Source organism: Streptomyces cavernae, assembly GCF_004023625.1.
Classification (GTDB): domain Bacteria; phylum Actinomycetota; class Actinomycetes; order Streptomycetales; family Streptomycetaceae; genus Streptomyces; species Streptomyces cavernae.
Genome location: NZ_RPDJ01000050.1, coordinates 1 through 56,178, shown reverse-complemented (window position 1 = coordinate 56,178; position 56,178 = coordinate 1). Strand labels below are relative to the sequence as shown.

Annotated in this window: 52 protein-coding genes and 3 pseudogenes (1 of these 55 only partly in view); 31 read left to right on the top strand and 24 right to left on the bottom strand. The window is 70.8% G+C overall.

Annotation, left to right across the window (positions count from 1 at the left end):
- The 3 genes from EF387_RS40985 to panB form a co-directional block, all read right to left on the bottom strand.
- Positions 1-173, bottom strand: the 5' portion of a protein-coding gene (locus EF387_RS40985; protein WP_128381693.1) for an ABC transporter permease. Its footprint begins 643 nt before the window's first position; the window shows 173 of its 816 coding nt (coding positions 1-173); it begins with the start codon at positions 171-173; the stop codon falls past the left edge of the window.
- Positions 170-1,189: an ATP-binding cassette domain-containing protein gene (locus EF387_RS40980; RefSeq protein ID WP_128381692.1), complete on the bottom strand. Its 1,020-nt coding sequence runs from the start codon at positions 1,187-1,189 to the stop codon at positions 170-172. The genes EF387_RS40985 and EF387_RS40980 overlap by 4 nt, the downstream gene beginning before the upstream one ends.
- A gap of 306 nt (positions 1,190-1,495) precedes the next feature.
- On the bottom strand, positions 1,496-2,356 hold the full coding sequence (gene panB / locus EF387_RS40975; protein ID WP_128381691.1) for a 3-methyl-2-oxobutanoate hydroxymethyltransferase: 861 nt from the start codon (positions 2,354-2,356) through the stop codon (positions 1,496-1,498).
- A gap of 219 nt (positions 2,357-2,575) precedes the next feature.
- On the opposite strand from panB, the gene EF387_RS40970 reads away from it, so the two are divergent.
- From EF387_RS40970 to EF387_RS40950, 5 genes are all read left to right on the top strand, one after another.
- Positions 2,576-4,177, top strand: coding sequence for an MFS transporter (locus tag EF387_RS40970; RefSeq protein ID WP_128381690.1), 1,602 nt, complete (start codon positions 2,576-2,578; stop codon positions 4,175-4,177).
- Between the two features lie 257 nt (positions 4,178-4,434).
- Complete coding sequence (locus EF387_RS40965; protein ID WP_128381706.1) at positions 4,435-5,052, top strand: TetR/AcrR family transcriptional regulator; 618 nt, start codon at positions 4,435-4,437, stop codon at positions 5,050-5,052.
- A 230-nt stretch (positions 5,053-5,282) separates the two neighbouring features.
- On the top strand, positions 5,283-6,326 hold the full coding sequence (locus tag EF387_RS40960) for an endonuclease/exonuclease/phosphatase family protein (RefSeq protein WP_128381689.1): 1,044 nt from the start codon (positions 5,283-5,285) through the stop codon (positions 6,324-6,326).
- A 191-nt stretch (positions 6,327-6,517) separates the two neighbouring features.
- Entirely contained in the window at positions 6,518-7,729 is a 1,212-nt protein-coding gene (locus EF387_RS40955; RefSeq protein WP_128381688.1) for an MFS transporter, read from the top strand.
- Between the two features lie 239 nt (positions 7,730-7,968).
- On the top strand, positions 7,969-8,790 hold the full coding sequence (locus EF387_RS40950; RefSeq protein ID WP_128381687.1) for a MerR family transcriptional regulator: 822 nt from the start codon (positions 7,969-7,971) through the stop codon (positions 8,788-8,790).
- A gap of 84 nt (positions 8,791-8,874) precedes the next feature.
- Here the strand turns inward: EF387_RS40950 and EF387_RS40945 are convergent, their stop codons facing one another.
- Positions 8,875-10,629, bottom strand: a complete 1,755-nt coding sequence (locus EF387_RS40945; RefSeq protein ID WP_128381686.1) for an NAD+ synthase — start codon at positions 10,627-10,629, stop codon at positions 8,875-8,877.
- Positions 10,630-10,750: 121 nt separating this feature from the next.
- On the opposite strand from EF387_RS40945, the gene EF387_RS40940 reads away from it, so the two are divergent.
- From EF387_RS40940 to EF387_RS40930, 3 genes are all read left to right on the top strand, one after another.
- A complete protein-coding gene (locus tag EF387_RS40940) occupies positions 10,751-11,575 on the top strand; it encodes an alpha/beta fold hydrolase (RefSeq protein WP_128381685.1) in 825 nt (274 codons plus the stop codon).
- Positions 11,576-11,858: 283 nt separating this feature from the next.
- The gene (locus tag EF387_RS40935) at positions 11,859-13,970 is read left to right on the top strand and encodes a xanthine dehydrogenase family protein molybdopterin-binding subunit (protein WP_128381705.1); all 2,112 of its coding nucleotides are present in this window, start codon (positions 11,859-11,861) and stop codon (positions 13,968-13,970) included.
- Between the two features lie 23 nt (positions 13,971-13,993).
- Positions 13,994-14,464, top strand: a complete 471-nt coding sequence (locus EF387_RS40930) for a (2Fe-2S)-binding protein (protein WP_128381684.1) — start codon at positions 13,994-13,996, stop codon at positions 14,462-14,464.
- Between the two features lie 283 nt (positions 14,465-14,747).
- On the opposite strand, the gene EF387_RS40925 is transcribed toward EF387_RS40930, so the two are convergent.
- Positions 14,748-15,371 (bottom strand): DUF305 domain-containing protein, encoded by a 624-nt coding sequence (locus tag EF387_RS40925; protein WP_128381704.1) that lies wholly within the window; start codon positions 15,369-15,371, stop codon positions 14,748-14,750.
- Positions 15,371-16,045, bottom strand: a complete 675-nt coding sequence (locus tag EF387_RS40920; RefSeq protein ID WP_128381683.1) for a DUF3105 domain-containing protein — start codon at positions 16,043-16,045, stop codon at positions 15,371-15,373. The genes EF387_RS40925 and EF387_RS40920 overlap by 1 nt, the downstream gene beginning before the upstream one ends.
- A gap of 217 nt (positions 16,046-16,262) precedes the next feature.
- Between EF387_RS40920 and EF387_RS40915 the strand changes: the two genes are divergently transcribed.
- The gene (locus tag EF387_RS40915) at positions 16,263-16,697 is read left to right on the top strand and encodes an RrF2 family transcriptional regulator (RefSeq protein ID WP_128381682.1); all 435 of its coding nucleotides are present in this window, start codon (positions 16,263-16,265) and stop codon (positions 16,695-16,697) included.
- A 48-nt stretch (positions 16,698-16,745) separates the two neighbouring features.
- Here EF387_RS40915 and EF387_RS40910 read toward each other — a convergent pair whose 3' ends face one another.
- Positions 16,746-18,059 (bottom strand): globin domain-containing protein, encoded by a 1,314-nt coding sequence (locus EF387_RS40910; RefSeq protein WP_128381681.1) that lies wholly within the window; start codon positions 18,057-18,059, stop codon positions 16,746-16,748.
- 325 nt (positions 18,060-18,384) lie between these two features.
- On the opposite strand from EF387_RS40910, the gene EF387_RS40905 reads away from it, so the two are divergent.
- Positions 18,385-19,746, top strand: a complete 1,362-nt coding sequence (locus EF387_RS40905) for a glutamine synthetase family protein (RefSeq protein ID WP_128381680.1) — start codon at positions 18,385-18,387, stop codon at positions 19,744-19,746.
- 127 nt (positions 19,747-19,873) lie between these two features.
- Here the strand turns inward: EF387_RS40905 and EF387_RS40900 are convergent.
- Positions 19,874-20,062, bottom strand: a pseudogene (locus EF387_RS40900) (transposase); the annotation flags it as partial.
- A 406-nt stretch (positions 20,063-20,468) separates the two neighbouring features.
- Here EF387_RS40900 and EF387_RS40895 point away from each other — a divergent pair.
- The 6 genes from EF387_RS40895 to EF387_RS40870 all read left to right on the top strand — a co-directional run bounded on the left by EF387_RS40895 (position 20,469) and on the right by EF387_RS40870 (position 24,398).
- Positions 20,469-20,828 (top strand): zinc ribbon domain-containing protein YjdM, encoded by a 360-nt coding sequence (locus tag EF387_RS40895; RefSeq protein ID WP_128381679.1) that lies wholly within the window; start codon positions 20,469-20,471, stop codon positions 20,826-20,828.
- A gap of 226 nt (positions 20,829-21,054) precedes the next feature.
- Complete coding sequence (locus EF387_RS40890; protein ID WP_128381678.1) at positions 21,055-21,396, top strand: ArsR/SmtB family transcription factor; 342 nt, start codon at positions 21,055-21,057, stop codon at positions 21,394-21,396.
- Positions 21,393-23,126, top strand: coding sequence for a SulP family inorganic anion transporter (locus EF387_RS40885; RefSeq protein WP_128381677.1), 1,734 nt, complete (start codon positions 21,393-21,395; stop codon positions 23,124-23,126). Before EF387_RS40890 ends, EF387_RS40885 begins: the two co-directional genes overlap by 4 nt.
- Positions 23,123-23,530: a pyridoxamine 5'-phosphate oxidase family protein gene (locus EF387_RS40880; RefSeq protein ID WP_128381676.1), complete on the top strand. Its 408-nt coding sequence runs from the start codon at positions 23,123-23,125 to the stop codon at positions 23,528-23,530. The genes EF387_RS40885 and EF387_RS40880 overlap by 4 nt, the downstream gene beginning before the upstream one ends.
- The gene (locus EF387_RS40875) at positions 23,530-23,949 is read left to right on the top strand and encodes an ATP-binding protein (RefSeq protein WP_128381675.1); all 420 of its coding nucleotides are present in this window, start codon (positions 23,530-23,532) and stop codon (positions 23,947-23,949) included. Before EF387_RS40880 ends, EF387_RS40875 begins: the two co-directional genes overlap by 1 nt.
- Before the next feature lie 35 nt (positions 23,950-23,984).
- Complete coding sequence (locus EF387_RS40870; protein ID WP_128381674.1) at positions 23,985-24,398, top strand: anti-sigma factor antagonist; 414 nt, start codon at positions 23,985-23,987, stop codon at positions 24,396-24,398.
- 157 nt (positions 24,399-24,555) lie between these two features.
- Here the strand turns inward: EF387_RS40870 and EF387_RS40865 are convergent, their stop codons facing one another.
- The gene (locus EF387_RS40865; protein WP_128381673.1) at positions 24,556-24,741 is read right to left on the bottom strand and encodes a hypothetical protein; all 186 of its coding nucleotides are present in this window, start codon (positions 24,739-24,741) and stop codon (positions 24,556-24,558) included.
- 214 nt (positions 24,742-24,955) lie between these two features.
- Between EF387_RS40865 and EF387_RS40860 the strand changes: the two genes are divergently transcribed.
- From EF387_RS40860 to EF387_RS40825, 8 genes are all read left to right on the top strand, one after another.
- On the top strand, positions 24,956-25,306 hold the full coding sequence (locus EF387_RS40860) for an ArsR/SmtB family transcription factor (protein WP_202918535.1): 351 nt from the start codon (positions 24,956-24,958) through the stop codon (positions 25,304-25,306).
- A gap of 217 nt (positions 25,307-25,523) precedes the next feature.
- Positions 25,524-26,006, top strand: coding sequence for an NADH-quinone oxidoreductase subunit B family protein (locus EF387_RS40855; protein WP_128381671.1), 483 nt, complete (start codon positions 25,524-25,526; stop codon positions 26,004-26,006).
- Positions 26,003-28,048 (top strand): proton-conducting transporter transmembrane domain-containing protein, encoded by a 2,046-nt coding sequence (locus EF387_RS40850; RefSeq protein ID WP_128381670.1) that lies wholly within the window; start codon positions 26,003-26,005, stop codon positions 28,046-28,048. The genes EF387_RS40855 and EF387_RS40850 overlap by 4 nt, the downstream gene beginning before the upstream one ends.
- Positions 28,045-28,998: a respiratory chain complex I subunit 1 family protein gene (locus EF387_RS40845; RefSeq protein ID WP_128381669.1), complete on the top strand. Its 954-nt coding sequence runs from the start codon at positions 28,045-28,047 to the stop codon at positions 28,996-28,998. The genes EF387_RS40850 and EF387_RS40845 overlap by 4 nt, the downstream gene beginning before the upstream one ends.
- Positions 28,998-29,702 (top strand): hypothetical protein, encoded by a 705-nt coding sequence (locus EF387_RS40840; RefSeq protein WP_128381668.1) that lies wholly within the window; start codon positions 28,998-29,000, stop codon positions 29,700-29,702. Before EF387_RS40845 ends, EF387_RS40840 begins: the two co-directional genes overlap by 1 nt.
- Positions 29,702-31,369 (top strand): proton-conducting transporter transmembrane domain-containing protein, encoded by a 1,668-nt coding sequence (locus EF387_RS40835; protein ID WP_238431982.1) that lies wholly within the window; start codon positions 29,702-29,704, stop codon positions 31,367-31,369. The genes EF387_RS40840 and EF387_RS40835 overlap by 1 nt, the downstream gene beginning before the upstream one ends.
- Before the next feature lie 4 nt (positions 31,370-31,373).
- Positions 31,374-32,855, top strand: a complete 1,482-nt coding sequence (locus EF387_RS40830) for a hydrogenase large subunit (RefSeq protein WP_128381667.1) — start codon at positions 31,374-31,376, stop codon at positions 32,853-32,855.
- A gap of 784 nt (positions 32,856-33,639) precedes the next feature.
- Entirely contained in the window at positions 33,640-34,212 is a 573-nt protein-coding gene (locus EF387_RS40825) for a histone deacetylase (RefSeq protein ID WP_128381702.1), read from the top strand.
- Positions 34,213-34,250: 38 nt separating this feature from the next.
- On the opposite strand, the gene EF387_RS40820 is transcribed toward EF387_RS40825, so the two are convergent.
- Both EF387_RS40820 and EF387_RS40810 read right to left on the bottom strand, forming a co-directional pair.
- Positions 34,251-34,691: a VOC family protein gene (locus tag EF387_RS40820; RefSeq protein WP_128381666.1), complete on the bottom strand. Its 441-nt coding sequence runs from the start codon at positions 34,689-34,691 to the stop codon at positions 34,251-34,253.
- Positions 34,692-34,905: 214 nt separating this feature from the next.
- On the bottom strand, positions 34,906-35,412 hold the full coding sequence (locus EF387_RS40810) for a pyridoxamine 5'-phosphate oxidase family protein (protein WP_420802689.1): 507 nt from the start codon (positions 35,410-35,412) through the stop codon (positions 34,906-34,908).
- 237 nt (positions 35,413-35,649) lie between these two features.
- On the opposite strand from EF387_RS40810, the gene EF387_RS40805 reads away from it, so the two are divergent.
- On the top strand, positions 35,650-38,655 hold the full coding sequence (locus EF387_RS40805; protein ID WP_128381664.1) for a bifunctional [glutamine synthetase] adenylyltransferase/[glutamine synthetase]-adenylyl-L-tyrosine phosphorylase: 3,006 nt from the start codon (positions 35,650-35,652) through the stop codon (positions 38,653-38,655).
- A gap of 515 nt (positions 38,656-39,170) precedes the next feature.
- Here EF387_RS40805 and EF387_RS40800 read toward each other — a convergent pair.
- Positions 39,171-40,076: a phosphatase PAP2 family protein gene (locus EF387_RS40800; protein WP_128381663.1), complete on the bottom strand. Its 906-nt coding sequence runs from the start codon at positions 40,074-40,076 to the stop codon at positions 39,171-39,173.
- A gap of 855 nt (positions 40,077-40,931) precedes the next feature.
- On the opposite strand from EF387_RS40800, the gene EF387_RS40790 reads away from it, so the two are divergent.
- Positions 40,932-42,668 (top strand): glycoside hydrolase family 13 protein, encoded by a 1,737-nt coding sequence (locus tag EF387_RS40790; protein WP_128381662.1) that lies wholly within the window; start codon positions 40,932-40,934, stop codon positions 42,666-42,668.
- 6 nt (positions 42,669-42,674) lie between these two features.
- Here the strand turns inward: EF387_RS40790 and EF387_RS40785 are convergent, their stop codons facing one another.
- The gene (locus tag EF387_RS40785; RefSeq protein ID WP_128381661.1) at positions 42,675-43,826 is read right to left on the bottom strand and encodes an abortive phage infection protein; all 1,152 of its coding nucleotides are present in this window, start codon (positions 43,824-43,826) and stop codon (positions 42,675-42,677) included.
- A 347-nt stretch (positions 43,827-44,173) separates the two neighbouring features.
- Between EF387_RS40785 and EF387_RS40780 the strand changes: the two are divergent.
- Together EF387_RS40780 and EF387_RS40775 are read left to right on the top strand one after the other, a co-directional pair.
- A pseudogene (locus tag EF387_RS40780) lies at positions 44,174-45,798 on the top strand (SpoIIE family protein phosphatase).
- A 221-nt stretch (positions 45,799-46,019) separates the two neighbouring features.
- Positions 46,020-46,376: a 5-carboxymethyl-2-hydroxymuconate Delta-isomerase gene (locus EF387_RS40775; protein WP_128381660.1), complete on the top strand. Its 357-nt coding sequence runs from the start codon at positions 46,020-46,022 to the stop codon at positions 46,374-46,376.
- Positions 46,377-46,407: 31 nt separating this feature from the next.
- On the opposite strand, the gene EF387_RS40770 is transcribed toward EF387_RS40775, so the two are convergent.
- On the bottom strand, positions 46,408-47,124 hold the full coding sequence (locus tag EF387_RS40770) for a TetR/AcrR family transcriptional regulator (protein WP_128381659.1): 717 nt from the start codon (positions 47,122-47,124) through the stop codon (positions 46,408-46,410).
- 96 nt (positions 47,125-47,220) lie between these two features.
- On the opposite strand from EF387_RS40770, the gene EF387_RS47220 reads away from it, so the two are divergent.
- Positions 47,221-48,321, top strand: coding sequence for a hypothetical protein (locus EF387_RS47220; protein WP_162467309.1), 1,101 nt, complete (start codon positions 47,221-47,223; stop codon positions 48,319-48,321).
- Between the two features lie 30 nt (positions 48,322-48,351).
- Here the strand turns inward: EF387_RS47220 and EF387_RS40765 are convergent.
- From EF387_RS40765 to EF387_RS40725, 9 genes and pseudogenes are all read right to left on the bottom strand, one after another.
- Positions 48,352-49,223 (bottom strand): annotated as a pseudogene (locus tag EF387_RS40765) (transposase); the annotation flags it as partial.
- Between the two features lie 181 nt (positions 49,224-49,404).
- Complete coding sequence (locus EF387_RS40760) at positions 49,405-49,647, bottom strand: hypothetical protein (RefSeq protein ID WP_128381658.1); 243 nt, start codon at positions 49,645-49,647, stop codon at positions 49,405-49,407.
- A 131-nt stretch (positions 49,648-49,778) separates the two neighbouring features.
- Positions 49,779-49,958: a hypothetical protein gene (locus tag EF387_RS40755; protein ID WP_128381657.1), complete on the bottom strand. Its 180-nt coding sequence runs from the start codon at positions 49,956-49,958 to the stop codon at positions 49,779-49,781.
- Between the two features lie 65 nt (positions 49,959-50,023).
- Positions 50,024-50,608 (bottom strand): SRPBCC family protein, encoded by a 585-nt coding sequence (locus EF387_RS40750; protein ID WP_128381656.1) that lies wholly within the window; start codon positions 50,606-50,608, stop codon positions 50,024-50,026.
- An 81-nt stretch (positions 50,609-50,689) separates the two neighbouring features.
- A complete protein-coding gene (locus tag EF387_RS40745; protein WP_128381655.1) occupies positions 50,690-52,045 on the bottom strand; it encodes a carotenoid oxygenase family protein in 1,356 nt (451 codons plus the stop codon).
- 51 nt (positions 52,046-52,096) lie between these two features.
- Positions 52,097-52,537, bottom strand: a complete 441-nt coding sequence (locus EF387_RS40740) for an SRPBCC family protein (RefSeq protein ID WP_128381654.1) — start codon at positions 52,535-52,537, stop codon at positions 52,097-52,099.
- A 53-nt stretch (positions 52,538-52,590) separates the two neighbouring features.
- Positions 52,591-53,187, bottom strand: a complete 597-nt coding sequence (locus EF387_RS40735; protein ID WP_128381653.1) for an MFS transporter — start codon at positions 53,185-53,187, stop codon at positions 52,591-52,593.
- Positions 53,188-53,275: 88 nt separating this feature from the next.
- Positions 53,276-53,842, bottom strand: coding sequence for a TetR/AcrR family transcriptional regulator (locus EF387_RS40730; RefSeq protein ID WP_128381652.1), 567 nt, complete (start codon positions 53,840-53,842; stop codon positions 53,276-53,278).
- Between the two features lie 234 nt (positions 53,843-54,076).
- Entirely contained in the window at positions 54,077-54,526 is a 450-nt protein-coding gene (locus EF387_RS40725; protein WP_202918532.1) for a hypothetical protein, read from the bottom strand.
- A 142-nt stretch (positions 54,527-54,668) separates the two neighbouring features.
- Here EF387_RS40725 and EF387_RS40720 point away from each other — a divergent pair, with 142 nt between their 5' ends.
- Both EF387_RS40720 and EF387_RS40715 read left to right on the top strand, forming a co-directional pair.
- Positions 54,669-55,169, top strand: a complete 501-nt coding sequence (locus EF387_RS40720) for a hypothetical protein (protein WP_128381651.1) — start codon at positions 54,669-54,671, stop codon at positions 55,167-55,169.
- Between the two features lie 18 nt (positions 55,170-55,187).
- On the top strand, positions 55,188-55,403 hold the full coding sequence (locus EF387_RS40715) for a transposase family protein (RefSeq protein WP_128381650.1): 216 nt from the start codon (positions 55,188-55,190) through the stop codon (positions 55,401-55,403).
- A 148-nt stretch (positions 55,404-55,551) separates the two neighbouring features.
- On the opposite strand, the gene EF387_RS40710 is transcribed toward EF387_RS40715, so the two are convergent.
- Positions 55,552-56,178: IS630 family transposase (locus EF387_RS40710; protein WP_128381649.1), on the bottom strand; the 627-nt coding region annotated here is incomplete at its 5' end.

Here is a 56,178-nt window from a genome sequence, read left to right as displayed (position 1 = left end):
AACAGCAGGCAGAAGACGATCGGCATCAGCACCGCGTCGAACATGGACTCCGGGTCCTGCCGGATCCACAGCAGGTTGCGGCGGACCAGGGCGCGGATGTGCTGCAGGTGGGAGCGCAGGCCGATCCGGGGGTCGGCGGGCGCCGGGGCGGGGGCCGCGAGGGTGGTGCTCATACGGCGACCTCCATACGGGCGGGCGTGGTGTCCTGGGAGTCGGTGGTCTTGTGGCCGGTGAGGGAGAGGAACACCTCGTCCAGGCTGGGCAGTTCGGTGTTGATGGCGGCGACGGTGATGCCGCGGGCGGTGACCGCGCCGACCACCGCGGTCAGTTGCTCGTCGCTGAGGATCGGTACGAGGACGGTGCCGGACTGACTGTCCACGGTCGCGCTGCCCGGGCCGGTCAGCCCGAAGTCGTCCAGTGCGGTGGCGGTCGGGCGCAGCTGAAGCGGATCGGCCGGGCGGATGCGCAGGGTGCGTCCGCCGACCTTCGCCTTCAGCTCCTCGATGGCGCCGCCCGCGACGACCTTGCCGCGGTCGACGACCGTGAGCTCGCCGGCCAGCTGCTCGGCCTCCTCCATGTACTGGGTGGTGAGCAGCACCGTGGCGCCGTCGCCGACCATGCGCCTGATCTCCTGCCACACCTCGTTGCGGGTGCGCGGGTCCAGGCCGGTGGTCGGCTCGTCCAGGTACAGCACGGCGGGGCTGCCGATCATCGACGCCGCGAGGTCCAGCCGGCGGCGCATACCGCCGGAGTAGGTGTTCACCGGGCGTCGCGCGGCCTCGGTGAGGGAGAACCGCTCCAGGAGCGCTTCGGAGCGGGAGCGGGCCTCCTTGCGCGTCAGGTCCAGCAGCCGGCCGATCATGTAGAGGTTCTCGTGGCCGGAGAGCTTCTCGTCGACGGAGGCGTACTGGCCGGTGAGGCCTATCACCCGGCGCAGCTGCCGGGGCTGGCGCACCACGTCGTAGCCGGCCACGAACGCCTCGCCGGCGTCGGGCCTGATCAGGGTGGAAAGACAGCGCACGAGGGTGGTCTTGCCGGCGCCGTTGGGGCCGAGGACACCGTGGACGGTGCCCTCGCGTACCTCCAGGTCCACGCCGTCCAGCGCCCGGGTCTCGCCGTAGTGCTTGACCAGCCCCCGTACCGTGACCGCCGCTCGGGGGCGGCCGGGGTTCTCGTCGATTCGTGTCATGGCCCCGAAGGTGCCAGGGGCGACCGACAAACCACCGACAGCTCGCCTACAGCCGCCTACGGCCGCCCACAACTGACCGACACCACCGACCGACACCACCCGACAGGCCCCCGAGAGCGGCGCCTGCACAGGCGCGCAACAGCGGCGCTGCACAGGCGCACGAAAGCCGCGCCGGCTCAGCGCACAAAAGCGGCGCCGGCTCAGCGCACAAAAGCGGCGCCGACTCAGGCGTACAAGGGGACGGCCCCGCTGACGGGGGAAGATCAGCGGGGCCGTCCTGTTGCCGCGGTGGTCTCGGGGACCGTCCTAGTGGACGGAGTGTTCCTCCGACGGGAACGTCCCGCCGACAACGTCCTCGGCGAACGCCTTCGCGGCGCCCGCCATGACCTCGCGCAGGTTGGCGTACTGCTTGACGAAGCGGGGCACCCGTCCGCCGGTGAGGCCGAGCATGTCGGTCCAGACGAGGACTTGGGCGTCCGTCTCGGGTCCCGCGCCGATCCCGACCGTCGGGATGTGCAGGACACGCGTCACCTCGGCGGCCAGCTCAGCGGGGACCAGTTCGAGGACGACGGCGAAGGCGCCCGCGTCCTGCACGGCCTTGGCGTCGCGCAGCAGCTGCTGGGCGGCCTCCTCGCCGCGGCCCTGGACGCGGTAGCCCATGGCGTTGACGGACTGCGGGGTGAGCCCGACGTGGGCCATCACGGGGATGCCGGACTCGACCAGCAGCTCGATCTGGCGGTGCGAGCGTTCGCCGCCCTCCAGCTTCACGGCCCCGACCCCGGCCTCCTTCACCAGCCGGGTCGCCGAGCGCAGCGCCTGCACCGGCCCCTCCTGGTATGAGCCGAAGGGCAGGTCGCCGACGATGAGGGCGCGCGAGGTGCCCCGTACGACGGCCGCCGACAGCATGGTCATCTCGTCCAGGGTGACGGGTACGGTCGTGTCGTACCCGAGGTGGCAGTTGCCCGCCGAGTCGCCGACGAGCATCACCGGGATGCCGGCCTCGTCGAAGACGGACGCGGTCATCGCGTCGTAGGCGGTGAGCATCGGCCATTTCTCGCCGCGCTCCTTGGCGGCGGCGAGGTCGCGCACGGTGATACGGCGGGTGCCCTTGCCGCCGTACAGCGACTTGCTGCTGTCGGGGCTGCGGGCAGCCGAAAGCTGCGTCATTGCAACGGCTCCTTCAGTCATCTCGAGGCGCCCTTACGGCGTCCCCGGACCGCTTCCATGGTGGCACCTCGTGCCACCCACGGCTAGTCCGTCCTCCGGCCATGCCGGTTCCGAGGCGAAGCTCACTTCTCAGTGGGGACGGGGCGGCCCTCTGTAAGTTCTGGGTAAAGAACTTTCGATACGAGACGGTCCCGTATCGAATTTCGCTAGGCTGTTTGTATGACAACTCCTGTCGATTCCGTCTCCCGAATACCGGAATCCGTCCATCGGCGCCGCTGGGCGATCCTGGGCGTGCTGATGCTCAGCCTGCTGATCGTGGTACTGGACAACTCGATCCTGAACGTCGCCATCAAGACCATCTCCACTCCGGCCCCCACCGGCCTCGGTGCCACCCAGAGCGAGCTGGAGTGGGCGATCAACGCCTACACCCTCGTCTTCGCCGGGCTGCTGTTCACCGCGGGGCTGCTCGGCGACCGGCTCGGGCGGAAGAAGGTACTGCTCGGCGGGCTCGTCGTGTTCGGTATCGGTTCGGCGCTCGCCGCGGAGTCGGGTTCGCCCTTCGAGCTCATCGCCTTCCGTGCGCTGATGGGCCTCGGGGCCGCCTTCGTGATGCCCGCCACCCTCGCCGTCCTGATGAACGTCTTCGAGCGCGAGGAACAGCCGAAGGCCATCGGTATCTGGGCCGGCGGTGTCGGCCTCGCCATCGCCATCGGCCCGATCACCGGCGGTGTGCTCCTCGACCACTTCTGGTGGGGCTCGGTCTTCCTCATCAACGTGCCGATCGTGATCCTCGCGCTGGGCCTGATGATCTGGCTGGTTCCCGACTCTTGCGATCCGAACCCCGGCAGGGTCGACCCGGTCGGCGTGCTGCTGTCCGTCATCGGCCTGGTCCTGCTCGTCTACGGCATCATCAAGGGCGGCCAGCTCGCCGACTTCACCGACGGCACCGTCCTCGCCACCATCGCCGCCGGACTTGCCGTCCTCGCCGGCTTCGTCGTGTACGAGAAGCGCAGCGACCATCCGTCCATCGACGTCACCTACTTCAAGAACAAGGTCTTCTCGGCGGCGATCGCCGTCATCGCACTCGTGTTCTTCGCGCTGATGGGTGTGACCTTCTTCTCGGTCTTCTACACCCAGAGCGTGCGCGGCTACACGCCGCTGCAGACCGGGCTGCTGATGCTGCCGCTGGCCGTCGCCCAGCTCGTCTTCGCGCCGCGCGCCCGGCTGGTCGTCGACCGGTTCGGCAACAAGGCCACCACCACCGGCGGCATGCTGATCATCGCCGCCACGCTCGCCGCGTTCGCCACCCTGGAGGACGACACCCCGATCTGGATCCTGGAGGTCATCTTCTTCCTGATGGGCGCCGGCATGGCGCACATCATGACCCCGACCAGCGTCGTCATCATGCAGGCGCTGCCCCGCGAGAAGGCGGGCTCCGCCTCCGCGCTCAGCAACACCTTCCGTCAGGTCGGCGGCGCCCTCGGCATCGCCGTGCTCGGCTCGGTGCTCTCCACGGCCTACCGCTCCGGCATCGAGGACAAGCTCACCCTGCTGCCGCCCGGCACCCGGCACACGGCGGGCGAGTCCATCGAGGCCACGCTCGGCGTCGCGGCGCAGCTGGGCAGCCGCGGCGAGGCGCTGGTCGCTCCCGCCCACGACGCCTTCCTGCACGCCATGCACGTCACCGCGCTGGGCGGCGCGGCGGTGGCGGTGCTCGGCGCGGTCGTGGTGGCCGTGTTCCTGCCGGGGAAGCCGGCGGCCCCTCAGAAGGGCGACGGCGAGAGCGACTTGGTTGCGGCCGAGTCGGGAGCCGAATCCTAGTGCCCCGACAGGCAACGTTCGCCCGTCGCGACGCCCGGCACGCTCCCCCAAGCTCTTCGAGCAGGGGGGGACCCCCACTCGCCGCACCGGCCGAAAGCCCAAGTACGTCCAGTACGAGGACTTCCGGCCGGCACTCCCCAAGCTCTTCGAGCAGGGGGTACCCCCAGAGCACTTGCCTGCCGGGGCGCTAGGCCAGGTGTCCGCCGCCCGCCGCCCGAGGGAGAATCGCCGCAGAGCGATGAAGGGACTTGAGTGAAGTGAGCCTCGCCGAGAGCCGAGCCAGGCAAGAGGGCCCCGCACGGGGCCGACCCCGGAGCGAGGCGGTGGAGCGCGCCATCATCGAGGGCGTACTCGAACTGCTCGAGGACGGGGTCCCGCTCGCGGAGGTCTCCATCGAACGGGTCGCCCGGACCGCGGGCGTCGGCAAGGCCACCATCTACCGCCGCTGGAGCGGCAAGGAGGAACTCTTCTGCGACGTCCTGCGGGCCGTCGAACCCCCGGACCCGGAACTGCCCGGCACCTCCCTGCGCGACGACCTGCTCGCCCTGCTGGAGTCGCTGCGCCGGCGCGGGCTCGCCAACCGGTCCTCGGCGCTCCTGCACAACGTCCAGGCGCAGATGAAGAGCCAGCCCAGGCTGTGGGCCGCGTACCACGCCACGGTGGTGGAGCCGCGGCGCCGCAGGACCTGCGAGGTCCTGCGCCGTGGTGTCGCGGACGGGGAGATCCGCGACGACATCGACATCGAGCTGGTCTACGACCTCTTCATGGGCCCGATGCTGCTGCGCACCGTCCTGCGCCCGGACGCCGGACTCGACGAAGGCCTGTCCGAACAAATCGTCGACGCTGTGCTGGAGGGGCTGCGGCCGACCCTTTAGTGAGCGTTTTGTCACAGCGGACGATCTCGGCCACTCGACCGGAAATCGAATCGCCGGGTTCTTCGTCATCGTCCGAGTACGGCCGTCGAGGACGGCGGAGAACGGCACCGATCATCCCCTAGGGTCTTGTGTGGGGTGTCCTGGAAGCCCCGGGCGGTGCCCGTGGCGCCGGCGACTTGAGAACATCCCTACGGGCTGACGGTGTGCAAGGCAGGCAGTGAGGCGACGGTATGGCGCAACAGGCGTATGTGGCGGAGGCGGACAGCGCGGGCTCGGATGAGCACCGGAGGTCCTTGCTCCGGCGCCTGGGCGACGGGCTGGGACGGCAGTGGGACGGCTGGCGGTCCGACCGCCGGATCTGGCGGCGCGGTCTGGTGATCGCCGCGTTCGCGCTGCTGCTCGCCCTGGTTTTCGTGATCCATGCGCAGATCCCGAACAGCGTGGGCAACCTCGGCAGCCTCACCGAGACGTTCCTGCCCTGGCTCGGCGTCCTCATCCCGGTGCTGCTGCTCCTCGCGCTGCTGCGCAAGTCGGCGACGGCACTGATCGCGGTGGTGGTGCCGACGGTCGTGTGGGTCAGTACGTTCGGCGGGCTGATCACCGACAAGGCGGGCTCCGGCGGCGACCTCACCGTCGCCACGCACAACGTCAACGCGGACAACGCGGACCCCTCCGGCACGGCCCGTGACGTCGCCGCGTCCGGCGCGGACGTCCTCGCCCTGGAGGAACTGACGGAGCCGGCGGTCCCGGTCTACGAGAAGGCCCTCAAGGGCACGTACAAGTACCACTCCGTCCAGGGCACCGTGGGGCTGTGGAGCAAGTACCCGCTGAGGGCGTCGAAGCCGGTCGACATCAAGCTCGGCTGGACGCGCGCGATGCGGGCGACGATCACCACGCCGGAGGGCGACGTGGCGGTGTACGTCGCCCATCTGCCCTCCGTGCGCGTCAAGCTCGAGGCCGGGTTCACCGCCCGTCAGCGGGACAAGAGCGCCGACGCGCTGGGCGAGGCGATCGCCCACGAGCGACTGCGGAAGGTCGTCCTGCTCGGTGACCTGAACGGCACGATGAACGACCGCGCGCTCAACGGCGTGACCTCACAGATGCGTTCGACGCAGGGCGCGGCGGGCGACGGATTCGGGTTCAGCTGGCCTGCGTCGTTCCCGATGGCGCGGATCGACCAGATCATGGTCCGGGACGTCGAGCCGAAGTCCTCCTGGACCCTGCCGCGCACCGGCAGCGACCACCTGCCGATAGCGGCTCGCGTCACGATGTGACGCAGCCCATGTGACAGAGGATGTGACGCAGAACATGTGACGCAGAACATGTGACGCAGAGCATCCCCCAGCACCCCTCACCTCACGGAATACCGGGCACCCCAGCGTTTGTTCCGCAGTTGAACATATGCTGCTCGATCGTGCGGTCACAGCTGCCCGCACACCACGCTCGTCCCCGTGAAAGGTTCTCCATGCCCCTGGCCCTGCTCGCCCTGGCCGTAGGTGCCTTCGGCATCGGCACGACCGAGTTCGTCATGATGGGCCTGCTGCCCAACGTCGCGAACGACCTGCACATATCCATCCCCACCGCCGGTCATCTGGTCTCGGCGTACGCGCTCGGCGTCGTCATCGGCGCACCGCTGCTCGCGGCGCTCACCGCGAAACTGCCGCGCCGCCGGGTCCTGATGGGCCTGATGACCCTCTTCGTCGCGGGCAACGCGCTCTCCGCCGCGGCCTCTTCGTACGACTGGCTCCTGGCGGCCCGCTTCCTCTCCGGCCTGCCGCACGGCGCGTTCTTCGGCGTCGGCGCGGTCGTCGCCACCGGACTCGTTGCGCCCGAGCGCAAGGCACGCTCCGTCTCACTGATGTTCCTGGGCCTGACGGTCGCGAACGTCGCGGGTGTTCCGGTCGCCACGCTGGTGGGCCAGCACTTCGGCTGGCGGGCCACCTTCCTCGGCGTGAGCGCCATCGGCGTCGCCGCCGTCGCCGCCCTGGCTCTCCTCCTCCCGCACGACCACGCGCACGCGGCACCCGCCGGGGTCCGCCGCGAACTCGCCGCGCTCGGCTCGCTCCCCGTCTGGCTGGCGCTCGGCACCACGGTCGCCGGCTTCGGCGCCCTGTTCTCCGCGTACAGCTACATCACGCCGATGCTGACGGACACGGCCGGCTACGCCGCTTCCGAAGTCACCGTGCTGCTCGCCCTGTTCGGGGTCGGCGCGACCGCGGGCAACCTGCTGGGCGGACGCCTGGCCGACCACCACATGCGCGGCACGCTCTTCGCGGGGCTGACGTCGCTGGCGCTGGTCCTGGCGCTCTTCCCGGTGCTGATGCGGACACCGGGGACCGCGGCGCTCGCCGTGGTCCTGCTGGGCCTCACCGCCTTCGCCACGGGCTCCCCGCTCCAGCTCATGGTCATGGAAAAGGCGTCCTCGGCCCCGTCCCTGGCCTCCTCGGCCAACCAGGCGGCCTTCAACCTGGCAAACGCCGGCGGCGCCTGGACCGGCGGCCTCGCCCTGGCGGCGGGCCTCGGCACCACGGCGCCGGCCCTGGCGGGCGCCGCCCTCGCGGTGCTGGGCCTGACGGTGGCGGCCGCGGCCTACGCGACGGACCGCCGCCGCGCCTTCGCGCCCAGCCGTCTGGTGGCCTCGCACATCCCGCAACAGGCGGAAAAGGTGCACCACTGAGCGGCCCCGGCACACCGGTGCCGGGCCGCGGCCCCGATCGGCGCCGCCGGCTGCGACGGGGCGCCGCCGGTTTCGATCTGTGAGGTCGGCGTCAACGGGTGACGTCGGCGTCAAGCGGGTGACGTGGACGTCGGCTTCGACCGGTGGTGCGTCGGCCTCGACGGCTGCTGCCGCCGGCCCCGACCGGTGGTGCCACCCTTGACCCTGACACCGTGTCAGGCGGTCGACTCGGAGACACCATGTTCACCATCGGAGACTTCGCCCGGCACGGCCGCGTGTCGGTCCGGATGCTGCGCCACTACGACGCGACCGGACTGCTGCGCCCCGCCCATGTCGACCCCGCCACCGGCTACCGGTACTACACCGCCGGACAACTGGCCCGTCTCAACCGTGTCATCGCGCTGAAGGACCTGGGCTTCACCCTCCAGCAGGTGCGGGACATCGTGGACGGCCGGATCAGCACGGAGGAACTGCGCGGCATGCTGCGGCTGCGGCGGGCCGAACTGGAGGGCGCCATGGCCATCGCGGCGGCGCGACTGGTCCAGGTCGAGGCGAGGCTCCGAGCGATCGAGAGCGAGGGACACATGCCCACCGACGACGTGGTCGTCAAAAGCGTTCCGGCGGTCCGCGTGGCGGAACTCACGGCGACCGCCGCCAGTTTCGAGCCGGAGGAGATCGGACCCGTCATCGGGCCCCTCTACGACGAGCTGTTCCGGCGCCTGGCCGCGGAGGGGGTCACGCCCACAGGGCCGGGAATCGCCTACTACGAGGACACCCCGGAGGGCGGCGGCCGGATCAGCGTCCACGCGGCGGTTCAGGTGTCCGCCCCGCTGCGGGACGACGCCTTCAGGGTCCTCGACCTGCCGCCCCTCGACCGGGCGGCGACCATCGTGCACCGCGGCTCGATGGAGTCCGTGGTCCCCACGGCCCAGACCCTGGCCCACTGGATCGACGGAAACGGGTACCGGTCGACCGGCTACCCCCGGGAGATCAACCTGGAGTGCCCGGAGAACCGCGACGACTGGGTGACGGAACTGCAGGCGCCGGTCACCCCGGTCTGACACGTCACGGCCGGGCTTCCGGGGACCGTGCGGTCCCCGGAAGCCCGGACCCGGTTCAGCCGGGATGCGTCACGGTCGCCCGCCTCAGACCGTCTCCCGCCAACGGTTGGTGATCGGCAGCCTGCGGTCCTTCCCGAAGCCCTTCGGGGAGATCTTCGTCCCCGGCGGGTACTGGCGCCGCTTGTACTCCGCCGTGTCCACCAACCGCAGCGTCTTCGTCACCAGGTCGTGGTCGAAGCCGGCCGCGACGATCGCGTCCGCCCCCTGGTCCTGGTCCACGTACAGCTCCAGGATCGCGTCCAGCACGGGGTAGTCCGGCAGCGAGTCCGTGTCCACCTGCCCGGGCCGCAGCTCCGCGCTCGGCGGCTTCGTGATCGAGTTCTCCGGGATCGGCGGGGTCTGGCCCCGCTCGGCGGCGGCCCGGTTACGCCACTCGGCCAGCCGGAAGATCGACGTCTTGTACACGTCCTTGATGGGCCCGTACGCGCCGACCGAGTCGCCGTACAGCGTCGAATACCCCACCGCCAGCTCGGACTTGTTGCCCGGCGCCAGGACGATGTGCCCCTCCTGGTTGGAGATCGCCATCAGCAGCGTCCCGCGCAACCGCGACTGGAGGTTCTCCTCCGCCAGCCCCGTCGACTCGGTCGCCGACATATAGGCGTCGAACATCGGCGCGATCGGCACCGTCCGGAAGTTCAGCCCCGTCCGCCGCGCCAGCTCCGCCGCGTCGTCCTTGGAGTGCTCGGACGAGTACTTCGACGGCATCGACACGCCGTACACGTTCTGCGCCCCCAGCGCATCGCACGCGATCGCCGCCACCAGTGCGGAATCGATTCCCCCGGAGAGTCCGATCAGCACCGACCGGAACCCGTTCTTCGCGACGTAGGCCCGCAGCCCGACGACCAGCGCCGAGTACACCTCCTCGTCGTCGTCGAGCCGCTCCGCGTATCCCCCCGTGAGCTCGGCCTCGTAGGCGGGGAGCGGCTCCTGGGACAGCACCAGGTGATCGATCCGCAGCCCGTCGTCGACCACCCCGGACGGCGGCTCGGCGGCCGCGGCCGGCAGGTCGAGGTCGAGCACCACGCACCCCTCCGCGAACTGCGGCGCCCGCGCGACGACCTCCCCGTCGCGGTCGACCACGATGGAGTCCCCGTCGAAGACCAGTTCGTCCTGCCCGCCGATCATCGCCAGGTACGCGGTGGTGCACCCGGCCTCCTGCGCCCGCTTGCGCACGAGTTCCAGCCGGGTGTCGTCCTTCTCCCGCTCGTAGGGGGAGGCGTTGATGGAGACCAGCAGCCCCGCCCCCGCGGTGCGCGCGGCCGGCACCCGCCCGCCCTCCTGCCAGAGGTCCTCGCAGATGGCGAGGGCGACGTCGACGCCGTGCACACGCACGATCGGCAGGGTGCCACCGGGCACGAAGTAGCGGAACTCGTCGAAGACTCCGTAGTTCGGCAGGTGGTGCTTGGCGAAGGTGAGCGCCACCTCCCCGCGGTGCAGCACCGCGCCCGCGTTGCGCGGCGCGCCGGCCGGCTGGCCGAACCTGGGCTGGGCGGTCTCGGAGCGGTCGAGATAGCCGACGATCACCGGCAGCTCACCGAAGCCCTCCTCGGCGAGCCGCGCCGCCAGGGTGCGCAGGGCGGCCCGGGAGGCCTCCACGAAGGACGAACGCAGGGCCAGGTCCTCGACGGGATACCCGGTCAGCGCCATCTCGGGGAACGCCACGAGGTGCGCTCCCTGCTCGGCGGAGTGCCGGGTCCAGTGGAGGATCGCCTCGGCGTTCCCGGCGAGATCGCCGACGGTCGAGTCGATCTGATTCAGGGCGAGGCGTAGTTGAGGCACGCGCCCAGTGTAATCGTCAGAGCGACGCAATGGGGTGGGCAGCCCACGTCCCGGCGCCCCGGCCGGCGGCTCACTACCGTTTGACGAGGGGGCCCACGGCACCGACGCGAAGGAGACTCCCGTGACCCGGGCACGGTTCGTACGAGTCGGAGACGTCCCCCTCCATGTCGTGGTCGACGGCAGCGGACCGCCCTGTGTGCTCAGCCCCGGCCTGGGGATGTGCTGGTTCGACTGGGACCCCGTCGTGCGGCTGCTCGCGCCGCACCGCACGGTCATCCGCTTCGACCGGCCCGGACTCGGGCTGAGCGGACCCGCGCGAGGGTGGCCCACGCTGCTGGACGAGGTGGGGAGGATCGCGGGCGTGCTGGCGGCGACGGGCGCGGACGGGCCGGTGACCCTGGTAGGGCACTCCCTGGCCGGTTTCCACTGCGAGGCCTTCGCCCGCCTGCACCCGGGACGCACGGCGGCGCTGCTCCTGCTCGACTCCAGCGTCGAGGACGCACCCCGCCCCCGCCGGGCACGGTCGGCCCGCAACGCCGTCACGCGCGCAGGTGGCACGCTGCTCTGCGCCGCCGGTGTGCCCCGGGCTCTGGGGCCACGGCTGCGGCGGGCCGCCGTCCGCGCGGAACGGCACGGGGGCGCGGACCCGGCACCGTACGACCTGGTCCGCAGGGCCTACTCCACCAGCCGCTCACTGCACGCGATCCTCGCGGAGAACGCCGGCTACCGCGACCAGGCCGTGGACCTGGCCACCCTGCGCTGGTACTTCCCGCTCCCACGGGTCCCGGTCACCGTGCTCGCGGCGGGTTCCGAGCGTCGACTCAGGCACCAGCGCGCCCTGGCGAACCGGCTGGGCGCCACCTTCAGCGTCGCCGACCCCGCCGGCCGCATGGTGATGCTGGACCGCCCACGGGAGGTCGCGGACGCGGTGCTCGCCACGACGTGAGGGGGCAGCGCCCCTTCAGCGGTGCGGGGAACGGCGCGCTCGGCCGCGGCCGGTCCGCGGGTGGCGGTCGGCGGCACGTCACCGACGGTCGGCAAGCCGCGCATCGGCGTGAGTCCCGGGAGCCGGTGGACAACTGGCTCCGGCCAGGCAACCAAGCAAGCACCTTCGTACTCCTACAAACTGACCCCTCATCGAGAGGAGTGCGAAGGTGTCGGACGAGACGCATCAGCCCCCGGTCCCGCCGTCGTCCCAACGGACGGGCGGACCGACGCGTCGGCGATTCATGGTCTATTCGCTGGCGGCGTCCACTCTCACCGTGGCGGCCCCCGGCGCCTGCGACTCGTCGCAGGCGACGGGTGCCGAGCCCGTGGCCGAGGGCGTGCGCAGACCGTCTGACGTCCTGGTGACCGGCGCGGACGAGGAGATGCTGGTCCTGGAGGTCACGGCCGCCAACAAAGTGGTCGTACGGCTGCCCCGCGTCGAGGTCGGCCAAGGCATCACGACCGCGGTCGCCATGATGATCGCGGAGGAGCTGGACGCCGCTCTCGCCGATGTCGACATCCCGCTCGCCGACGCCCGCACCAAGGGAAACCAGTACACGGGCGGTTCGAGCTCCGTCAGCTCGCTGTACGGCCCGGCCCGCGCACTGGCCGCCACCGCACGCGCCAAGTTGGTGACGGCGGCGGCGAAGCGGTGGCGCCTCCCCGCCAGGACACTGCGCACCCGGGACACGATGGTCATCGCCCCCGACGGGCGTAAGGCCACCTTCGGGTCACTGACCGCGAGCGCCGCCCGGATCAGCAGGCCGGCCGTGCCGAGCAAACCCAAGCCCGCGTCCCGGCACCGGGTGATCGGGCGGCCGACGCCCCGGATCGACGCGCGGGACATCGTCACGGGCAAGGCCCGGTACGCCGGAGACCTGTCGGCGGCCGGGGCCAAGCCGACCGTGGTGGCCCGGCCGCCGACGATCGGCGGGAAGGCCGTCTCGGTCGACGCGGCGGCGGCCCGCGCCATGCCGGGCGTCCTCGCCGTCCTCAAGATCGCCGGTGGTGTCGCCGTTGTGGCGGAGTCCTTCCATCACGCCTTCAAGGCCAGGGACGCACTGAGGATCACCTGGGCCCCCGGCCCGCTCGCCTCGCTCTCGGACGCCGCCATCCGGGCCCGGCTGCGGGCCGCCGTCCCCCGGTTCGAGGCCCCGCCGCGTCGCTCGTCGCTCCTGGAGGCCGAGTTCGCGTTCGCCTTCGTCAGCCATGCCCCGATGGAGGTGCTGACTGCGGTGGCGGACGTGCGCGCCAACCGTGCCGAGATGTGGTTCTCCTCCCAGACACCCATGGACGCGCGGGACAGCATCGCCGCGGCGATCGGGCTGCCGGCGTCGTCGGTCCGCGTCCACGTCCTGCGGGGCGGGGGCTCGTTCGGACGGCGGCTGAACTACGACGCGGCGATCGAGGCGGCACTGATCTCCAAAGCGGCGCGGCGCCCCGTGAAACTGATGTGGAGCCGTGCCGACGACATACGGCACGGCAGGATGCGCCCGGCCAGCCACCACAGGATCCGCGCCGCCGTCGCGCGGGGCAGGGTGGTGGCTTTCGAGCATGCGACGGCCTCGGTGAACGAGTCCTACGACGACGGGGGGCCATCCGCTCAGGGCGGTGTGACCGCCGCCGTCGCCCGCGCGGGGCGCGCTCCGGCGGCAGGTCCCGTGCCCAGCGACTCCGGCCTGTACAACTTCGGGCGCGTCTCGGGGGATTCGGGCGGCGTCTCGCTGGCGATGAACCTCGGCGCCTGGCGGTCGGTCGACTCCGGGACGACGCGGACCGCGGAGGAGATCGTCGTCGACGAGATCGCGAGGAGCCTGGGCAAGGACCCGGTGGCGTTCCGGCGCACCACGCTCAGGAACAAGGCCGTCAGGGCCGTACTCGACAAGGCCGCGGCCGCCGGGCACTGGGGCCGCGCTTTGCCGGCGGGCCGCGCCCAGGGCATCGCGGTCCACGAGGAGTACGGCTCCTGCGTGGCCTGCCTGGCCGAGATCGACGCCACCGACCCCGAGAACCCGCGGGTGACCAAGGTGGTGATGGCGGCCGACGTCGGAACGGCCGTCAACCCGCGTGGCCTCGAGGCCCAGCTCATGGGCACCGCGATCGACGGGATCTCCACCGTGCTGCAGGCAGGCCTGCACATCGACCGTGGTGCCGTCCGCGAGGACAGCTTCGCCGACTTCCGCTACGCCCGCCAGCGGCACGCCCCACTGCACTTCGAGGCGCACATCCTGCCCTCCCGGCGGGAACCCGGCGGGGCCGGCGAACTCGGCGTCCCCGCCGCGGCGGGTGCCGTCGCCAACGCCTACGCGCGGGCGACCGGCACCCGGCCGCGCCGCTTCCCGATCAATTTCTGACCGAACCTCTGGAGAAGGCCGCGATGCCGTCGTATTCCTTCGTCCTCAACGGCAAACAGGTCACCGTCGAGGCACCCGCCGACATGCCGTTGCTGTGGGTGCTGCGCGACATGCTGGGGATCACCGGTCCCAAGTACGGCTGTGGCGTGGGAGTGTGCCGTGCCTGCACCAGCCATCTCGACGGGGCGGAGATCCAGCCCTGCGTCGTGCCGGTCGCTGACTGCGCGGACCGTGACGTCACGACCATCGAAGGCCTGGCAGACGGCGACACACTGCACCCCGTCCAGCAGGCCTGGCTCGACTGCGACGTGGCCCAGTGCGGCTTCTGCCAGCCGGGACAGATCATGACCGCGGTGGCACTGCTGAAGAGGACACCGCGGCCGACCGACGCGGACATCGACCGCATCGAGAACGTCTGCCGCTGCGGCACCTATCCCCGTATCCGGGAAGCCATCAAGAAGGCCTCCGCCGCCGGAGAACATCCCAGCAACTGACCTGCGGGAACCCGGTCGAGGGCCTGGCGCCGAGGCGGGGCTCCCGAAGATGCCGCAAGGTCGGACAGCGCGGCACCCGAGTACCACTGCGGCGGCCCTAGTCATCCGGCTCCGCACCGGCGGACGACGAGCGGCATCCGCCCGGCGAGATGAACGACCGGACAAGTCGTAGTCGCGGGCGGACACGAGGGTGTACCGGCGCCTTGCGATCGCACGCACCACGCACCGCTCCCTGATCCGGATCACAACCCCGGACAGGGCCTAGGGCAGCCCTAGGCCGGCCCTAGTCGCGGGGCGCCGCGCCGCGTTCCTTCAGCATTCCCGTCATCAACTCGATCTCCGACTCCTGCGCCTCGGCCATGCCCTGCGCGAGCTTCTTCTCCACGTCGACCGTGCACTTGGCGACACAGCCCTCGGCCATGTGGACGCCGCCCTTGTGATGGTCCGTCATCAGCTGGAGGTAGAAGATCTCCGCCTGCTTGCCGCTCAGCGAACCCAGCTTCTTCAGCTCGGTGTTGGTCGCCATGCCGGGCATCATCGCGCCGTCCTTGCCGGAGGCCATGCCACTCATGCCCATCCAGCTCATCGGCGGGTCCGACGACACCTTCGGCAGTCCCCACAGGTCGAGCCAGCCGATCATCATGCCGCGCTGGTTGGCCTGGGTCTGCGCGATGTCGTACGCGAGCCGCCGCACCTCCTCGTCGTCGGTGCGGTCGCGCACGATGTACGACATCTCAACGGCCTGCTGGTGATGGACCGCCATGTCCCGTGCGAAGCCCGCGTCCGCGGAGTCCGCGGCGGGGGTCTTCGTCCCGGAGTCGTCACCGTCGGCGACCGCGTATGTGATCGCCCCAGCGGCGACCAGCGCGGTCGCCGCGGCGCCGGCGATCCAGGCGACGTGCCGCATCACTGGGACAACCCTCCCGTGCAGGCGGCACCCGGTTCGGGCGTCTGCTTGCCCTGCACGAACTCCTCGAAGAACTTGCCGAGGTTCGGGTCGCTCGCGCTCGTCACCGTGCGCTGCTTCCCCCAAGCGGTGAGCATGATCGGGTCCTTCTGCTTGTCGTCCGGGCTCATGAGCGTGTACGGCGTCTTCTTCACCTTCTCCGCGAGCGCCTTGACGTCGGCCTCCGACGCCTTGCTGTTGTACGTCACCCAGACCGCGCCGTGCTCAAGGGAGTGCACGGCGTTCTCGTTGTTGATCGCCTTGGTGTAGACGTCGCCGTTGCAGTTCATCCACGCCTGGTGGTGGTCACCGCCGACCGGCGGCTCCATCGGGTAGCTCACCGACTTGGTGACGTGGGTGCGGCCGAGCTGGCCGGACCAGGTCTTCACACCGTCCTTGCCCGTGACGAACTTGCCCGAGCCGGAGTTCTTGGAGTCGCTCGCGGCGCTGTCCTTGTCGTCCGCCTGCGAGGAGACGAGATAGGTGGCACCGGCGACGAGACAGGCGACGACCACCACGCTGGCCGTGATCGTGAGGATCCGGTTGCGGCGCTCGCGGGTGCGCTCGGCGCGGCGCATCTCCTCTATGCGCGCCTTGCGGGCGGCGCTGGAGCCGGTGTTCTTCGTGGGGGCCATGGGGTCTGTCCTTCTGGGGAAAGGTACGGCCGGGTCCGCTGATCGTAATGGGACCGGAGGGTCGGTAAGGAGACCGGGCGCCGGAATGGCGCAATCGACGGGCTGTGCGCCGGGTTCGTACCGGATTGGCGCCGCCCGGGAGTCGAACCCGAGCAGGGCGGGCGTCGGATGTGCCACAAATTTGAATCCCAGATGCGCATTATTTACGGTTGGTCGTATGCGGCTGCTGCGATCGACCGACCTGGCCCTGCGGATGCTCATGCGGCTGGCCGTCATGGACGCGCCGAGCCCCACGACCCGCGAGGTCGCCGAGGACATGGAGGTGCCGTACACGCACGCCGCGAAGGTGGTCGCCGAGCTGCAGCACCTGGGACTGGTGGCCGCCCGCCGCGGCCGGGGCGGCGGGCTCACGCTCACCGAGGAGGGGCGCTCCGCCTCGGTCGGGGCGATCGTGCGGCACTTCGAGGGCGACGGGGACGTCGTGGAGTGCGAGGGGGACACGCCCTGCCCGCTCAACTCCGGCTGCCGGCTGCGCGGTGCCCTGCGCCGCGCCCAGGAGGCGTTCTACGCCTCGCTGGACCCGCTGACCATGAGGGACGTGGTGGCCGCGCCCACGGGACCCCTGCTGCTGCAGATCACGGGGCGCGGCTGACCCGGACACCTGACGCCTCCCAGCCCGCGGGAACACTTCGGCCGGTCGTCAGTCCTGCGCGAGCCAGAGGTCCGGCCCGAACACCTCGTAGTGGATGTCGGCCGCCGGTACGCCCTTCGCGAGCAGCTGGGACCGTACGGCGCGCATGAACGGCAGCGGACCGCACAAGTACGCGTGCGTGCCCTGGGGTACCTCGACGTCCGCCAGGTCGGCCCATCCGGCCCGCCAGGGCCGCCGTGCCTGCCCGGCGCCGTCCTGCCCGGACTGTCCGGCGCCGTCGGTCTCCGCCGGGTCGTCGGCCTCCGTGGCGCCCTCCTCGTACCAGAAGTGGAGCCGCCCGTCGGGGAGCTTTGCCGTGAGGGCCTCGTGGTCGGCGCGCAGGGCATGGGTGGCGGGGGAGCGGTCGGCGTGCACGACGGTGACCGGGGCGCGGTGCCCGTCGGCGGCGAGCTGCTCCAGCATCGCGATCATGGGCGTCACGCCGATGCCGGCCGAGGCGAGCAGCAGAGGCGCGTCACCGGCGTCGAGCACGAGATCGCCGTACGGGGCGGAGAGACGCAGGACGTCACCGGGGCGAACGTGTGAATGCAGGTGGTTGGAGACTTCACCGTCGGGCACGGGTTCGCTGTGAACCGCATTCACAGATCCGGCTCGCCCGTCCTGTGATGCGTCGTCGGCCACTGTGTCGCCGTGAACCCGCTTCACACTGATCTGCCACACCGACGCCCCCGGTGCTGTTGACAGGCTGTACTGGCGTATCTGCCGGGCCCCGTCCGGGAGCGCGACCTGGACCGACACATACTGCCCCGGCCGGTATCCGGACACCGGGCCGCCGTCCGCCGGGCGCAGCCGGAAGGTCGTGACGTCGGCCGTCTCCTCGATCCGCTCCACGACCACCCAGTCGCGCGGGCCCCCGCCCTGCCGGTCCTCGTACAGCGACTTCTCGATGGCGATCAGCGCGTTCGCCATCAGCCAGTACACCTCGTCCCAGGCGGCCGCGACCTCCGGGGTGACCGCTTCGCCGAGCACCTCGGCGATGGCCGCGAACAGGTGCTTGTGAACGATTTGGTACTGCTCGGGGGCGATGCCGAGCGAGGCGTGCTTGTGCGCGATCCGGCGCAGCATCACGTCCGGCCGGGTGTCGGGGTGGTCGACGAGGTGGGTGGCGAAGGCGGCGATCGAGCCCGCGAGGGCCTGGCGCTGGGTGCCGGAGGCCTGGTTGCCGCGGTTGAACAGATCGCGCAGGAGTTCGGGGTGGGCCTCGAACAGCCGGGCGTAGAAGCGCTCGGAGATCGTTCCGATGGCCGCGCCGACGGCGGGCAGGGTGGCGCGGACGGTGGCTGCTGACTGCTCGGACAGCATCGGGGCTCCTCAGGGCCGGGGTGTGCGTCGGCGCCGGGGTGTGGCGCCGGACCGTACGCTAGTTAAATTGGTATCTGAGATGCAAATTAACGGCGCGGTATCGAGCCAGGGAGGGGCAGGCATTACGCGCCGGACGGATGAGCAGGCAGTATGGGCACAGCGCCGGACACCTGCCGTACGCGAACCGTTCGGCCGGAGCTCGGCGGGTGGATCAAGCCCCGCAACACGGACGAAATGGTGTTGTGGTGGGATGCTCGGGGTGCCCCGAGTGTCCCCGGGCGTGGGAGCATGCGGCCTGACCAGCAAGGATGGGTGGAAGCGGAAGATGGACAAGCAGCAGGAGTTCGTGCTCCGGACGTTGGAGGAGCGCGACATCCGGTTCGTACGCCTGTGGTTCACGGATGTCCTGGGCTTCCTGAAGTCCGTGGCCGTAGCCCCGGCCGAACTGGAGCAGGCCTTCGACGAGGGCATCGGCTTCGACGGCTCGGCGATCGAGGGCTTCGCCCGGGTCTACGAGTCCGACATGATCGCCAAGCCGGACCCGTCGACGTTCCAGGTGCTGCCGTGGCGCGCGGAGGCGCCGGGCACGGCCCGGATGTTCTGCGACATCCTGATGCCCGACGGCTCCCCGTCCTTCGCCGACCCGCGCTACGTCCTCAAGCGCGCCCTGGCGAAGGCCTCCGACCTGGGCTTCACCTTCTACACGCACCCGGAGATCGAGTTCTTCCTGCTGAAGGACAAGCCGCTGGACGGCTCCCGGCCGACCCCCGCGGACAACTCGGGTTACTTCGATCACACCCCGACCCACGTCGGCCAGGACTTCCGCCGCCAGGCGATCACGATGCTGGAGTCGATGGGCATCTCGGTGGAGTTCTCCCACCACGAGGGCGCCCCCGGCCAGCAGGAGATCGACCTGCGCTACGCGGACGCGCTGTCCACGGCGGACAACATCATGACGTTCCGCCTGGTCATGAAGCAGGTCGCGCTGGAGCAGGGCGTCCAGGCCACCTTCATGCCGAAGCCGTTCTCGGAGCACCCCGGCTCCGGCATGCACACGCACCTGTCCCTCTTCGAGGGCGACCGCAACGCGTTCTACGAGTCGGGCTCGGAGTACCAGCTCTCCAAGGTGGGCCGCTCCTTCATCGCGGGCCTGCTCAGGCACGCGGCGGAGGTCTCCGCCGTCACCAACCAGTGGGTCAACTCCTACAAGCGCATCTGGGGCGGCGCCGAGCGCACCGCGGGCGCCGGCGGCGAGGCCCCCTCGTACATCTGCTGGGGCCACAACAACCGCTCCGCGCTGGTCCGGGTCCCCATGTACAAGCCCGGCAAGACCGGCTCGGCCCGCGTCGAGGTCCGCTCCCTGGACTCCGGAACCAACCCCTACCTCGCCTACGCGGTCCTGCTCGCCTCAGGTCTGAAGGGCATCGAGGAGGGCTACGAGCTCCCGCCGGGCGCCGAGGACGACGTCTGGGCCCTGTCCAACGCCGAACGCCGCGCCATGGGCATCGAACCCCTCCCGCAGAACCTGGGCGAGGCCCTGACCCTGATGGAACGCAGCGACCTGGTCGCCGAAACCCTCGGTGAGCACGTCTTCGACTTCTTCCTGCGCAACAAGCGCCAGGAGTGGGAGGAGTACCGCTCCGAGGTCACCGCCTTCGAGCTGCGGAAGAACCTGCCGGTGCTGTAGGGGCAGGTTGGAGCCGGTTCCCGCTGATTCGGGCGGATGGGGCCGACGGTCGTGACCGTCGGCCCCTTTGCGTCTCGCCGGCCCCGGGCCGTCTGTGGGCCGTAAGGAGCTGGGTGGGTGCCCTCGATGCCGTCCAGAACGGGCCGCTCTCGCTGTCGCCGACGTCGAAGCCGAGGATCTCGCGTCGGCTGTCGGCGGAGCGGTGGCGATGACTACCGGCTGGGACACAAGCTGGTGGTTGACGCTTGCCTTGCAGTAGGTGGCGTCCACGAACGCGTAGGGGAAAGACGGTGTGCGGCAGCGGCCGGTCCTTGAACACGTGTGCGAGCGCCGGTCGCCGCTTTCGAGAGCAACAGATGCCTCTTCGTGGGGTGACGGCGGGAGCACTCCGAAATGCTCGCAGTGCAAGTCGGACCGCTCAGCCAGGTCGACCAGCGCGCGGACATGGTCAGCGCGGCTGATTCGACTGGCCGGGTCCCCGAGGGCGTATCCGCCGACTGGCGATGTGTCCGGGCCGAAGACGCAAACCCCGAAGGCGTCAGGGAGCAATGAGGCGATGATCACCCAGACGAGCCGGGCGATTCCCACCTCCTGCAGGCCGGCCACCAAGCCGTCTGGCACGGTCTGCAGGAAGACATCCGGCGGTTCCCTCTGCGAGGGATGCCGGCGGTGGCTCTTCCCGTCCGTCGGGACAGGCGTTTCGGGACGGATACCCTGACGGGATGCTCGAGAATCTACCTCCCTGCCCTAAGTGCTCCTGTGAGTACACCTACGAGATGAACGCCCTTGTGGTGTGCCCGGAGTGCGGCCACGAATGGGTTCCCGCCGAGAGCGGTGCGGACGGCGGGGACGCTGCCGGGGAGCGGGTCGTCAAGGACTCCGTCGGCAACGTGCTCCAGGACGGTGACACTGTGGTGGTCGTCAAGGCGCTCAAGGTGAAGGGGAGCCCCTCGGGAATCAAGGCCGGGACCAAGGTACGCAACATCCGGCTGGTCGACGGGGTCGACGGCCACGACATCGACTGCAGAGTCGACGGTTTCGGAGCGATGCAGCTCAAGTCCAGCGTGGTCAAGAAGAGCTGATCTGCGACTCGTCGCGGGTGACCGGCTGCCCGGCATCGGCTGACAGAGGCCCCTTCCGCACTCGGACTGCCGTCCTGTCCGTGGAGGAGTTCCCCGGGCGGTAATCAGATGCTGAATTGCAAAATTTTGCAATTGGTTAGATGCTGTGTTGGCTGTGTTCGCAGGTAGCCACGGGCGCAGCCTTCGCTTGCCCCGCGTGGGGCGCTGTCGGGGAAGCCGAGGGGTCGTGTCCGTTCCGCTGTACCAGGCCAAGGCCGAGTTCTTCCGGATGCTGGGGCATCCCGTACGGATCCGGGTGCTGGAGCTGCTGCAGGACGGTCCGAAGCCGGTGCGGGATCTGCTGGCGGCCATAGAGGTGGAGCCCTCCAGTCTGTCGCAGCAGCTGGCGGTGTTGCGCCGGTCGGGCATCGTCGCGTCGACGCGGGAGGGCGCGACCGTCGTTTACGAGCTGGCCGGCGGCGACGTCGCGAACCTGATGAAGGCCGCGCGCCGGATCCTGACCGACATGCTGGCCGAACGGAACGAGCTGCTGGCCGAGCTGCGGGAAACCGAGGTCAGCGCGCGATGAGCGTCTCGTTTGGCCGGCCAGCTGTCCGGCTCACTGCGCTGCTGCCTGGTCGTACGGATCTGGCAGAGATGCGCCGCGCCCCGCGCCGGGACCTGTTGGCCGGGCTGACCGTGGCGATCGTCGCGCTGCCGCTCGCGCTCGGTTTCGGCGTCTCCTCCGGGCTCGGCGCCGAGGCCGGGTTGGCGACCGCGGTCATCGCCGGCGCGCTCGCCGCGGTGTTCGGCGGATCGAACCTGCAGGTGTCCGGGCCGACGGGCGCGATGACGGTGGTGCTGGTGCCGATCGTCACGGAGCACGGGCCGTCCGGGGTGCTCACGGTGGGCTTGATGGCGGGCGTGATGCTCGTCGCGCTCGCCCTGTTCAGGGCCGGGAAGTACATGCAGTACGTGCCCGCCCCCGTGGTCGAGGGCTTCACCCTCGGCATCGCCTGTGTGATCGGCCTGCAGCAGATCCCGAACGCCCTGGGGGTGCCCAAGCCCGAGGGTGACCGCGTCCTCGTGGTGACCTGGCGCGCTCTGGCGGAGTTCGCGCAGAACCCGAACTGGACCGCCGTAGCCATCGCCCTGGCGGTCGCCGCCATGATGCTGATCGGGGCCCGGCTGCGGCCCACGGTCCCCTTCTCCATCCTCGCGGTGATCGCGGCCACCGTCGTGGCGCAGGTGGCCGGCCTGGACGCGGCGAAGCCGATCGGTGATCTGCCGTCCGGACTGCCCGTACCGTCGCTCGCCTTCCTGGACCTGGGCGCGCTCGGCTCGCTGCTCGCCCCGGCGGTCGCGGTGGCGGCGCTGGCCGCGCTGGAGTCGCTGCTGTCGGCCTCGGTGGCCGACGGCATGACGGTGGGCCAGAAGCACGACCCGGACCGAGAGCTGTTCGGCCAGGGCCTGGCCAACATCGCCGCACCGCTGTTCGGCGGCGTGCCCGCGACCGGCGCGATCGCCCGGACCGCAGTCAACGTCCGCACCGGCGCGAGCTCTAGGCTCGCCTCGCTCGTCCACGCCGCGATCCTCACGGTGATCGTCTTCGCAGCGGCGCCCCTCGTCTCCAGGATCCCGCTGGCCGCGCTCGCCGGCGTGCTGCTGGCCACCGCGATCCGCATGGTCGAGGTCGGCTCGCTCAGAGCCATGGCCAAGTCCACCCGTTCCGACGCGCTGGTCCTCGCCCTCACTGCGGTCGCGACCCTCGCGCTCGACCTCGTGTACGCCGTGATCATCGGCCTGGTCGTCGCGGGCGCCCTCGCCCTGCGCGCCGTCGCCAAGCAGGCCCGCCTCGAAGAGGTCCCCCTCGACCGCGGTGACCACAGCGTGGAGGAGCACGCGCTGCTGGCCGAGCACATCGTGGCGTATCGGGTCGACGGGCCGCTGTTCTTCGCCGCCGCGCACCGCTTCCTGCTGGAGTTGGCGGAGGTCGCCGACGTACGTGTCGTCATCCTGCGCATGTCCCGGGTGACCACCATCGACGCCACCGGCGCCCTCGTCCTGAAGGACGTGGTGGAGAAGCTGAACCGGCGCGGCATTGTCGTCATGACCTCCGGGATCCACCCCGGCCAGCGCCAGGTGCTGTACTCCGTCGGCGCGCTGGAACTGCTGAGCCGGGAGGGCGGCGAGTACGCCACCACGCCCGAGGCGATCCGGGGCGCCCGCACCCACCTGGAGGGCGCCGGCGTGATGCCGCCCCTGCCCGCCCAGGCGTCCCGGCCCGTCAGCCAGGAAACGGAGGAACCCGTCCGATGAGCACTCCGCCCACACCTCTGCGCATGGTCGAGGTCTCCGGTGCTGAGGCCCTGTGGTTGCTGGAAGGCAGTTCGCTGGGGCGGCTTGTGTACACACAGCGGGAGTCGACCGTGATCCGGCCCGGCCGGCACACGTGGGAGTACGGCCGCCTGGTCGTGCGAACACCCGCCCCGGCTTCCGCGGTTCCCGCCACCGCGACGTACCACGTGGACGATATACGTGCAGTGGCCGGCACCGGCTGGACCGTCACCGTCGCCGGACCGGTCGAAGTGATCACCGATCCCGACGAGGCCGCCCACTACCAGCGCACCCTCTCAGGCTGGACCCACGGCCCGCACGACACCCTGCTACGCCTGCACCCCAAGACGGTGAGCGGATTCCGCCTCGCCCGCCCGGAGCCGTGATGAGTACCCACCTCGAAGCCCTGCCCTACCGGCATGTGCTGACCCTGCCCACGATGCCGTCCGCGGTCCGCACCGCCCGGGAGACAGCCGAGCAGGCCCTGGTCGAGTGGGGCATGAGCCTGCGTCATCCCGCCGTGGGGCCGGCCCTGCTGATCCTCAGCGAGTTGGTGACCAACAGCGTCCGGCATGCTGCGGTGCTCTCCCCGCAGGTGACCGTCATCTACGCGGGGGGCAAGGACTGTCTGGCCTTCGCTGTGCACGACCGCCACCCGTACCAGCCGCCGCTGTGCGCGGTCACCGATGCCGGTGGCGGCCTGGCGACCGTCATGGAGCTCACCCTTGGCCTCGGCGGCACCGCGGTCGTCCGGGGCGACGCCGACGGTCAGGGCAAGAGCATCTGGATCACCCTTCCCCTCTGAAGCAACAGGCTGATCGTGCAAGGAAGTTGACGACGATGACCATCGAGTGGCGCTACACCGTCGAACAGGGTCTCGGAATCCTGTCCGTCTCCGGGTACCTGGGTCCGGACGCCGTCCATCGCTTCGCGGGTGCCGTCGGCTGGGTGGTGGGACGCGGGAGTGGTCCGGTCATCGTCGACCTGACCGGACTGCGCAGCTGGTCGGCCGAGGGACAGCTGGCGATTATCGAGGCCGCGCGCCGTCTCGCCGCGGCGGACCGGATCCTGGAGCTGGCCGCGATCCCCGCGGACGGCTCCCTCGTGTCCGGTGAGGACTGCCCGCCCATCCCCGTGCACGCTGACTTGGCCGGCGCGCTCGCCGCACACGACGCAGGGCACGGCGAGCCGTCGGAGGGCCGTAACGAGTGGCGGACGACAGGGTGGCCGAGCGGAGACGACGTGGGAGAGTGACCCGCCGGGTTCAGCCAGGGGCGAAGGCGCCGTCACGGTCCCGTACGGGTACGACGGTGCAGGTGTCCTCCTCCGTGGCGATGGCCGCGTCCGTGGCGTAACCCGTCGGGGCCGGCTCCCGGCCGGAGGCGCCGACGGCGACCGCGTGAGTGAGTTGTCAGCTCCGGGCCCCGTCGGGCGCGGACGAGGTGGACCGGTCGCCGAAGGACAGCTTCAGCATGCGGCTGTGCCCGCACCGCGGGCAGGAGCCCTCCGGGCCGACGGCGGTGGGCCGGCACTTGAGGCGGCAAGCGGGGCACTTGAACCAGACGACGCCCGCGCCATGCAGCGGAATGATTCTCACGCAGGCCTCCTCGTGCCACGTATGGACTTGCTAATCTTAGCAATTGTTGAGGTCGTCACCGCGGGTTTCGGGCGGCTCGGCTCTCGTGCGCGGATTCGGCGTGGCCCTCGCCGCACCTGAGGATGGGGCGCATGTTGTTGACGATTAGGTGGGTGCGATGCGCCGAGCGCCGGCCGGTGCGGCCGTTCTGCTGTACCGGGGAGGCGACGGCACGATGAGCGCGCCGCTGTACCAACTGAAGGCCGAGTTCTTCAAGACGCTCGGCCACCCGGCGCGCATCCGGGTGCTGGAACTGCTGAGCGAGCGCGAGCACGCGGTCGCGGAGCTGCTGCCCGTGGTGGGCATCGAGCCGGCCCATCTGTCGCAGCAGCTCGCGGTGCTGCGCCGGGCGAACCTGGTGGTCACCCGCAAGGAAGGCTCGACCGTGTACTACTCGCTGACCAGCCCGCACATCGCCGAGCTCCTGCGGGTCGCGCGGACCATCCTCTCCGGGGTACTGGCCGGGCAGGCCGAACTGCTCGCCGATCTGCAGGCCGCCCAGACAGAGGCGAAACCGCCGTCCTAGCGACGGCCCTCGAGCGGTGGCCGTCTCCCCAGAGTTGACAGCGCTCTGTGGCGTCGGGAGGCGGCCGCCTTCATCCTGCGGATCTCGGCCCGTCAAGCACTGACAAGACGGGGCAAACTTGGCAAAGCGTAGGAAAAATGGCGTAACTCCGGCTTCGGGAGAACCCGTTAGCCACCTGCGAAAGCAAGTCCTCACCAGCGACAGGAGAGGGACGGTCATGAGTCTGCTGCGCAAGATCCGCGACACCGGACGGGTGGCCGAGCCCGCCCCGCCCGAGCCGAAGGGCGAACAACCTCCCGCAGCCAAGCAGTTCGGCGGCTCGGTGCAGGTGAGGTGTGTGGACGCCGGCTCCTGCAACGGCTGCGAGATCGAGATCACTGCGGCCTTCAACCCGGTCTACGACGCCGAGCGGTACGGCACCCGGCTGGTGGCCTCGCCCCGGCACGCCGACGTGGCGCTGGTGACCGGGCCGGTGACGAGGAACATGGCCGAGCCATTGCGCCGCACTGTGGCCGCGATGCCCGAGCCGCGGTTGGTGGTCGCGGTCGGCGACTGCGCGATCGACTGCGGGGAGTTCGCAGGCGGGTACGGCGTCGAGGGCGCCGTCTCCGATGTCGTACCGGTGGATCTGGCCGTGCCCGGATGCCCGCCCGAGCCGGACAAGATCGTCGCGGCGCTGCGGAGGGTGACCGGGCGGTGAGCGTGATCCCGGCCGCCCTCGCGACGGCCACCGGACTGGGCGTGGCGGGCGCTGTTGCCGGCCTGGTCCTGCCGCAGCGAGGGCGCGGCGTGGTGGTGGGGGTCGTGGCGGCGGGTGTGGGGGTGGCAGGTGGCACGGCGGGTGTGGCCGCGCTGGGCGGAAGCCGCTGGTCGGCGCAGGTATCCGGGCTGCTTCCGTTGGCCGGTGCGTACGTCGAGGTGGACGCCCTGTCCGGATTGTTCATGGCGGTGGCCGGAGCCGTGGTGGCGGCGGTGGCGGTCTACGGCGTCGGCTATGTGGCCGGGCACGGGTCGCATGGGGCGTACGGCCTCGGCTCGCGGGGCGCGCAAGCGGTACTGCCGCTGTTCGCACTGAGTCTGCTGCTGGTGCCGACGGCGGCCTCGGTCACCACCTTCCTGATGCTGTGGGAGGTGATGGCGCTCACCTCGCTGCTCCTGGTCCTGGCCGAGCACCGCGCCCGGCCCGCGGTACGGGAGGCGGCGCTCTGGTATGCCGTGATGACGCACCTGGGGCTCGTGCTGCTCCTGGTGGGCTTCATGGTGTACGCCGCCCAGGCAGGCGGCGAGACCTTCACCGCCCTGCGGGACGGCCGGGCGGGCATGTCGCCGACCGTCCGTGGCCTGGTGTTCGTGCTCACGGCGATGGCGTTCACGTCCAAGGCGGGCCTGGTGCCGCTGCACGCTTGGCTGCCACGGGCACATCCCGAAGCACCCAGCGCCGTCTCGGCGTTGATGAGTGCGGCCATGGTCAACCTCGGGATCTACGGCCTCCTACGCGTGGGGTTCGATCTGCTGGGCGGGGGACCGGCCTGGTGGTGGCTGCTGGTGATGGCCATGGGCGGGCTGTCGGCGGTGTACGGGATCCTGCAAGCCGCGATGGCCTCGGATCTCAAACGGCTGCTGGCGTATTCGACATCCGAGAACATGGGCCTGGTGGTCCTCGGCGCGGGGGCGGCCGGGCTGTTCGCCCACGCGGGAAACGAGGAACTGGCCGGGCTGGCCCTGGCGGCCGCGCTGCTGCACGTCGTCAATCACTCCGCGTTCAAGGCCCTGTTGTTCGGGGCGGCGGGTTCGGTGCTACGGGCCACCGGGGAGCGGAACCTGGATCTTTTGGGCGGTCTGCGGGCGCGGATGCCGGTCACGGCGGGGCTGTTCGCGGTCGGCGCGCTGGGTGCGGTGGCGCTGCCGCCGGGTAACGGGTTCATCAGCGAGTGGCTGCTGCTGCAGTCGATGATCCATGGGCTGGCCGTACCCGGAGTGACCACGGCGAGCGTGCTGCCGCTGGCGGTCGCGGTGATCGCCTTGTCCGCAGGGCTCGCGGCGGCGGTGTTCGTCAAGGCACTCGGCGTGGGTTTCTTCGCCCGGTCACGCGGCGCGGAAGCAGCCGCGGCCAAGGAGTCGCCGCTGCTCATGCGCGTGGGGATGGGGCTGCTCGCGGCTCTCTGCGCTGCGCTGGCCCTGGTTCCGGGCCTGCTGGGCGACGGCCTGGAGCGCGCGGTGGCGGCGGTCGGGTTCTCCGGGACACGTCCGGTGTCCGGCGGCGGGCTGCGGGTGCGGCTGGAGGAGGTGTCCGCCACGCTGTCCCCGCTGTGGGTGGTGGCCGCGCTGGCGGTCGCGCTGGGCGCGGTCATGGCGACGGTGCAGTGGGCGGCGCGGCGCCGGCAGCGGCGTACGCAGGCCAGGTTGTGGGACTGCGGCGGCGGGGTGCCGACGCCCCGCATGGCCTATACGGCGACGTCGTTCGCCGAGCCGTTGCAGCGGGTCTTCGACGATGTGCTCGCCCCGGAGCAGGATGTGGATGTCACGCCGGTGCGCGAGTCGGCGTATCTCGTGGAGCGGGTGCGCTTTCGCAACCGCGTGCCCGACCGTATCGAGCACCGCCTGTACCGGCCGGTCCTCGATGTGCTGGCCGCTGCCGGGCAGTCGGCGCGGAGGCTGGCGGGCGGCAGTGTGCACGTCTATCTCGGCTACGGCTTCTTCGGCCTGGTCACTCTGCTTGTCGTGTTGGTGGTGGGCTGGTGAACGCGGTCGGATACGCGGCGATCGCCCTCCAAGTGGGCGCGGTGGTGGTCGGCGCGCCGCTGCTGACCGGTCTGATGCGGCAGACCCGGGCGCGTCTGGAGGGCCGGGCCGGGGCGGGGGTGGTCCAGCCGTGGCGGGACACCCGCAAGCTGCTGCGCAAGGAACCCATCAGCCCCGTCGGTACGGGGCCGGCGTTTCGGTGGGCGCCGCTGCTGTTGGTGGCCACGGCGCTGGTGCTGGCCGTGCTGGTGCCGCTGGTGTCCACGGACACGCCGGTGCGGGGGCGGGCGGATCTGATCGTGGTGGTGGCGTTGCTGGCGCTGGGCACGCTGGCGCTGGCGCTCGCGGGCCTGGACACCGGCACCGCGTTCGGCGGCATGGGGGCCTCCCGGGAGATGACCATCGCCGCGTTGGTCGAGCCGACCATCCTGATGGCAGTGTTCGCCCTGTCGATACCGGCCGGGTCGACCAACCTGCCCGTCATCGTCGCCGGAGCGGCCGACCAGCCCGCCCGGCTGACCTCCCCTGCGGGACTGCTGGCGATCGCCGCGCTCGCGGTCGCGGTACTGGCCGAGAGCGGCCGGCTGCCGGTGGACAATCCCTCCACCCACCTGGAGCTGACCATGGTCCACGAGGCCATGGTGCTCGAATACGCCGGACCGGACCTGGCGCTTGTCGAGTTCGGCGCCCAGCTGCGGCTCGCCGTACTGCTGGGGCTGCTGGCCTCGCTGTTCGCCCCATGGGGGATCGCCACGAGCGGGTCACTCGTGGCCGTGCTGCTCGCCCTGCTGCTGGTGGTGCTGAAGGTGGCGGTGCTGGGGATGGCGCTGGCGGCGGCGGAGGTGTTCTGGGCCAAGCTGCGGCTGTTCAGGGTGCCCGAACTGCTCGCCGGCTCCTTCCTGTTGGCGCTACTCGCGGTGACGGCCTCGTATTTCCTGGGCGGTGAGTGATGAGCGAAGGTCTGTTCACCCAGCTGCTCGATCTGGCCTGCGGGGCGTTTCTGCTGGCCGCGGTGGTGGTGCTGTGGCGGCGTGAACTCGTCGCGATCGTGCGGCTCTTCGCCCTGCAGGGACTCGCACTCGCGGCGATCGCCCTGCTCCTCGGGCTGCACGAGGACCGCTGGGACCTGATCGTGGTGGCCGCCGGGATCGGGGCACTGCGGGCCGGGCTGCTGCCGTATCTGATCCGCCGGGCCCTGACCGCGCTCGTCGCCGACCAGGAACAGGGCGAGACGCGGCCGTATGTGCGCAGTGAGGAGGTGCGCGAGACGCAGCCGCTGGTGAATGTGGCGGCCTCGCTGCTGACCGCGGCCGCGCTCACGCTGCTCGCCTACGCGGTCGCCCGCCCCCTGGTCGAGCTGGATCCGACACCCGCCACCCGCGCGCTGCCCGTGGGGCTCGCCGTGGTCCTGATCGGGTTCTTCGTGCTGGTGACCCGGCGGCGGGCGCTGGCCCAGGTGGTCGGGTTCCTGCTGCTGGACAACGGCATCACGGCGACCGCCTTCCTGGCCGCGTCCGGGGTGCCACTGATCGTCGAACTGGGCGTCTCCTTCGACGTGCTGCTCGCCGTGCTGGTGCTGCAACTGCTCACCGTACGGGTGCGGGAGGCGTTCGGCACCACCTACATCGACGACCTGCGGGAGCTGCACGACTGATGAACGCCGCACTGACCGCGCTCCTGCTCACCGTTCCCGCCGCCGCACCGCTGGCCGTGGCCGCCGGGTACGCGCTCGTCGGGCTCGTCACGCGAAGGGCGTCACGAGCGGTACCGACGGCCCGGGGGGAGGCGAGGCCCCGTCCACAGCTTGCGGAGAAGACTGTCCGGCACCCGGGGACCGCGGCAGGGGGTGTGAGCGTGGAGGACGGCAAGGGGGAAGCATCAGATGCCTCCGCGCCCGTGGAGCAGCTTCTCGCTCCCCGGGCGCGCGGGCGCCGTCCGGCCGACTGGGCCGGACTGGCCTCGCCGACGGTGATTCTCGTCTGCGGCGCGCTCCTGGCATCGGACGTCGTCGACGACGGGGCGCTCGCTGCGTACTCCGGCTTGCTGCGGGCCGATGCGCTGACCGTGTGGATGCTGCTGGTGGTCGGCGCCGTCGCACTGATCGCCTGCGCCTCAGCCCCGGCCCACCTGGCGGGTGAGCGGGCCGCCGGACGGATCCCGGATGTGAGCGCGTGGCGCTACCACGTGCTCGTGCACGCCTTCCTCGCCGCGATGTGCCTGGCCTTGGTGACCGCGAATCTCGGCGTGCTGTGGGTGGCGATCGAGGCCACGACCATCGTCACCGCGTTCCTCGTTGGTCACCGCCGCGCCCGTACGTCCGTGGAGGCGGCCTGGAAGTACGTGGTGATCTGCTCTGCAGGGATCGCGCTCGCCTTCCTCGGCACCGTGCTCATCTACTACGCCGCCCGCCAGGCCGGCGTCGCGGAGGCGTGGGCCCTGGACTGGCCGACGCTGCTCGCCCGTGCGGACCGGCTCGATCCGGCGGTCACCCGTCTCGGCATCACACTGGTCGTCCTCGGCTACGGAGCCAAGGCGGGCCTGGTGCCGCTGCACGCCTGGCTGCCCGACGCGCACAGCCAGGCCCCCGCCCCGGTCTCGGCGCTGATGTCGGGGGTGCTGTTGTCGGTCGCGTTCGCCGCGATCCTGCGCTACCAGGTCATCGCCGATGCCGCCCTCGGGCCGGACTTCACCCGCGTCCTGCTGACCGGCATCGCGTTGCTGACCCTGGCGCTCGCGGCCGGGCTGCTTGTGGCCCAGCGCGACTACAAGCGCATGCTGGCCTATTCGAGCATGGAGCACATGAGCCTGGTCGCCCTGGCCGCGGCGATCGGCAGCCCGCTCGCCCTGGCCGCCGGTCTGCTGCACATCGCCGGACACGGGCTGGCCAAGGCCACCGCGTTCTGCGCCTCCGGTGGGATCCTGCAGCTGCGCGGCACGTCGAAGATCGGGCGAGTGCGCGGGGTGCTCGCCCAGTCGCCGTGGCTGGGCGCGCTGTTCGGGCTGGCGGTCGTGGCGCTGCTGGGCTTCCCGCCGTTCAGCCTCTTCGCCTCCGAACTGGGCATCGCCCGCGCCGGATTCGCCGCCGGTGCAGGACTGGGGTGGGCCATGGCGGCCGCCCTCCTGCTGGTCCTGATCGCCTTCGCCGCGCTGGCCACGCGCACTGCGCGGATGCTGCTCGGCCCCGGCGAGCCGACCGGCGAGAGCCCCTCCGCGCTGTGGCCCCTGGTCCTCGGCCTGGCGGCCTGTGCCGCGCTCGGCATCGCTGTCGGCCCGCTGGGCGACCTGCTCTCCCAGGCCGCCGCCGTCCTCGAAAGGCCCTGACACCATGGCGCGTACCGTGCACCAGGTCCCCACCGGCGAACTGGCCGTGCAGGCACAGGCGTTGCTCGGAAGCGACCATCGCCTGGCCCTGGTCGCCGCCCACCACGACGAGGAAGCGGTGCGGATCGTCTACCTCTTCGTCTCCGGGCCGCCCGACACCCGCACCGAGCTGCATGTGTGCCTCGACCCGGCCCGGCCCGAGGTGCCCAGCCTGGCCCATCTGTCCTTCCCCGCCGGCCGGTTCGAACGCGAGATGCACGACCTGCACGGCATCGTGCCCCTCGGCCATCCCCTGCCCCGCCGCCTGGTACGCCATTTCCACTGGCCGCGCGGCTGGTACCCGATGCATCCGGATGCCGGGGACCCGCCCGCCTTCGGCGAACAGGAAGGCCCATACCCCTTCCTGGAGGTCACCGGTGATGGCGTCTACGAAATCCCCGTGGGCCCCGTCCACGCCGGGATCATCGAGCCCGGCCACTTCCGCTTCTCCGTCGTCGGCGAGACCATCCTCAAACTCAAGGCCCGCCTCTGGTTCGTCCACAAGGGCATCGAGAAACTCTTCCAGGGCCGCACGGTGGCCGCTGGGCTGCCGCTGGCCGAACGCATCAGCGGCGACACCGCGGTCGGCCACGCCCTCGCCTACTGCCTGGCCGTCGAGGAGGCAACCGGCATGTCAGTCCCCGAACAGGCCCAGTGCGCCCGCGCCCTGCTCCTGGAACTCGAACGGCTCCACAACCACGTCGCCGACCTCGGCATGCTCTGCAACGACGTCGGATACGGCATCCTCAACGCCCACGCCCAGCGCGTCCGCGAACAGCTCCTGCGCCTCAACCATGCGGTAACCGGACACCGCCTGCTACGCGGCGGCGTCGTCCCCGGCGGCAGCGCCCTGCGCACCCTGCCCGTTCCCGCCCAGCTGGACGCCCTCGGCGACGACATCCGCGAGATCGTCCGGCTGGCGCTCGGCCACTCCACCGTCCACGACCGCTTCACCGGCACTGCGATCCTGCGCACCGAGGCCGCCCGCGACATCGGCTGCCTCGGCTACGTCGCCCGCGCCAGCGGCCTGCCCCTGGACGCCCGTATCGCCCACCCCTTCACCCCGCACGGACGCCCCTCCGGCATCCCCGTGCACGACGGCGGCGACGTCCTTGCCCGCTTCCTGGTCCGCGCCGAAGAGATCGACGCCTCCCTCGCCCTGATCCGTGAGCTCACCGACTGTGTCGCCACCGGCGCGGTCCTCGGACCCACGGCCGTCCCCGGGCAAGGTCCGCGCAGCGGCGTCGGCCTCGTCGAAGGCTGGCGCGGCACCATCGCCACCCGCGTCGAGCTCGCCGCCGACAGCACCCTTTCCCGGGTCAAGCCGGTCGACCCGTCGTTCTTCAACTGGCCCGCGCTGCCGGTCGCCCTGAACGACACGATCGTTCCGGACTTCCCGCTGACCAACAAGAGCTTCAATCTCTCCTACGCCGGCAATGACCTCTGACAGTGCCGCACGGCCGAGCAACAGCGCGGGCCCGGTGTGCGTGCGGATGACGATGTTCTCCGTTGTCCTCCACGAGTTGGTTGACCGGGGCGGATCGCGGGCAGCGGCGGCCGGGACCCCTTAGCGCCCCGGGAGGCAACGGTTGCCCGTCAAGGAGCGGCGTCATGGAGGTCCCCCTGCTCATGGGGTCCCCCCGACCGAGCGCAGCCGAGAGTCGGGGAGAAGTCGAGAGCTTGGGGGAGCATGCTCTGGGGGTCCCCCCTGCTCGAAGAGCTTGGGGGAGTGCCGGGCGTCGCGACGGGGCGACGTCGCTTGTTGGGGCAACCAGTTCAGTAGACGAGGATGAGGCCCAGCAGCCCCGGCCGCGTCTCCTGACAGCTCCACCGCGTCTCCTGCCGGCCCACGGCGCCTCCTGCCGGCCCACCGCGTCTGTCGGCCCCACGGCGTCTCACCACTACCTCTCATCTCACCACGGCGTCTCACAGGGCCGGGGCGGTCCTGGGCTGCGTCCGGTGGCCTTCCATCCTGTAGCCCCTGCTGGGGTTTCAGAGGCTATGAAGGCTCCTGTGGGGCTCCTGGATCCCTCGGTCGGTCTGTCTTGGACTTGTCAGACGCCCGGAAGGGTGACATGACTGGAGGTATGCCCGAGCGGACCCGGTCCGAGGAGCCCGTCCCGCACACCGGAACCCCGGCTGCAAAACACGGCCGTGCCGGCCACGTCGCGGACGGACGCACGCCGCCGGGCCAGCCCGGCCACGTCTGGTACGCCGCCTTCGGGTCCAACATGCACCTGGCGCGCTTCCGGTACTACCTGTCGGGCGGCAGGCCCCCCGGGGGCCGCCGCACCTACCCCGGCTGTCGTGACACGCGGCCGCCGGAGCGTACTCGGCCGGTGACGCTCCCGGGCCAGCTGTACTTCGCCCTGGAGTCCCGGGCATGGACCGGCGGTATGGCCTTCTACGACCCGAACGGCGGCGGCGGAACGCCCGCACGCGCCTATCTGCTCACCGCCGAGCAGTTCGCGGACATCGCCGCTCAGGAGATGTGCCGGGAACCCGGGGCGGAACTCGACCTCGCCCCGGTACTGGCATCCGGCCGCGCCGAGATGGGCCCCGGGCGCTACGAGACGCTGGTCTGTCCCGGACACCTGGACGCGCACCCCGTCCTGACGTTCACCGCTCCCTGGCACATGCACGAGGTCCGGTGGAACGCGCCGAACTCCACCTATCTGCGGCACATCGGTTCGGGCCTGAACGAGGCGCACGCCTGGCCGGGCGCGCGCATCGCCCAGTACCTGGCCACGCGGCCCGGCACGGCGGGCCACTGGACGGCCACAGCCGTGACCACCCTCCTGTAGGGCTCGCAGCCCTCAGGGCTCCCAAGGGCCAAGGGCACTCAGGCGCCCGCCAACTCCGTCAGCAGCTCGTGCAGCGGCTTCGTCGCCCGCTGCCGGTACTCCTGGATCGCCCAGCCGTTGCCGTCCGGGTCCTTGAAGTACATGAACGTGGCGCCGTCGTCGGGTGCGAACTGCACCGGCTCGGAGACATCGAGGCCGCGTTCGCGCAGTTCTTCGTGGGCCGCCTTGATGTCCGGGACACACAGCTGCAGACCCTGGTAGGAGCCGGGCGCCGGGTGCGGGCCGGGCATGGTCTCCCAGACGGTGTCACCGAGGGCGATCGAGCAGCCGGAGCCCGGGGGCGTCAGCTGGACGATGCGCATCCCCGGCATCACCTCCTGGTCGATGTCGACGTGGAAGCCGACCTGGTCCCGGTAGAAGTCCCGGGCCCGGTCGATGTCACTGACGGGCAGTGGGATCACTTCGAGCGTGTACTGCATGCCTGGTCCTTTCGAAAACCTGTCCCTGTCCCTGCTGTCCCTGCTGTCCCTGCTGTCCCTGCTGTCCCTGCTGTCCCTGCTGTCCCTGCTGTCCCTGTCCTGTTTGTTGACGTGGTCCCTGGTGCTGGCGTCTCTGTCTTCTCGGCTGCCTTTGCCGTCTCCGCTGTCTTTGTCGTCTCTGTGGCTGTGGGGTCTGTGGTCTCTGTCGTCCCCGTCACTCGAATCGCCAGCGGGTCTGGCTGAACGGCTCTCCCTTACCGAAGCCGAAAACCGTCTGGGGCGCCACCGTGAAGACGAAAGCTCGCCCCGGCCCGTGGTGGAAGCAGCCACCTCGCACCTCGAAATGCCAGAAGCTGCCGTACTTGGCCTCCCACAGCCCGGCCAGCTCGCGCAGACGGTCGTCGTGGGAGACCCGCACGGCCTCGCCCTCCACCACCAGGTCGTAGCCCTCGTTCCAGGTGTTGGTGCCCGTCGTCAGGACGACATGGGGGTTCAGCGCCAGATTCAGCGCCTTGCGCTCCTCGGGGCCCGTGCAGAAGTGCAGCGCCCCGTTCGCCCAGACCGCGGGCAGCGGTGTGACGTGCGGCCGTCCGTCGGGCCGCACGGTCGAGATCCAGAAGAGCTCCGCCCCCGCGAGCATCGCCTCCACCTCGGACCAGGCGGGCGCGACGGCGTCCTCGCTGCTGTAACGGGGGTCGACCCGCCCCTGTGGTCCCTTCATGACGCCGATGTCCATGACCGTCCATCCTTCCGTGAGCACGACGGCACAGTTCCTCCAAGGACAGACCCCGTGCCCGGCCGAAACTCATCGGTGGTCCCGCCCAGGGGCTTCCTCGAGGTACTCCGGTTAGGCTCAAGGCCGTACGACCTTGATCCGACGCTGATCCGACATCGATCCAACAAAGATCCAACAGTGATCCGACGCTGATCCGACTCGAGCCGACGGGAGGGCCGGGGAATGACCGTGCCGGGGCGCAGAAGCAGTACGTTCAGCAGGCTGCTGCGGCACGGATTCACCGATCCCTCGGCCGCCGAGCGACTGCTGGACGCGGTCGAGCTGGCGCCCGTACGCAATGACCCGGTGCTGCTCGACGCGCTCGGGGCCACCGCCGACCCGGACCTGGCACTGTCCGGACTGGTACGTCTCCTGGAGGCGCAGCCGGACCGGGAACTGCTGGACACCCTGGTCTCGGCCAAGCCGCTGCGCGACCGGCTGCTCGGTGTGCTCGGGGCGTCCGCCGCGCTCGCCGACCACCTCGCCCGGCACCCCCGGGACTGGCACGCCCTGGTGATGTACGAGCCGCACGACCTGCATCCGGGGACCACCGAGTTCGAGCGCGGGCTCGCCGACGCCACCGACCCGGTGTCGCTGCGCGTCGCCTACCGCCGCTGTCTGCTCTCCATAGCCGCACGGGACGTCTGCGGCACCACCGACGTCGCCGAGACCGCTGCAGAGCTGGCCGACCTCGCCACGGCCACACTGCGTACCGCGCTCGCCATCGCCTGCGCCGCCGCGCCCGACGACGCCGCCCTGTGCCGGCTCGCGGTCATCGCCATGGGCAAGTGCGGCGGCCATGAACTCAACTACGTCTCCGACGTCGACGTGATCTTCGTCGGTGAACCGGTGAACGGCGCCGACGAGGGCAAGGCGGTGAGCTCCGCGACCCGGCTCGCCTCGCACATGATGCGGATCTGCTCCGAGACGACGGTGGAGGGCAGCATCTGGCCGGTCGACGCCAATCTGCGCCCGGAGGGCCGCAACGGCCCCTTGGTGCGGACGCTGAGCAGCCACCTCGCCTACTACCGCCGCTGGGCCAAGACCTGGGAGTTCCAGGCGCTCCTCAAGGCGCGTCCGGTCGCGGGGGACATGGAGCTGGGCGAGGAGTACGTGGCCGCGCTCGAACCGCTCGTCTGGAAGGCCGCCGAGCGCGAGAACTTCGTCACCGACGTGCAGAAGATGCGCCGGAGGGTCGTCGAGAACATCCCCGCGGCCGAGATCGAGCGCGAGCTGAAACTCGGTCCCGGCGGTCTGCGCGACGTCGAATTCGCCGTGCAACTGCTGCAGTTGGTGCATGGACGAGGTGACACCGCCCTGCGCAGCGGCACCACGCTGCACGCACTCGAAGCACTGGCCGCCGGCGGTTACGTGGGACGGTCCGACGCCGCGCAGCTCGACCGGGCCTACCGTTTCCTGCGCTCGATGGAGCACCGCATCCAGCTCTACCGGCTGCGCCGCACCCACCTCGTGCCCGAGGACGAGGCCGATCAGCGGCGCATCGGGCGGTCGTTGGGACTGCGCACCGAGCCCGTCCCGGAGCTGAACCGCGAGTGGAAGCGGCACGCGGCCGTGGTACGGCGGCTCCACGAGAAGCTGTTCTACCGGCCGTTGCTCGACGCCGTCGCCCAACTCGCGCCGGGGGAGATCCGGTTGAGGGCCGAAGCGGCACGGGAGCGGTTGGTCGCGCTCGGGTACGCGGACCCGGCCGCCGCACTGCGGCACCTGGAGGCACTGGCGTCCGGGGTGAGCCGGAAGGCGGCCATCCAGCGAACTCTGCTGCCGGTGCTGCTGGGTTGGTTCGCGGACTCCGCCGACCCCGACGCCGGTCTGCTCAACTTCCGCAAGGTGTCGGACGCGTTGGGCAGGACTCCGTGGTATCTGCGGCTGCTGCGGGACGAGGGCGCCGCCGCCCAGAACCTCGCCCGGGTGCTGTCCGCCGGGCGGCTCGCGCCCGATCTGCTGATGCGGGCGCCGGAGGCCGTGGCACTGCTCGGCGACGGTGACGGCGACGGAGGCGGCCTGGAGCCGCGCGACCGTACGCACCTGGAGCGGGAGATCCTCGCCGCCGTGGGGCGCGCCGGCGACGCCGAGGCCGCCGTCACGGCCGCGCGCGGAGTACGGCGGCGGGAGCTGTTCCGTACTGCCGCGGCCGACATCGTTGCCTCCTACGGGGCCGAGGATGCCCCGGAGGCCGGACAGGGGGCACTCGTGGACCGGGTCGGCCCGGCCGTCACCGACCTGACGGCCGCGACCCTGGCCGGAACCCTGCGGGCCGTGGTGCGCGCCGGCTGGGGGGACGGGGAGGAGGCGATGCCCACCCGGTTCGCCGTCATCGGCATGGGCCGGTTCGGCGGGCACGAACTGGGCTACGGATCCGACGCCGACGTACTCTTCGTGCACGAGCCGCGACCGGGCGTGGACGACCAGGAGGCCGCCGAGGCCGCCAACGCCGTGGCCGAGGAAATGCAGCGGCTGCTGCGGATACCCAGCGCGGATCCACCGCTGCTGATCGACGCCGATCTGCGGCCGGAGGGCAAGTCGGGGCCGCTCGTACGGACGCTGGCGTCGTACGAGGCGTACTACCGGCGGTGGTCGCTGGTGTGGGAGTCGCAGGCGCTGCTGCGCGCCGAATTCGTCGCCGGGGACGAAGAGCTGGGGGCCCGGTTCCTCGAGCTGATCGACCCCTTGCGGTACCCGGCGGACGGGCTCGGGGACGCGGCGGTACGGGAGATACGGCGGCTGAAGGCACGAATGGAGTCCGAGCGGCTGCCGCGCGGCGCGGACCCGGCCCTGCACACCAAACTGGGGCGGGGCGGGCTGTCCGACGTCGAGTGGACGGTGCAGCTCCTCCAGATGCGGCACGGGTGGGCGGAGCCGGGGCTGCGCACCACCCGCACCCGCCGGGCGCTCGCCGCCGCACGCGATGCCGGACTGTTGCCGGCGGAGCAGGTCGCGGTCCTGGACGAGGCATGGGTACTGGCGACCCGGGTGCGCAACGCGGTGATGCTGGTGCGCGGCCGGGCGGGGGACACGTTCCCCTCCGAGAGCCGCGAGCTGGCCGCAGTGGGGCGTTACCTGGGGTACGGTCCGGGGCACGCGGGCGACATGCTCGACGACTACCGGCGGATCACACGGCGGGCTCGGGGCGTCGTGGAGCAGCTGTTCTACGGGACCGGCACAGGGTGACCGCCACGCGGGCCCGACCACCGGCCCCGCTCCGGCCCGGCTACCGGACCCGCGTCCGTGATCCGCTCGGGCCCGGCTACCAGACCCGCGCCGGTGATCCACTCCGGCCCGGCCACTACCGGACCCGCTCCGGCTCCGAGTCACCGGACCCGATCCGGCCCGGCCACCCGGCCCGCTCCGGCTTCGGTCACCGGACCCGTTCCGGCCCGGCCACCGGACCCGCACCCGTGTCCCGCTCCGGCCCGCTCCGGCTTCGGTCACCGGACCCGTTCCGGCCCGGCCACCGGACCCGCACCCGTGTCCCGCTCCGGCTCGGCCGCCCAGTCGGCACCCACCCAGTTCGGCACCCGCCAAGTCGGCACCCACCCAGTTCGACAACCACCAGGTCGGCCCCCGTTCGGCCGACGCCCGAACCCCCACCACCGGCACCGACGTCGTATCGTCTGCGCCCGGTGCACGGGCCCGAGCCCGGGCGGGCCGTCTGAGCCGCCGTACGTACGGGAGAGCGCGCCGCCTCAGTCCGTGCTGCGTGGGGTCGAGGCGCTGCGGGCCGCGGCCCAGCGCTCCCTGAGCCCGGCGGACGAGGCCTCGGCGGGGATCCGCGGGAGTGCGTAGGGCAGGGCGCCGTACCAAAGGCGGGCGACCAGGAAGCCGAACGCCAGGCAGATCATGCCGCCCACCGCGTCCAGCCAGAAGTGGTTGGCCGTGGCGACGATCACGACCAGGGTGGCCGCCGGGTAGAGCAGCCCGAGGACACGGACCCACGGGACGCGCGCGAGGGCGTAGATCGTCAGCCCGCACCACAGCGACCAGCCGATGTGCATCGAGGGCATCGCCGCGTACTGGTTGGACATGTTCTTGAGATCGCCGGACGCCATCGAGCCCCAGGTCTGGTGCACCAGCACGGTGTCCACGAAGCCGCCGCCGGACATCAGCCGGGGCGGTGCCAGCGGGTAGAGGTAGTAGCCGAGCAGGGCCACCGCCGTGGTGGCGAAAAGGGCGAGGCGCGCCCCCGCGTAGCGTCCCGGATGACTGCGGTAGAGCCACACCAGGACACTCAGCGTCACCACGAAGTGCAGTGTCGCGTAGTAGTAGTTCATCCCGATGATGAGCCAGTCGACCGTGTTGAGGACTCGGTTGATGTTGTCCTCGACGGCGATGGACAGATGGTGTTCCAACCGCCAGAGCCAGTCGGCGTTGGTGAGCGCCTCGGTCCTCTGTTCCGGAACGGCGTTGCGGATCAGCGAGTACGTCCAGTAACTCACCGCGATCAGCAGGATCTCGAACCACAGCCGGGGCCGGCGGGGCTTCCGCAACCGGCGCAGACGGGCCTGGCCCGCCCGCCCGTCGGCCTCGTCCGCGACGGGCGACGAAACGGCCCGGGGCCGATCCTCCAGAGTCGTCACGGTGGTATCGCCCATGAGGAAAAGTCTGCCAGACAAACCGTCCCGTACCGATCATCCCCTGGTTGGGTCCGGATCGCATGTTCTCCACCTTTGGGCGTTATGGGCGGCCCGGGTTATCCGACTTACGAACGATTTCTTTCCCTTAGGGGCCGAGGCCGTCGACCCCCCGCACCACCCTTGCGGATCATGGGCGGCGGCGGGGCCGTGAAGGGGTCAGCGGGGAGTCGTCGAAGCCCACCACCGAGACGTCCCTGGGTACGCCGGGGCCGCGCTGCCGGAGCGTCGGCCGCCCGGACATCGCCGAGCGCCATCGTGTCGCCCGCGCGCACCCCCGTCGTGCGTCTCCGTCGTGCACCACCGTGCGTCACCGTGGTGCACACTGCCGGCACTCCCGTTCGAGGGGTGACGCGGCCGCCGCCTGACGACCTCAGGGGGTACGGCGAGTGCCGGCCAGTCGCTGTGCGACGCCCCGTGCGCTCAGCCAGAGCAGGTCCTGCCCGGCACGGACGAAGCCCGACGCTCCGCGGCTGGCCTTCGCGCTCAGATACACGCCACCTCGGATACACGCCCTCTCGGATACACGCCCTCTCGGATACCCGCCTTCTCGGATACATGGCCGCAACCGCCGTCCTGATCGCCGTCCCTGTGGCCGCCGTCTTCTACCTTCGTCTTCTACCTTGGTCGGCAGAACCCGGTGACCGGCCTCACCGCAGGTGGGACGAAAGGCTGACCAGCGTATGAGAAGGGCCTACGTAAACCGAGGAAAACCTGCGAGCCTCAGTATTCATGTCGGCCCTGCCGACAGACTCCCTCTGTGAACCAACCAACCCAGCCGAACCGACTGAACCGAGCAAACCGATCAAGGACGACATGAGCCAGCACTCCGCCGATCCGGCCCCGGCCGCCACGACGTCGGCCCTCGCCACCGTCGCCCGACACCGCGACTGGTGGCGGGACGCCGTGATCTACCAGGTGTATCCGCGCAGCTTCGCCGACAGCGACGGCGACGGCATGGGTGACCTGGAAGGCGTACGCTCCCGACTTCCGTATCTGCGCGACCTCGGTGTGGACGCCGTGTGGCTCAGCCCCTTCTACGCCTCCCCGCAGGCCGACGCCGGCTACGACGTCGCCGACTACCGCGCCGTGGACCCCATGTTCGGCTCGCTCCTGGACGCCGACGCGCTGATCCGCGACGCCCATGAGCTGGGGATCAGGGTGATCGTCGACCTGGTGCCGAACCATTCCTCCGACCAGCACGAGTGGTTCAAGCGGGCGCTGCGCGAAGGCCCCGGCTCACCGCTGCGGGACCGCTACCACTTCCGGCCCGGGAAGGGCGAGAACGGCGAACTGCCGCCCAACGACTGGGAGTCGATCTTCGGCGGACCGGCCTGGACCCGGGTCACCGAGCGTGACGGCACCCCCGGCGACTGGTACCTCCACCTCTTCGCACCCGAGCAGCCCGACTTCAACTGGGACCACCCGGCCGTCGGCGACGAGTTCCGCTCCATCCTGCGGTTCTGGCTCGACATGGGCGTCGACGGCTTCCGCGTCGATGTCGCGCACGGCCTGGTTAAGGCCCCGGGCCTGCCCGACCTGGGCGACCACGAGCAGCTCAAGCTGCTGGGAAACGATGTCGTGCCGTTCTTCGACCAGGACGGCGTGCACGAGATCTACCGCCAGTGGCGCACTGTCCTGGACGAGTACGCGAAACGAGAAGCACCCGAAGGGCCCTCCTCGGAAGCGCGGTGGTGGGAGACGGGCGGGCGGATCTTCGTCGCCGAGGCCTGGACGCCGACGGTGGAACGCAGCGCCAACTACGTGCGCCCCGACGAACTGCACCAGGCCTTCAATTTCGAGTACCTCACCACCCACTGGCACGCGGCCGAGCTGCGCGCGGTGGTCGACCGCACCCTGGAGGCGATGCGCCCGGTCGGCGCCCCGGCCACCTGGGTGCTGTCCAACCACGACGTCACCCGGCACACCACACGGTTCGGCAACCCGGCGGGCCTCGGCACCCAGATCCGGCTGGCGGGCGACCGTGAGCTGGGCCTCAGGCGCGCCCGTGCGGCGACCCTGCTGATGCTCGCCCTGCCCGGCTCGGCGTACATCTACCAGGGCGAGGAACTGGGCCTGCCGGAGGTCGTGGACCTGCCGGACGAGGTGCGCCAGGACCCGGCCTACTTCCGCGGCGCCGGTCAGGACGGCTTCCGCGACGGCTGCCGGGTGCCGATCCCGTGGACCCGCACCGGTCCCTCCTACGGCTTCGGCGACGGTGGCAGCTGGCTTCCGCAGCCGCGGGAGTGGGGCGAGCTCAGCGTCGAGGCGCAGACGGGCGTCACGGGTTCGACGCTGGAGCTGTACCGGTCGGCGCTCGCGGTCCGGCACGAGCACCCCGACCTCGGTGCCGGGGACAGCGTGACCTGGCTCGAGGCGCCTGAGGGCGTACTGGCCTTCCGGCGCGGCGAATTCGTCTGCACGGCCAACACCAACGGGACGGCCGTGCGGATTCCCGGATACGGGCGCGTCCTCGTGTCCAGCACTGAAGTCGTCGTGACCGACGGCGAGTTCGAGCTTCCCGCGGACACCACCGTGTGGTGGGCCGGCTGATGTGCGTCAGACCCGGTGCCGTGTCGCAGCGTCGGCGCGGCACCGGGCCCGTTCGTAGCGCCGGGCCAGCGCGTGGAAGGCCTCCTTCGGCTCCCAGTGCCAGTTCGATGCCGGGTCGCCCGGCCGGTCCTGGATCGGCTTGACGATCGCGTAGCTGACCATGTCGAGGTCGTGGCGCGGATCGTCGGGCCGGTGCGGTGCGTCCGCGGTGACGAACTCGAAGGCCTGCGCCGCGTACAGGCCCATCGACTCGAAGACGTCCAGGAGCCCGGTCAGATACGTGGCCTGTGTGCGCTCGCTGCGGACCAGCCCCTCGTTCACCTCCGGCGGCTCCTTGGAGTAGTCGACGTTGTACCAGCCCATCCCGCCCTGTTCCGGCGCGCCCCGGAAGGTGCAGGCGCCGAACTCGGTGATGGCGAGCGGCTTTCCGTGCCGCAGGTACTTCCTCAACTCCCTGACGTACTGCGCCGGTCGGCGGTGGTACGAGTAGTAGTCGATGCCGACGACGTCGAACAGGCTCCAGTCGACCCGGTCGTCCTGGGCCGCCGCGTAGCTCAGCTTTCCGCGGAACACCGACCGGCCGACCTTCGCGGCCTTCGCGAGGAACACGTCCAGTTTCCGCTGCATCGCCTCGAAGTCGACGTTCCCCTTCAGCAGGTTCTCGACCCTTTCCAGCGCGTCGGCGCCGGGCACAATCCCCGGCACGAACAGCCAGAACTCGCAGCCCACGGCGAGGTCGACGGCGGCACCCTGCCGGCGCAGCCGCTCCGCGCACCGGCCGGTCTCCGCGAGATGGTCGAGGATCTCCCGCTCCGGGGCGTCGCCCAGCGTCGGCTGCGCCCAGATGTGCAGCCCCCGCTCGGCTGCCTCCGCCATGGTGGCGGTGAGCCGCTCCACGCCGTCCCCGGTGACCTCGATGGAGTCGGCGTGCAACTCGCGCTGGATGGCGCGCAGATCGCGGCGCATCCGCGCCGCGTTCCACGCGGTGCCCGGGGTCTCGCCCGCGCCGACCGTGTACACCACGCCCCGGTGGGTCAGTCCCTGCTGGGCCGGGCCGCGCTGCATGGCCTGAGCCGGGCCCGCGCCCGCGCCCGCGGCCAGTAACGCGGCGCCGGCGCCCGCGGCTCCGGCCAGGAACCGCGCTCGGCTGATCGACATGGCCGCCTCCCGTTGCTGAGTGCCTGAGATGTGCCCTCAGCCTGCAAGCCGGCCGCGGCGGCAGTCGTCGGCCGATGGTCTACGGCGCCGCTCCGGAAGTCGGCGGGAGCACGAGGGGACGCCGACGGAAGTTCCACGACGCCTTGCTGACAGACGCCTTGCTGACATTCCCTGCGACGGACGGCACCGACACGGCGCCCGCCCTCCACGCCGGGAAGAGCAACTGCTGACGAGCGGGCCCGGATGCGTGGTGCACTCGTCTCCCGCACCGGCTGACGGCGCACTACCGTGGTCGGGCAGGCCGACTCGCGGCCTGCCCCTGCGCATGCCCTCGAGGGGCGGCCCCGATGAACGCACGCGGTGAACGCACCCGCTCCACGGTACTGGTGGTCGACGACGCGGCGGCCAGCCGCTACGCCATGGGGGCCGTGCTGCTGCGGGCGGGCCACACGGTCGTACCCGTCGCCAGCGCCGGGGAGGCCCTCGTCGAACTCGACCAGCGGCTGCGTGCCGGCGCACTGCCCGATGTGGCGCTCGTCGACGTCGGACTGCCCGACATGAGCGGCTTCGAACTGTGCCGCAGGCTGAAGGCGTGGCCGCTGCTGGCCCAACTCCCCGTCGTGCACTTCTCCGCGGGCACCGCGGCGGCCGTCAACCGCTGCCGCGGCCTGGACGCCGGAGGCGAGGCCTATCTGTCGGTGCCCGCCGAACCCGAGGAGATCCAGGCGGTGGTACGGGCCGCGGTCCGTGGTGCCCGCCCCGCACCGGCGTCGAGGCACACGTACGCGGGCTGGAACTGCTCTCCGCGGCGACCGCCGCCGTGCAGGCCGCGCGCACCCCGACGCAGCTCGCCGTGGCGGCGGCCGAGGGCACCGCCCGGCTCACCGGCACCGCCGCGGCCGCCTTCGTCATCGACCAGGACGGCGAACTGCACAGCGGCCTCGACCACGGCGAGGACCGGGCCGCCGCACCACCCGACGCGGGCGCGCACGACGCGGTGGCACGGCTGCTGTCCCGGATCGGACAGGCACGCACCGGCGAACACGGCACGGTCGTGCCCGCTCCGCTGTGGCCGCCGGGCTTCTTCCGGCCCGGCGACCCGGACGACGCACGGCTGGTGCTCGGCCTGGCTCCGGACGGCCGGCCCCAGGTATGTCTCGCGCTGCCCGCCGGCCCGGTCGCCCCGGCGACCGAGGCACTGCTCGACCGACTCGCCCGGGCGACCGCACTGGCCGCCGAACCCCTGCTGATGTACCGGATGGAACGCCAGGTCGCGCTGACCCTCCAGCGCAGCTTCCTGCCCCGGCGGCAGCCCGAACTGCCGGGCGTCGACGTCGCGGTCCGCTACGTCCCGGCGTCCCGGCGGACCGAGATCGGCGGCGACTTCCATGTGGCGCTGGGCACCGCCGACGGCATCCTCGCCGGCGTCGGCGACGTGGTTGGGCACTCACTGGACGCGGCGGCCGTGATGGTGGAGATCCGGCACGCACTGCGCGCGTACTGCGTCGAGGACACCGACCCAGGGAGGCTGGTGGCGCGGCTCGACCGGATGCTGCGCCACTACCACCCCGACGCGACGGCGACCGTCTGTCTCACCCTGGTCGAACCGGTCACCGGACGGACCCGGATCGCCAACGCGGGCCACATCCCGCCCCTGGTCCTCCGGGCGGGCGGCGGCACCCACTACGTCGAGGGCGCGGGCCCGCTGCTGGGACTCGGTCTGGACCGGCCGCCGCCGGTGGAGACGGTGCTGAAGCCCGGGGACCGGCTGCTGATGATCACCGACGGGCTGATCGAGACGCGCGGCACCGACCTCATGGACTCCCTGGACCACCTGCGGACGGCGGCCGCCGAGGCGCCGCCCGAGGTCGCCGGGCTCTGCGACGCCCTGCTCGACCACTTCGGACGAGACCGGGACGACGACATCGCGCTGCTGGCGCTGCGAGTGCTGGAGCTAAGGGCTGTCCCGTAATCCCCGGCGGATCAGCACGCCGCGTCATGGGGGTCCCCCTGCTCGAGCGAAGTCGAGAGCTTGGGGGAGCGGTGCATCGCAAGGCGGAGGGGCGCTCGCATACTGGACGTATTCGGGCGATCCGACAACGCAGCGAGGTGCCGTAGCTGTCGTCGTGCGCCCGCCGGGGATTACGGGACAGCCCTTAAGGTGAGAGTCCCCGCACGACAACAGGAGCGTTCATGCCGCAGATCACCGTCGACTACTCCGAGTCCCTCGCCGACGCCTTCGACCGGCGCGGTTTCGCCGGGGCGCTGCACCCGGTCGTCGTCGAGACGACGGCCGCCAAGCTGGAGGCGTGCAAGACACAGTTCCGCCGCACCGAGGACACCGTGGTGGGCGGCAGCGACACCGGTGAGGCGATCGTGCACGTCACCATCGGTCTGCTCGCCGGACGCACCGACGAGACCAAGGCGAAGCTGACGGGGCAGGTGCTGCAGCTCGTACGGGAGTACCTGAAGCCGGCCGAGGGCCTCGGGCTGCACGTCTCCGCGGAGACACGCGACCTGGACCCGTCCTACCAGAAGTTCGACAGCTGACCGCCATCCGGCGTGCGGCACGACCGGACTGTCAACAGACCGCCTGGCCCCGCTGTCCCTGCAGGGCCAACTCGGTGAGCCGGCCGACGAGGACGCCGAACGTCCCGTCGGCCGGCTCGTCCGCGAGAAGACCCACCAGCAACGCGGCCATCTCCGCGTCGTACGCCGCGCTCACCGCGGCCAGCGCGGCGAAATCATGGACGAGCTGCGACTCCAGTTCCGCGCGCGGGATACGGCGGCCGTCGAGCCAGATCAGGGCCGTCGACTCGGCCAGCGAAATCCATGAACGAATCACCAGCTCCAGCCGTGCGGGCGGATCCACGATGCCGAGATGCGCGAGGATCTGAACGTACGCGGCCTGCCGCACGGAGTCGACGAGGGCGTTGGTGGTGGACGACCCCACCGCCGGGCCACCCCGCATCAACGCCGAGAAGCCGGGCCCGTGTTCGTCCACGAAGTCGAAGAAGCGGTGCATCACGCGCAGCAGCCGGGCACCGAGCGGGCCCTCGTGCGGCTCGACGAACCGCTGTGCCAGTTCGTCCGCCGCCCGCTGCAACGCGGCCTCGTACAGGCTGAGTTTGCCGGGGAAGTAGTGGTAGACGAGCGGCCTGGAGATGCCCGCGGCCGAGGCTATCTCGTCGATCGACACCTCGTCGGGCGAGCGGGTGCTGAAGAGTTCGAGTGCGACCCCGATCAGCTGCTGCCGCCGCTCCTCGACAGCCATCCTGCGCCGGACCCCCATTGCCATGCGAACACCTTACCGATCGAATCCAGCCTTAAGCTGACCGAGTTGCGCACGGAACAACGAAAGGCACGGGGGTGCTCCATGCGAAGGCGCGGACGCGTGAACGGAGTTGTGGGAGCCGGGCTGTTCGCCCTGATCCTGACGGCATGCGGGGCGGGCGGCACGGACTCCGCCGGTACCGGCGGAGAGGCGGGCGCGGGTTCGGACGAGGGAACGAGCAAACCCGCCGCGGCCACGGCACTGCCGGTCGAGTCGACGGCAAGGAAGGCGACGTGGACCGACCGGGGCGCGACGCATCAGCTCGAGGTCTCACCGAAGCGGCTGGCGCGCGGCACGGCGGCCGACCTGAAACACGTACGGCTCGACGACGACCTGAAGGGCATGGTGCCGTACTACCTGACCGTCAGCTACACCAACACCGGCTCGGTGCCCGTGGGCGGAGCGGGCCCGCAGGCGAGCTTCACCGTCACCCTGGCGGACGGCACGCCCGGCCGGGCGATCTCCCTGTGGAACGCCAATCCCCTTGCGACCAAGGCGAGTCCGTCCCTGCCCGACAACTGCGACAAGGCCGGCCCCGCCTCGGTGGCGCCCAATGACACGGCCACGGTGTGCCGGCTGGTGATGCTGCCCAAGGGACATGATCCGGCGACCGTCGTCTACTCCGACGAAGCCGGCGACACCCTCCTGTGGAAGGTCGGCGACGGCAAGGGAGACGACAACGGGGGCAGCCTGCTTGCCGCGGGCACGACCGCCGACTCTTCGTACGAGGGCCTCACCAACAAGGGCGCCGTGCCGATCCGTGTCACTCCCAGGAGTGTGCGCGCGGGGAGCCTCGCGGACCTCGCCGACTACGACCTGAGCGACACGCAGAAGAACCTCGTGCCGTGGTACGTGACCTTCGAGTACCGCAACGTCGGCAAAGAGAAGCTCCTCCCGGCCATGGACGACGGCGTCGGTCTGCGCACCGCCGGCGGCCGCGACATCCAGCCGGTGCCCCTGCTTGACTTCTCCTTCGCGGGCCGCGGCGAGGCCGAGGGTATCGACCAGTGCCGTGGCCACGTCCCCAACACCCGCCTGGAACCGAACTCCGCACTGACCCTCTGCACCGTCCACCTCCTCAAGAAGGGGGACCGGCCGACGATGGTGTCGTTCGAGGGGGAGGGCAAGGGCGTGAAGACGCTGACGTGGCGGGCGCTCTAGGCAGCACTTTGCGAGGGGCGCCTTGCACAACTCCAGGTGCTGCAAGGAGCCCTCGCCGTAACGGGCGTCGGTGAGAAAGACCGGTGACGCATGCCTTCGTCCAGGTCGAAGAGCGACAGCTGGGCCCCGGGGTGCGGACGCTCTCGCCGCACGATGACCCGTGTCCCGCCCGGGTAGCCGGCCAGATCGATCATGCCGGTCAGCTCGGCGACTTCCGCGCCCTGGCGCAGGGTGCCGTCCTGTTCGAGTGCGGGATGCCAGACCTGCTCGGGCAGGGCTCGGATCGCCTGGCGGACCGGCTCGGTGACGGCGTATCCGACGGAGAAATGGGTGAGGATCCCGCGTGAGCGCAGTGCCCGGAGGTGTTCCAGGAACGCTTTCGTTCCTCCGGCACTGTCCGCGCGGATGAGGATGGGTGTGCCGTAGCGGTGGGCGTCGGGGAACTGGGCAAGCGCCTGGTCGAGGACGGTGATGTGGTCGGCGGCGGTGTTGGCACCGGCGTTGCCGGGCCTGAGCACTCCGGCCAGGGCTTCGCCGGTGTTGTCCAGGAAGCACAGCAGCGGGTGGTAGCCGAAGCCGCGCTTGTAGGTCGCCGCCGCCTGCTCCTTCTCGGAGTGACAGGTGACCAGGGTGGCGTCGAGGTCCAGGACAAGACCGGGCAGGCCACGTCTGCCTGCGCGGGCTGCTGGTATCCCCGCCCTGGTCTCGGCGGCCTGTAGCCAGGCGATCTCCCGGGCGGCGTCCCTGGCGGTGCGCAGGCGGGCAAGTGCAGCCGAGCCGACGCCGGCCAGCAGGCGCCAGGCGGTCGGGGTGGAGGCGACGGGGCCGAACACCTCCGCCTGGTCACGCAGCAGGGCCGGGTCCGATATCGCTTCGCCGCCGTCGGTGAGCATGACGGCGAGAGTTCGGGCGCCCCCCGACAGTGCTTCTGTTGGTCCTTCATCGCCCACCCGGACTTCGGGTGTTGCGACGTTCATTAGAACCCGAGACGGGCGGGCGGGGCTCGGTGCGCGTCGCCTGCAGGGGGTCGAGGCGTGCGCTCCCCTTTCCCGGTTGGGGGTGCCGGGCGGGGGGCTATGGCGGCTACGCCAGGTTCACGGGCTCGAATTGGCGGGAGCGGGTCAGTCGTGTGGTGAGGGTGCCGATGAGGTATCCGGCGGACAGAAGGGTGAGGGCGAGGACCGTGCCTGGCTTGGCGAGCATGTCGGTGAGGACGGCGGCGACCACTCCGGTGCGGGTGTGGACGGAGGACCACAGGCGCGGGTCGTGGATCTTGGCGGCGAGTTTGGTGGTGAGGCTGTCGCTCTTGCGCGCGGTCTTGGCCATGGTGCGCAGGTCTTTGCCGGTCAGGGGTTTGCCGAGGAGGACGAGGTCGGTCCAGCCGGCGAGTCCGGCGATGATCCAGCCGGTCGAGTGGCCGGCATCGATGGCGAGCCAGAGTCCGGCGGCCAGGGTGCTCAGGCGTGTCCAGGCGCCGAAAGCGGCCGACCGTTCGAGGTTGTCATGCCTTCGCGGGCGGAGGGAAGCGTGCTGACGCGGCGGAGCCGCAGGACGCCGATCCAGTCCAGGGAGAGGCTGGCGGGCATCACGAGGGCGGCGAGGGCGTGGATCGTGAGGAGCGCGTTGTCGAGCGACATGGTGGGCCTCTCCGGCATGGGTGCCGCCGGAGCCGGTGACGGCTCCGGAGGCTGGGGACAGGGGGTTACTTGCCGGCCTGGGCCTCGGCCTGGTGCTTGAGATTGTTGACCCAGTTGTGGAGCGAGTTGTCCAGGGCCGCCTGCAGGACGGCCTGGTTGGCGTCGACGGGGGCGCCGGTCCAGGACTCCTCGGTGTGGACGAGGACGCCGTCGGCGGTCGGGGTGAACGTCCACACGTGGACGGCGGTGATGCCCTGGGCGGGGCCGCCCCAGACCAGGCGCTTTCCGGGGTCGACCTGGCGGACGGTGGAGGTGATGCCAAGGCCCTCGGTGGTCCAGCGGAAGACGGAGCCGGGGCGGAGGCGTCCGGGGGTGTCCTTGACGACCGAGACGACGTTGGGCTGCCAGGTGGGCCAGTTCTCGACGTCGGTCTGGATCTTCCAGATGGTGCGCAGGGGGGCGTGGATGAGGATGTTCTCGCGCGTGATCACGGGGGCGTTGTGGTCGATCTCCACGTCGCCGGTGTGGGCGATCAGAGCCTGGGTGGGGGTGGCGGGCTTGTCGTCACCGAGGGCGTAGGCGGTGCCGGTGGCCAGGAGGAGGGCGCCGGTGGTGGCGGCGAGGAACTTGGCCGCGGTGCGGATGCGCATGGTGAGGTCCTTGCGTGTAGGTGGGTTGGTTGGGGCCTCCTTGGGCGGCGCGGGTCCGCCGTGCCCAGGGGAGGGGGTGGGTCAGTTGTGGGGCTCGCTGTCGGGGATCCAGGAGCCGTGGATGCCGCCGGTGACGCGGCGCGGGAGGTGGACGGTGGCGATCCGGTCGAGGCCGGAGGCGTCCAGGACCAGGAGCTGGGAGGCGTCCTGCTTGAGGTCGGAGGTAACGGTGAGGAGGTAGCCGTCGTCTTCGCGGGTGGCGCCGGCGGCGGAGACGAAGACGGCTTCGCTGGGCAGGCGGGCGTCGCCGACCTGGTGGATGCGGCGGACGCCGGTGGTGCGGTCGTACTTGACGACGCCGTAGCCGCCGAAGCCTTCCTGGTCGGGGAAGGAGACCGCGTACTGGTAGCGGTGCTCGGCTCCGAGGAAGTCGTCGTTGAGGGTGGGGAATTCGACGGCGAGGTCGTCGATGATCTGCTCGTCCACGCTGCCGGCGTTGAGGTCGATGACCCAGCGGCGGGTGTAGGAGCGGGTGTTGGGCTCGGTGCCGCGGCTGGGGGCGCCGACCCACCAGTTCCAGGAGAGCTGGAAGCCTTCGCGGTCGACGGTGGGGCCCTCCAGGACGATGCGGCCCTGCGCGTCCTCGTAGGCGTTGGCGGCGTGGAGCATGTTGCCCGGCTCGATGGAGAACCAGCGGATCTTGCCGGTGCCCTGCGGGCGGCGGGGCATGACGCCGATCCGGGCCGGCTGGTCGTCGTTCCAGCCGTAGGGGATGCCGGAGTTCTCGTTCGGGTCGAACGTGACGGTGCCCTCGATGAAGACCACGTGGTGGCGGGTGATCGCGAAGTCGTGCTTGAGGGAGGCGGTCGCGTCGGGGATCTCGGCGCTGTGCGTGATCTTCCCCTTGGCGTCGGCCACGTAGTAGATCAGGTAGGGCGGGAACGGGGAGGAGCCGAAGAAGTGCAGTTCCCCGGTGACCGGGTCGGTCTTCGGGTGCGCGGTCATGGCGCTGCGCAGCTTGCCGTCGAAGTCGTAGGCGCCGACGGTGTCCAGGTCGGGGTTGAGTTCGAAGGGGAAGTTGGCCTCGCACAGGGCGAGCAGGCGTCCGGCGTGCTCGATGACGTGGGTGCCGGCGGTGCTGGCGGTCAGGTCGGGGCCGCTTTCGGTGAGGTAGGGGGCGCCGTCGAGGGCGGGGGTGCGGACCCAGCGGTTGCGATACCACTCGGCGCGGCCCTCGCGCAAGCGGATGCCGTGGACCATGCCGCTGCCCTTGAACCAGTGGGTGGGGGTGACGCCGGGCCTGGGGTTGTGGCTGTTGCGGATCAGCCGGCCGGTCAGTTCCGGCGGGAGGGTGCCCTCGACGGTCAGTTCGGTGGCGGTGATCTCGTCGACGGCGGGGGTGTAGTGGCCGATGAGGTACGGCTTGTCGGCGGTCATGGCGGGCTCCTCGCTTTGTGGATGCGGTGTGGCGGGACCGTGAGGGGAATGTCAGTCGCCCTGCTCGGCACGTGACTTGAGGCCGGCGAGCCAGGTGGTCAGGGAGTGGTGCAGGGCCTGGCCGAGCTGTTCGGCGGCGGCGTCGACGGGGGCGCCGCTCCAGGACTCCTCGGTGTGGACGGTGACCTGGCTGCCGGTCTGCTCGAACGTCCAGACGTGGACGCCCTCGATGCCGTTGGCTGGGCCGCCCCAGACCAGGCGCTGTCCGGGGACGATCTCGCGGATGGTGGAGGTGATGTCCAGGCCGTGGGTCTTCCAGTGGAAGGAGTTGCCGGGCAGCAGGGGGCCGTCGAGCTTGGCCTGGTCGACGTCCGCGTTCCACTCGGCCCAGGCGTCGATGTCGGTGTGCAGGGCCCAGATGCGCTCCAGGGGGGCGTCGATGACGGTGGACAGGCGGACGATGACGGGGGCGGTCTCGTCGATGGTGAACATGGCGGTGGTTCCTCTCGATTGACGTGGTGTCAGGGGCTGGGGAGTGTCAGTGGTCAGTGGCGGGCCGCTGGCTGCGGGACGGGCCGGTCGGCCGCCGGGGCTGCGGTGCGTCGGCGGGAGAGCAGGAGTGCGAGGGCGGCGGTGGAGGCCAGGATCACGGCGCTGATGGCGAAGGCGGTCCGATACCCGGCGGTCAGCGCCTCCAGGTGCGGTTGGTGGGTGGCCGCGTGGGCGGTGGCGGTGCCGGCGAGTGTGGCCAGGACGGCCAGGCCGATCGCGCCGCCGACCTGGCGGGTGGTGTTGACCAGCCCGCCGGCCAGTCCCGCGTCCTGGGCAGGGACGCCCTCGACGGACAGGGCGGTCAGCTGGACGAAGGCGATGCTGAGGCCGAGGCCGATGAGAATGCTGGTGCCCAGGACGTCGACGGCGTAGCTGCCGTGGGCGCTGATCCGCGACAGCCACAGAAGGCCAGGCCGTAGGCGTTGACCACCCAGGTGGTGCCGCTGTCCGACAGCCCCACGCCCGACCGGATCTGCGGCAGCGCCACGTTCACGATCGAGGTGGCCAGCATGACGGTGAACTGCGCCCCGGCGAGCGCCGCGAGAGCGGCTTCGGGGCTGCGGGTGGTGCCGGTGGTCTTCACGGAACACTCCTTGTGTGGTTAACCACTCACATGCGTGGCCAAGAGAGGCGGGGCTGCGTGCCCCGCCGAGAGTCCGGCCGCGCGGTCGCGCCGGCTCAGTAGTGCCTGATGCCGGCCGAAAGCGTCCGGGTCCAGGGGGCGTCCACCTCTTCAGCCCCCATGGAGACGATGAGATGGCACAGCATGCCCCGCGCGAAGAACTCCTGGACCTGCTGTTCCGTGCCGCCGGAGGCGCCGCGCACGTACTCCACCAGCCGGGCGTAGCCCTGCCGCACGGCCTCGCGCACGGCTGGCTCCGACACCGCCGCCGCCTGGGCGTGCAGCTGGATCAGCATCAGGTCGTTGTCGCTGATCAGCCGGGCGTACGCCTCGCCCATGGCCTTGAGGACCACCTCCGAGGAGCTGCCCTTGGCCTCGGCGGCGGCCCGCTCCAGGGCGGCTCGCACCTGCACGAAGCAGTGCTCGACCACTGCCGTGAACAGCAGTTCCTTGCTCGGGAAGAGGCGGTAGACGTATGCCTGCGAGATGCCCGCCGCCTTAGCCACCTCGGTCGTGGTAGTGCCCCAGTAGCCGCGGGCGGCGAAGGCGCCGATCGCGGTGCGCAGCACCGTCTCGCGGCGCTCCTCGGCGGTGGACAACTGGCGGGATCGTTCGCTCTTCATGTGAGTACTCAACCACTCACACTTTCTCGCGTCAACCCGTGGCAGCTCAATCCGTAGGCGGTGCTGCTCGTGGCCGGGCGGCGCGCGCCATGGGCCGGCGGGGCCGGATCGTCGGGGCTTGCAACCGGTGGGGCTCATGGCTCGAAGCCTGGCCCCATCCGCTGTCCACTTCCCAGCCCCGGTGGTGCCCGGCGCTGTCCACGCCTGTCCACCTGTCCGGCGCCGGACAGGTCGTCAGCGGCCGCACGCACCCGCTCCGGCCGGGCTTCGCGCAACAGACGCAAGTAACTCCTCCGCCAGGCGCTGCCGCATCGCCTGGAACGCGATGGGCGCCCGCCAGCGCAGGTCGGCCGTCAGCGTCTCCCGCGCGGCGTCATGCGGATACAGACCCAAGGGCGTCGACTCGATGAACGGCAGCTCCCGCAACCACTGGAACAGCCCCGGCGCGTCTTGGTCGGCGAGCACGGCCGCCAGCAGTTCCTCGGTCGACGAGTGGGCCTGCGCTGCCACCTCAAGGGCTCGACGATGAGCAGCGGAGGGAACCTCCCCGACCAGTCCGGCCACCAACGTGCGCAGCACCTCGGCCGACGGGGAGGTTGGTCGGTCGCCGACGGCGCGGGCGCGCCGGGAGCGGATCGGCGGGATACCCGGTACCAGCGGCTTCAGGCCGAGGCTGTCGCGCATGTTGGCACTGGCGTTGCCCGGGGACAGGGTGAACCTGCATGAGGTTCTCGTCGTAGTAGCGGAGTGTTGGCAGACATCCACGAGACCGGAGTGACCCATGTTTGCTATGTCACGTATCGCTATTGCAGCAGTAACGACCATCTTGGCTCTAGGCACGGCCGCCGCCACCGCGAACGCCGCGCCCGCGCCGACGAACTGCGTGGTCAACCTCGACTCAGACAGCAAGCAGTGCTACGGCACGTTCCGGGAGGCCGTCGCCGCCTCCACCTACGGACGGATCACCGACGCGCCGTTGTCGGCGAAGCACATCGACCAGAAGCTGGCCGACCGTCTCAAGGCTTCCTCGGGCACTACAGGGGCGCGGTCCGTGCAGCTCGGCGTTGTCTACACGGCCTCGAACTACGGCGGCTCCGCCATGATCTTAACCGCCGACAGAGGCTGTCGGAATGGCAACGGCCGGGACTTCGAGACCAACCTCGATGGCATCTTCGACAACTCCGTCAGCTCGCTGACCACTCTGTCCTGCTGGCTGGAGTTGTGGGATGCCCCTAACACCTCCGGTGTCCACCATGAGTACCAGCAGACGACCTCGTACGTCGGGGACCCGATGAACGACCGGGCGAGTTCGATCGCCATGCTGTAGGACACCCGGCACGCAGCGGTGCCCCGCCCCCGAGAAACGCGGGGCGGGGCACCGCTGCGTGCATGCCGACTACGGGCTAACCGAGTTCTCGCCGTCGGACGGGCACCGGTCGAGCACGGCTTCGCCTGCCTCAAGAGCTGGCGGACCCTCAGCAAATTCCGCACCGACCCCGCCCGCGCCGCCCATCGCCTGCGTGCCCTGCTCGTCCTGACAAACCCCGAAGTCGACCGCTGACGAACGATCTTCTCCGCAGACTCCCGCCCACGACCAGCTTGAGTACCCCGAGTACCCATCCGGTCTGTCAAGCCGCTCACGCGGCAGGGCCAGAACCCAAGATCTTCATCAGACTTCTAGTGTCCTGAGTCTTAGAAAAGCTGCATATTTAGGGTTTAGGGTTGGGTAGGCGGTTCAGGTAGCCGGCGAGGCGTTCGAAGATCTCGTCGGCGGACTTGGTCCAGGTGAACGGCTTGGGGTCTTCGTTCCAGTGCGCGATCCAGTCGCGGATGTCTTTCTCCAGTGCCTGGACGTTCTTGTGGACGCCGCGCCGGATCTGCTTGTCCGTCAGCAGGCCGAACCAGCGCTCGACTTGGTTGAGCCAGGAGGAACTGGTCGGCGTGAAGTGCATGTGGAACCGCGGGTGCGCCAGGAGCCACTTCTGGATGGCGGGCGTCTTGTGCGTGGCGTAGTTGTCACAGATGAGGTGGACGTCGAGCCCGGCGGGGACTTCCTTGTCGAGCTTGGCGAGGAACTTCTTGAACTCGACGGCACGGTGGCGGCGGTGCAGGGAGCCGATGACCTCGCCCGTGGCGGCGTTGAGCGCCGCGAACAAGGTGGTGACGCCGCCGCGCAGGTAGTCGTGGGTGCGGCGCTCGGGCATGCCGGGCATCATCGGCAGCACCGGGGCCGAGCGGTCCAGCGCCTGTATCTGGGACTTCTCGTCGACGCAGAGCACGATGGCGCGCTCGGGCGGATCCAGGTACAGGCCCACCACGTCGCGGACCTTCTCAAT

Bases quoted from the DNA above. Each gene is read 5' to 3' on its own strand.
- EF387_RS40980 (WP_128381692.1), bottom strand. From the start codon at position 1,189: ATGACACGAATCGACGAGAACCCCGGCCGCCCCCGAGCGGCGGTCACG.
- panB (WP_128381691.1), bottom strand. From the start codon at position 2,356: ATGACGCAGCTTTCGGCTGCCCGCAGCCCCGACAGCAGCAAGTCGCTG.
- EF387_RS40970 (WP_128381690.1), top strand. From the start codon at position 2,576: ATGACAACTCCTGTCGATTCCGTCTCCCGAATACCGGAATCCGTCCAT.
- EF387_RS40960 (WP_128381689.1), top strand. From the start codon at position 5,283: ATGGCGCAACAGGCGTATGTGGCGGAGGCGGACAGCGCGGGCTCGGAT.
- EF387_RS40955 (WP_128381688.1), top strand. From the start codon at position 6,518: ATGCCCCTGGCCCTGCTCGCCCTGGCCGTAGGTGCCTTCGGCATCGGC.
- EF387_RS40950 (WP_128381687.1), top strand. From the start codon at position 7,969: ATGTTCACCATCGGAGACTTCGCCCGGCACGGCCGCGTGTCGGTCCGG.
- EF387_RS40935 (WP_128381705.1), top strand. From the start codon at position 11,859: ATGGTCTATTCGCTGGCGGCGTCCACTCTCACCGTGGCGGCCCCCGGC.
- EF387_RS40930 (WP_128381684.1), top strand. From the start codon at position 13,994: ATGCCGTCGTATTCCTTCGTCCTCAACGGCAAACAGGTCACCGTCGAG.
- EF387_RS40925 (WP_128381704.1), bottom strand. From the start codon at position 15,371: ATGCGGCACGTCGCCTGGATCGCCGGCGCCGCGGCGACCGCGCTGGTC.
- EF387_RS40920 (WP_128381683.1), bottom strand. From the start codon at position 16,045: ATGGCCCCCACGAAGAACACCGGCTCCAGCGCCGCCCGCAAGGCGCGC.
- EF387_RS40915 (WP_128381682.1), top strand. From the start codon at position 16,263: ATGCGGCTGCTGCGATCGACCGACCTGGCCCTGCGGATGCTCATGCGG.
- EF387_RS40910 (WP_128381681.1), bottom strand. From the start codon at position 18,059: ATGCTGTCCGAGCAGTCAGCAGCCACCGTCCGCGCCACCCTGCCCGCC.
- EF387_RS40905 (WP_128381680.1), top strand. From the start codon at position 18,385: ATGGACAAGCAGCAGGAGTTCGTGCTCCGGACGTTGGAGGAGCGCGAC.
- EF387_RS40895 (WP_128381679.1), top strand. From the start codon at position 20,469: ATGCTCGAGAATCTACCTCCCTGCCCTAAGTGCTCCTGTGAGTACACC.
- EF387_RS40885 (WP_128381677.1), top strand. From the start codon at position 21,393: ATGAGCGTCTCGTTTGGCCGGCCAGCTGTCCGGCTCACTGCGCTGCTG.
- EF387_RS40880 (WP_128381676.1), top strand. From the start codon at position 23,123: ATGAGCACTCCGCCCACACCTCTGCGCATGGTCGAGGTCTCCGGTGCT.
- EF387_RS40875 (WP_128381675.1), top strand. From the start codon at position 23,530: ATGAGTACCCACCTCGAAGCCCTGCCCTACCGGCATGTGCTGACCCTG.
- EF387_RS40870 (WP_128381674.1), top strand. From the start codon at position 23,985: ATGACCATCGAGTGGCGCTACACCGTCGAACAGGGTCTCGGAATCCTG.
- EF387_RS40860 (WP_202918535.1), top strand. From the start codon at position 24,956: ATGAGCGCGCCGCTGTACCAACTGAAGGCCGAGTTCTTCAAGACGCTC.
- EF387_RS40855 (WP_128381671.1), top strand. From the start codon at position 25,524: ATGAGTCTGCTGCGCAAGATCCGCGACACCGGACGGGTGGCCGAGCCC.
- EF387_RS40840 (WP_128381668.1), top strand. From the start codon at position 28,998: ATGAGCGAAGGTCTGTTCACCCAGCTGCTCGATCTGGCCTGCGGGGCG.
- EF387_RS40835 (WP_238431982.1), top strand. From the start codon at position 29,702: ATGAACGCCGCACTGACCGCGCTCCTGCTCACCGTTCCCGCCGCCGCA.
- EF387_RS40830 (WP_128381667.1), top strand. From the start codon at position 31,374: ATGGCGCGTACCGTGCACCAGGTCCCCACCGGCGAACTGGCCGTGCAG.
- EF387_RS40825 (WP_128381702.1), top strand. From the start codon at position 33,640: ATGCACCTGGCGCGCTTCCGGTACTACCTGTCGGGCGGCAGGCCCCCC.
- EF387_RS40820 (WP_128381666.1), bottom strand. From the start codon at position 34,691: ATGCAGTACACGCTCGAAGTGATCCCACTGCCCGTCAGTGACATCGAC.
- EF387_RS40810 (WP_420802689.1), bottom strand. From the start codon at position 35,412: ATGAAGGGACCACAGGGGCGGGTCGACCCCCGTTACAGCAGCGAGGAC.
- EF387_RS40805 (WP_128381664.1), top strand. From the start codon at position 35,650: ATGACCGTGCCGGGGCGCAGAAGCAGTACGTTCAGCAGGCTGCTGCGG.
- EF387_RS40800 (WP_128381663.1), bottom strand. From the start codon at position 40,076: ATGGGCGATACCACCGTGACGACTCTGGAGGATCGGCCCCGGGCCGTT.
- EF387_RS40790 (WP_128381662.1), top strand. From the start codon at position 40,932: ATGAGCCAGCACTCCGCCGATCCGGCCCCGGCCGCCACGACGTCGGCC.
- EF387_RS40785 (WP_128381661.1), bottom strand. From the start codon at position 43,826: ATGTCGATCAGCCGAGCGCGGTTCCTGGCCGGAGCCGCGGGCGCCGGC.
- EF387_RS40775 (WP_128381660.1), top strand. From the start codon at position 46,020: ATGCCGCAGATCACCGTCGACTACTCCGAGTCCCTCGCCGACGCCTTC.
- EF387_RS40770 (WP_128381659.1), bottom strand. From the start codon at position 47,124: ATGGCAATGGGGGTCCGGCGCAGGATGGCTGTCGAGGAGCGGCGGCAG.
- EF387_RS40760 (WP_128381658.1), bottom strand. From the start codon at position 49,647: ATGGCCAAGACCGCGCGCAAGAGCGACAGCCTCACCACCAAACTCGCC.
- EF387_RS40755 (WP_128381657.1), bottom strand. From the start codon at position 49,958: ATGTCGCTCGACAACGCGCTCCTCACGATCCACGCCCTCGCCGCCCTC.
- EF387_RS40750 (WP_128381656.1), bottom strand. From the start codon at position 50,608: ATGCGCATCCGCACCGCGGCCAAGTTCCTCGCCGCCACCACCGGCGCC.
- EF387_RS40745 (WP_128381655.1), bottom strand. From the start codon at position 52,045: ATGACCGCCGACAAGCCGTACCTCATCGGCCACTACACCCCCGCCGTC.
- EF387_RS40740 (WP_128381654.1), bottom strand. From the start codon at position 52,537: ATGTTCACCATCGACGAGACCGCCCCCGTCATCGTCCGCCTGTCCACC.
- EF387_RS40730 (WP_128381652.1), bottom strand. From the start codon at position 53,842: ATGAAGAGCGAACGATCCCGCCAGTTGTCCACCGCCGAGGAGCGCCGC.
- EF387_RS40725 (WP_202918532.1), bottom strand. From the start codon at position 54,526: ATGCGCGACAGCCTCGGCCTGAAGCCGCTGGTACCGGGTATCCCGCCG.